The following is a 57671-nucleotide window of genomic DNA, read 5'->3' as shown; positions in this document are numbered from 1 at the left end:
GTGAAAGCGCAGTAACTCCGGTCCATATTTCTCATATCTGCCCGACTCCTTCCAGATATCGGCTGGCTGGACCATCGGCATCATCATCTCCAGGGCACCGGCCCGGTTCATCTCTTCACGGACAATAGCCTCAACCCTGCGTATTGCCGCCCAACCATAAGGGAGATAACTGTAGACCCCTGCGGTGAGCTTTCGCATAAAACCTGCACGCAGCATAAGACGATGGCTGATAACCTCAGCCTCTGCAGGCGTTTCCTTTAGTGTCGGCAGTAATGTTTGAGAATAGCGCATACGTTTTAATAGTTACTTTTGAAGTTTGAGTTGTATCCGGAAACCGGTCGGATTTGCTGTTTTGCAAAACTGTCAGTTTACCAGGTTTTCACCTTTTCCGCCCTTCCTCTTCCATCTTTTTCAATTCCTCCATGAAGACCTCGAGCAGTTCATCCTCAGGTACCTTTTTATAAATCTCGCCTTTCTTGAAGATGATGCCGACTCCATTGCCGCCGGTTACCCCGATATCCGCTTCGCGGGCTTCCCCGGGACCATTCACCACACACCCCATAACAGCTACTTTTATAGGGGTCTCCATGGTCTGAACATACTTTTCCACCTCTTCTGCAAGTGAGAACAGATCTATCCGGGTCCTGCCGCAGGTAGGGCAGGATATCAACTCCGGTCCTCTCTCCCTGATCTTAAGCGCCCGCAGCACCTCAAAACCAACCCGGATCTCTTCTACCGGGTCTCGTGTCAGGGATACCCGGAAGGTATCTCCGATCCCCTGACTGAGAAGAATGCCAAGTGCAACGCTTGACTTGACAGTTCCCGCAATCAACCCACCCGCTTCGGTGACACCAAGATGCAAGGGATAATCCGTAACCTGAGATAATTGCTGATATCCACTCACTGTAGTCATCACATCGGAGGATTTTATGGAAATCTTAATCTCATCATAGCCGTGCTTTTCCAGCAGCCGCACATTGCGGATTGCACTTTTGATAAGGGAGGTCGGCTTCTCGGGCGTCGGATAGCCATGCTCTTTGAGCAGGTCCTTTTCAATGGAACCGCTGTTTACCCCCACACGAATAGGTACCCTGTGCTGTTTAGCGGCAGCCACCACTCTGGAAAGCTTTCCCTCACCCCCAAGATTCCCCGGATTAATCCGGATCGCCTGGGCCCCGTTTTCCATGGATGCAATCGCCAGCCGGTGGTCGAAATGAATATCGGCAATAAGGGGAATACTAATTTTGTCCCGTATCGTCTGCAGGCACAGCGCCGCTTCCTGATCAAGTACGGCAACACGAATAATCTCGCAACCCGCTTTTTCAAGACGATGAATCTGGCTGATGGTGGCCTCAGTGTCCTTGGTATCGGTATTCGTCATGGACTGCACCGAAATAGGACTCATCCCGCCGATAGGTACACTACCGACATTAATCTGTTTGGTCTGTCGACGAATAATCACGATTTCTTTTTCAGGTTGAGTTCAGCATCCGAGGCCCGGACATAAAATGGTGTAGCTGCAGAAATATCAAGGGTTTCATTGCGCCGGGCCAGATCACCGGCCAGAAGACCAAGGGTTGCGGCAGACGGACTCCAGAGATGGGCTGGGGCGACACTCATTTTCTCCCCGATCTGTTCTTTAAGAATCTCTCCATACGCCTTTAAGCCGTCACCAATCATCAGGACAGGTTCAGTTATGCGCGCAACAAGACTCTCTGGAGGCAAGGCTTCAATATTCGAGATGCGGCGAGGATAACCTGTCGCGACATCCATTCTGTAAAAAGCAGCATACAGTTCTTTTTTTCGGGCATCCAATACGCTACAGATAAGACGATTCGAGTTTGTACAGCAGGAAGCGAGCATATCGAGGGTTGAGACACCATAGAGAGGAGCATCCGATGCGCCAGCCAGACCTTTTGCCGTTGCCATGCCGATGCGCAGACCGGTAAAGCTTCCGGGCCCAAGGCCTGTGGCGTAGCCTGTTACCTGATTTTTTTCAACCCCCGCTTCCGTCAATAGCCAGTCGATGGCACTGAGCAGCCTTCGTGAGTGGGTGACAGACGAGCTGAGCGATACCGTGCCTGTCACCTCACCGTCACCAATACCACCCCGGGTTATGGCTACGGTCGAACAGGGTGTTGCCGTATCAATCGCTAAAATATAACGGGGCTGCTCATTCATCAGATCCTTCAAACCGATAATCAAAAAATATCGTTATAGAACACCAGGATCATCAATGTCCCCAAAAGTGCTATGCCAATCTGCTGAGCAATGATCTGAGCCCTCTCTTCCATTGGCTTCCTGCGGATTGATTCAATAGTCAGGAACATAAGGTGGCCGCCATCAAGCACCGGAATAGGTAACAGGTTCAGGATCCCAAGATTCACGCTGAGCAGGCCCATAAAGTACATGAGATTTATCAGGCCTGCCTCCATCTGCTGACCGGCAATCTTGGCTATAAGAATCGGCCCCCCCAACTCCGACATCGGGATGACCCCCTGGATTAGTTTAACTAATCCCATCACCGTCATATCCACGTAAGCCCAGGTTTGCATAGCCGCATTTTTCATAGCCCCGACGGGGCCTGTTGAAACATAATTGAAGCCTTCTGCCGGGGCAATACCTACCCTGTATCTCTGTCCCTCAACCTCACCGAAAATATTCTTCACATCCTCGAGCTGAGGAGTGACAGAGAAAGACATCTCCTCATTATCCCTCAGTACCACCATGGCAACCACTTCACCGTTGCTGTCCCTTACCCCTTCAAGGACATCCAGCCATTTCTCGGTCAAAGCACCATTAATTTCAAGAATAACGTCGTTATCCTGCAACCCGGCACTGGCGGCAGGCGATCCTTCTATAACCTGGCCTATCCGTGTCGTGTCCTTAATTTCAGGAACCCCTGCAATCAGAAACATGAAAAAGAAAACCAGCAAGGTAAAAAGAAAGTTAAAAAGAGGTCCGGCAAAGACGATTCCAAACCGTTGCCCGACACTTTTATGGGCAAAGGAGACAGCACGTTCAGCCGGATCAACATCTTGCTCGTCTGGATTTTCCCCAAACATTTTCACATACCCACCGAGCGGGATGGCAGACAGCACGTACTCTGTCTCGCCGAATCTTTTACCAAAAACTTTCGGACCGAAGCCAAGTGAAAACTTCAGGACGCGTACTCCAAAGAGTTTTGCGAAAATAAAATGGCCGAGTTCATGAACAAAAATTAAGGGCCCAAGGGCGACAATAAAACCAAGAAACGTATGCATAATACAACAAACCTATTGAACTGGTGGAGGGTTTACTTCATACTAAAATAAGCATTATTTCAGGCTATGCCTCAAACAAGACTATCTGCAATTCTACGAGCCTTACCATCGGCAGCAAGAATATCATCAAGAGAATCATCACGACCGTCCTGCACCTGGTCCATTGTCTCCTCGACAATCTCTGAGATTCGATGGAACGGTATCTTCTCGCCTAGAAAGGCCGCAACAGCGACCTCATTAGCCCCATTGAGTACCGCGGGAGCTACACCACCGCTCCTGATCGCCTCAAAAGCCAAACCCAGAGCCGGGAAACAATCGTAATCAGGCTCATAGAATTCAAGATTGGAGCATTGTGACAATTTAAGTGGTTTTAGTGCCAGGGGCAACCTTCTAGGGTAGGACAGGGCATAAGCAATGGGAATCCGCATATCGGGAATACCTAGCTGGGCCATAACAGAGCCGTCCTGGTATTCGACGAGTGAGTGCACCACAGATTGTGGATGAACAACCACGTCAATATTTTCAACCGACATGCCAAAAAGCCACCGAGCTTCGATCACCTCCAGTCCCTTATTCATCAGGGTGGCAGAATCGATAGTGATCTTCTGCCCCATATCCCAGTTGGGATGATTAAGCGCCTGCTCCCGCGTAACCTCTCGCAGTTGCTCCTTGGTTTTACCGCGAAACGGGCCTCCTGATGCGGTCAGGATAATCTTAACGACATCTTCCTTCCTGCCCGCTTCAAGCGCCTGGAAAATAGCACTGTGTTCTGAATCGATAGGCAGAACATTCACCCCGTGTTCCTGGGCTTCTTTCATGACTATTTTACCTGCCATGACGAGAGTCTCTTTATTGGCGAGCCCAATAGTCTTGCCGCTACGGATGGCCTCAAGTGTCGGCAAAAGACCCGCCCCCCCGACAATCGACGAAACTGTAACATCAGCACTAGCCAGTGACGCGACCGAGCAATTTCCATTGGTACCGGTTACGACCCGGTCCCGATACGATGCGGGAAGCATTTCACGCAATTCAGCTGCCCCCGCCTCATCGGCAACAGAGACCAACTCGGGGGCAAACTCTTCTACCTGGGCCCGCAGCACCTCAATATTTTTACCTGCTGCAAGGCCTGCTATGTCATAGAGATCCGGGAACTGTCGAACAACTTCCAAGACATTACGGCCAATAGAGCCAGTGGAACCAAGAAGAGAAATCCTATTCATACCGACCCCATGACCAGTAACATATAATAAAAGAAGGGAGCTGCCAAAAGCATTGAGTCAATCCGATCCAGGGCACCGCCGTGTCCCGCCAGGATGATACCGGAATCTTTTGTTCCTGTTCCACGTTTAATGATCGACTCGGTAAGATCACCCATTATGCCGACAACAGTTAAAACAATCGCGGCAACAGCAACAAAAAGCCAGTTTACATGGTCAAACAGTAACCAGGCAAAAAGAAAAGCTGCCGCTACCCCTGAAGCAAGACCACCAATCGCACCTTCAATACTCTTGTTCGGACTGATACCAGGACACAGCTTATTACGTCCAAAAGCCGTCCCAAACATATAGGCACCGGTATCCGATCCGGCCGTCACTGAAGAAAGAACAACCAGCCATGCCCCCCCGTCCGGCAGATAACGCAGTTGAACCAGATAAGAGGCCAGAACCCCTATGTAAACAACGCCAAACCCAAGCCGGCACAGTTTGTCATAACTGTCTTCAAATTGTGTATAGCGACAAAGAAAATAGGATGAGATAAGAAAAAAAGAAATGAACAGGCCGTCTATTACTCCGGGACCCGTTATCAGGACACCACTGAATAAAATTGGGAAAACAAGAGTGCCGGCTAGGTACAACCGGGACATAGCCGTGATCTCTTCCCCAAGTGCCATACGGGTATATTCATAACCGCAAACGGCTGCCACCCCTATCATAACAAAATGAAAGAGGAGTGGCGTTCCAACAAGCAGCAGTACAACCCATGCCAAAGCCAGGCCAATTCCCGGTAACGTTCGTTTCATAGTTTACCCGGCTGTAACTTGAGCACTGGTTTTGCCGAAGCGACGTTCTCGTTGCTGGAATTCACTGATGGCTTTCAAAAATTGGGTACGACGAAAATCCGGCCACATTGTTTCCGTGAAATAGATTTCGGCATAGGAGGCCTGCCACAGTAAAAAATTGGAGAGACGGGCCTCGCCACCGGTCCGGATCAATAGATCCGGATCAGGTAATCCTGCAGTATCAAGCCGGGTAGTGATATCCTCCTCGGTGATATCCTGAGGATCGAGTTTCCCACTTTTACAGTCCTCGCCAATCTGCCGGATCGCACGGGTCATCTCGTCCCGACCACCATAACTGAGGGCGAGATTGAGCGTCATGTCTGTGTTGCCTGCGGTGCTTTCCATTGAGTCAAGAAGCGTTAACCGTGGCTCATCAGGAAGTCGCGCGATGTCACCTATACAGCGAAGGCGAATACCATTATCAAGCATTCGATTCAACTCGGAGATCAGGTAATTCTTCAGGATGGACATCAACCCGCTTACTTCCTGTTCAGGCCTGTTCCAGTTTTCCGAAGAAAAAGCATAAAGAGTCAGTACCTCAATGCCTATCTCACGGCAAACTTCAACTATCTCGCGGACCGATCCCGCTCCGGCCTTATGACCGAAAAGTCGTGGCTGGTTGCGCCCCTGGGCCCAGCGTCCGTTTCCGTCCATAATAATTGCGATATGGCGCGGCAAGCGGCCGGCATCTATCACCGGATCGTTAACCATAATGTTCCTTTCCTTCTCAAAAGTAGCGGAACATTCCGCCCTAGACTTCCATTACCTCTTTTTCCTTGGAAGCGGTAACCTCATCTATCTGCTTGATGTAATTATCGGTTTCAGTCTGGGCTTCATCCTGCATTTTGAACAGATCGTCCTCGGATATTTCCTTGTCCTTTTTCTGTTTTTTAAGTGTATCGATAGCGTCTCGGCGAGAGTTGCGCACGGCTACACGGAACTCCTCAGCCACTTTTTTTACCTGCTTCACCAACTGCTTGCGGCGTTCTTCAGTAAGTTGTGGAATGTTGAGGCGAATAATTTTCCCATCGTTTACAGGAGTCAGGCCAATATCGGATTTTAAAATTGCCTTCTCGATAGCGGCCAACATTTGTGGATCCCACGGTTGGATAGCAATCATTCGACTTTCAGGGATTGTCAGTGTTCCAACCTGGTTCATTGGCATGGTACTCCCGTACGCGTCGACCAATATTCCGTCAAGCAAAGAGAGGGAAGCCCGACCTGTCCGGACCTTGGACAACTCGTTTTTGAACGCCTCGACACTCTTTTCCATCTTTTCAGCCATTTCAAAAATTACGTCACTCATGCTCATACCTCTGCTGTCTGATAGGATAATTAAAAAGATCAGGAAGTGATCAAACTCCCCACACTCTCTCCGCAGACCGCCTTCTTGATATTGTCTGCAACAGCCATATTCAACACCATTATAGGCTTATCATCTTCTTTGGCCAGTGCTATACCTGCGGCGTCCATTACTCTTAGCCCCTGCCGAAGGACATCGTCAAAGGTCAGTTTTTCATATTTGACGGCATCATCGTAAATAACAGGGTCTTTATCGTACACGCCATCGACTTTAGTTGCCTTTATAATGACATTTGCATCAATCTCCAAGGCTCGCAACACACCTGCTGAATCAGTTGTAAAATATGGATTCCCGGTACCCGCAGCAAATATCACGACACGCCCTTTTTCAAGATGACGGGTTGCACGTCTACGTATATACGGCTCACAAACCGACTGCATCGGGATCGCTGACATGACCCTGGTAATGACACCTTCACGCTCCAGCGCATCCTGCATAGCCAGACTGTTCATAACGGTTGCAAGCATCCCCATATTATCAGCGGTCGTTCTGTCCATACCTTTAGAGGCACCTGCTACCCCCCTGAAGATATTTCCCGCACCAATAACGATACCCGGTTGAACTCCCATTTGAACGATTCCTTTAATTTCGCCTGCGACAAAGTCGAGGACATCAGTATTAATGCCGTAAGCATCATCCCCCATAAGGGCTTCACCGCTCAGCTTCAGAAGAATCCTTTGGTATTGTACTTGCATTATCTCTCCTGCTATCTGGTTGTGGTTTCGGTAATATGGCGGGTGTTCCGCACATCTGTTGAACAATAGCTGATTCCAACGTATCTGTTCAAGGGAAATACGGATTGTCCCTAAATTCAGGTTCATGGAAATGAATTTAGGGCAATACAAGTCCGGCCGACTGTCGTCTGACATATCGGCCGGCAAAGTAGGACGGGATTACTCTTCGGTACCAACCTGGAAGCGGGCAAATCTCTTGATTGAGATGTTTTCGCCCATTGATGCGACAACCTCGTTGAGTTTGTCCTGAATAGACAATTCCGGGTCTTTCACGTATTTTTGTTCAAGCAGACAGATCTCGCTGATGAATTTATCCAGTTTACCGGTAACCATCTTCTCGACAATGGCTTCCGGCTTGCCGGAATCAAGCGCCTGCTGGACATAAATTTCTTTCTCCCGGGCAACTATCTCCTCGGGAACGTCTTCTCGTGCCACACCAACCGGGTTGGCTGCAGCGATGTGCATAGCTATGTCACGGGCAAATTCGACAAAAGACTCATTCTTGGCAACAAAGTCAGTTTCACAACCAACCTCGACCATAACACCGAGTTTTCCACCCGCATGAATATATGTCGCGACTACCCCTTCACTAGTAGCACGGCCTGCTCGTTTGGCAGCAACAGCAAGACCTTTCTGGCGCAACAGATCTACTGCCTTTTCCATATCGCCTTCGGTTTCGCTCAAAGCTTTTTTGCAATCCATCATGCCGGCCTGGGTCTTATCACGCAGGTCCTTTACCATCTGGCTCGTTATTTTCATGGCATTTCTCCTTTACATAACGTTTAACAAACGTAAATATTCTCTATATAATGTCGGGCCCATCAGGTGAGAGCTATTGCTGCATCTCATCTGTACCCGACACAACAAAAGGGGCAGTCAACAGACCAGCCCCTTTTAAATTTCCGGACCCGGTTATCAGCCGGCTCGAAGACTACTGCTGCTCTGGAGCAGCCTCATCTTTCAGCATCTCACTTCCGGCATCGGCCATGGCTGCTGCGACAGCTTCATCCGAGGCATCTTCACCGTCACGCTGTGCTTTTCCGGACAGTATAGCCTCAGCCACATGATGGCTGAGCAGACGAATGGAACGAATTGCATCATCATTACCCGGAATAACGTAATCAAGTCCATCAGGATCACAGTTAGTATCAGTAACTGCGACTACGGTGATACCAAGTTTTTGGGCTTCATTAACGGCGATGGCCTCTTTCTTCGGATCAACAACGAACATCACGGTTGGCAGGTTACGCATATCCTTGATACCACCGACGTTACGCTCGAGTTTAATCCGCTCTTTTTCCATCAACAAAATTTCCTTTTTAGGAAACCGGTTGATAGATCCATCAGCCTGCATAGACTCGATAGACTTCAGACGTTCAATAGATTTTTTGATGGTCTGAAAGTTTGTCAGCATGCCACCAAGCCAGCGATGATCAACATAGTACATACCTGATCTTTGAGCTTCTTCACGTATGATCATCTGAGCCTGACGCTTGGTTCCAACGAAAAGAACTGATCCTCCTGCAGCAACTTCGTTACTGATAAAATCACAGGATTTATCAAAAAGTTTTTTTGTCAGATCGAGATTGATAATATAGATACCGTTACGAGGGCCAAAAATATATGGTTTCATTTTAGGATTCCAACGTCTGGTCTGGTGACCAAAGTGAAGCCCTGCCTGTAACATGTCTTTTACTGTTGCACTTGCCATTGTAACTCCTTTTCTGGTTTTTCCTCCATCTTCTTTAATCATCCATGATTGTTCAATCGGAATGACACCAGGATCTTCGAAGATGTGTGTGTTGTTATGGAAAGGCCACCTTGGCCCATCCTTTCATTGATCAACCTTATCTTTTACCATGAGTGATCTCAAATATCAAGTTTTCGACGAGCAGATCTGTCGCTTCCTGAAAGTTGGTGAAACATCAACAAAATCTACCTGCTCATCTATATTTACATACAGGTTGTCAATAAATATGGACTCGAAATATTAATCTCACCCACCACAGACTTATTTCTGCACTAATCCGGACTGTACACCATTAATATGCTTGAGCCAGTCGAAACCGAATTTAAGCAACTCAAAATCATCTTTCTCAATACCTCTTCGCCTGTCACGGGTTATTTTAAAACGCTCTAATATTTTATGTTCACCACAAAAACCACGAAACATATCGATATTGTAACAGACCATAAATGCCACCTGCTGACCAGGACCTCCAACTCCTTCACCTTTCCAGGGATTGGATTGAAAAAAAGTATCCATATCTGTCCAGAGTTCATTATAGGTATTATATACATCCAGGCGCTGGTTGCGAATCCACTGTTTAACGGTAAACTCTTCACTCTCTTTATGCCCTTTGCAATAATCATGATGAACAATGAAATAGTAATCGTTCTTCTTCCGGTTATCAGGGTTTCTATCAACGGCTCGTTCTAATGGGTAGGTCCGGCAGTCAGTTGGCCTATCGTCATAAACCGAACACCCCTGCTCTGTCAAGAAAGGGCAAGAGCCCGTCCCCTCGTCGTTCAACCGAAGCATTAGAGTTGGGAAGTAAGGGTTTTGCCCCTGAACAGGTCGCGCATATCTGTTCAAAAAATCACCTGAACTCAAATTCAAATTGTTTTTTAGCCGGATAACATCATAGGGGTAAAGAATAAGATCCACTTTTCTGCAACAGACAGTAAAGCATGATACACCGGGATGACACTTAAATGAAAATGGCTCAGTGCCAAGGGGAACCATGCCTTCTGGAAAATTCTTTTCTTGAATTGTCATAACGTATCTACTCTTAAGCTTCAAACAGAAATTAAAACAGGTAAAACGAGAAAAGGCTGGCAGGGTAGTAAATCCCTGTCAGCCTCTATAACTTCAAAATGTCCGGTGCGATCTCAGTTTTCATCCTCTTCAATCACGAGAGGTGCTTCTTCGTACCCAACCAGCTCAATTATAGCCATGGATGCAGCATCGCCACGACGAATACCGGTCTGAATGATTCTGGTATATCCACCGTTACGCTCTGAAAACTGTTCCTGGATATCGGTAAAAAGCTTATGAACAACATCTTTTGACCTGATGTAGGAGAGAGCCTGACGACGAGCATGCATATCCCCGCGCTTTGCGAGAGTAATCATTTTTTCAGCGATCGGTCGCAGCTCTTTTGCCTTCTCCTTGGTAGTGACAATGCGCTCATGCTCGAAAAGAGAGGTCACCATGTTTCTGTACATCGCATCACGATGTGAACTCGTGCGGCCAAGTTTTCTGCCGGATTTTTTATGTCTCATCTGCCTATCCTCAACACTCCTGAAGAAAACCGCCTTCAGGTAGATCTATTTTAAAATTAGAATAGAGCGTCTCGCCCTACCCCTACTCTTCGTCTTTATCGCGGCTATTAGGGCGCACCCAGGTATCAAACTTCATTCCTAGGGTCAAATCCATTTCCGCGAGCAATGCTTTGATCTCGTTCAACGACTTCCGACCGAAATTCTTGGTTTTCAGCATCTCTTGATCGGTCTTCTGGGCGAGGTCACCGATGTAGTGAATCTCGGCATTCTTCAAGCAATTTGCTGAACGAACAGATAGTTCGAGATCTTCAACCGGTTTATCAAGATACGGATTGAGCGGCTCTGCATCTTTCTCAGTATCCTCTGTTTTGGCCGGTTCAGCCTGTTCTTCATCAAAGTTGATGAAGATGGTCATTTGATCTTTGAGTATCTTTGCAGCATAAGCAAGTGAATTTTCAGGTTTTACACTACCGTCTGTCTCAATCTCAATGGTCAGTTTATCATAGTCAGTTTGTTGACCAACACGTGCCTGGGCAACAAAGTACTGGATTTTCTTGATCGGGGTAAAAATAGCATCTATTGGTATTTGCCCGATAGAAAGATCTTCCTTATTCTGCATCTCGGCAGGTTGATATCCCTTTCCCCACTCTACAGTAAATTCAGCACGGAAGCTGATATCTCCAGTAAGGGTACAGATCACCTGTTCAGGATTCATCACCTCAACAAACCCTGATGGAGAGATGTCTTCAGCTGTCACAACACCCGGGCCATGCTTTTCGACAACAACGACTTGTGATTCTTCGGAGTTAAGTTTCAACCTGATCTGCTTAACATTCAGGATGATTTCACTCACATCCTCCATCACATCTTTCAAGGTGGTAAACTCGTGTAGGGCACCTTCAATTTTTACAGTCGTAATCGCCGCACCCTGGATCGAGGAGAGCAAAATCCTGCGAAGCGAGTTTCCGATCGTGGAAGCAAAGCCTCGCTCAAGAGGTTGACAGACAAATTTGCCGTAGGATTCGGTGTGTTTTGCCCTGTCTACCTCAATCCTCTCAGGCTTGATCAGCTCACGCCAATTACGATAGAACGGTATTTTTTCTTCGGCAGCTTGCGTCATAAATTTCCTTCTTGCGTTTCTTTGAGCTTTTTCGTTTCCCTTCGGGTTTGGACCTTCCGTAGTAAAGGCCTTACTTTTTCCCAAAGGCGCTTCCCCGAACGCTAACAAAAAATAACGCAGATAACTCCGTCAAAGCGGAGATATCTGCAATTAATTGTTTAATACAGATTACTTGGAGTAAAGCTCGACAATGAGCTGCTCCTGGATCGGCATGGTAATCTCTTCCCTGTTCGGAAGAGCTTTCACGCTCGCCTTGTAATTGTCTTTATCCATCTCGAGCCAACTCGGAACACCACGTCTCGCTACTGCTTCGAGGTTCTCATTGATGATGGCATTTGCACGGCTCTTTTCTTTCAGCGAGATCACATCGTTTTCAGATACCATGAAAGAAGGAATATTTACTTTACGGCCGTTCACGAGAATGTGTTTGTGCCGAACCAGTTGCCTTGCCTGTGTCCTGGAAGAAGCAAACCCTGCACGAAAGACAGCATTGTCCAGACGTCTTTCAAGGAGAATCAGCAGATTCTCACCGGTGACTCCTTTCTGTCTTTCTGCCTTGGCAAAGGTAAGTCGGAACTGACCCTCAAGCATACCGTACAAAGATTTAACTTTCTGCTTTTCACGCAGCTGCACTGCGTAATCGGAGAGCTTTCTGAACCGAGCCTGTCCATGTTGACCTGGCCCGAATGCACGACGCTCAAATGAGCACTTATCGGAGTAACATCTGTCACCCTTGAGGAACAGCTTCAGATTTTCACGTCTGCAGCGACGGCATGCAGCACCAATATTTCTAGCCAACTTCGGCCTCCATTTCTGTTATGGTAATTGTATAAAAGCAGTGGAATTATACCCGACGACGCTTCGGCGGCTTACAACCGTTGTGAGGAATAGGCGTAATGTCATATATCTTACTTACCTCAAATCCGGTATTGACGAGTGCACGAAGAGCAGCCTCACGTCCTGGCCCTGGTCCTTTTACTTTGACCTCGACTTTCCTCATACCGACATCCGCTGCTTTTTTTGCGGCATCGGCAAGGGTGTTCTGGGCAGCAAAAGGTGTTGATTTCCTGGAACCCTTAAAACCGAGAACACCGGCGGAGCACCAAGACACAACATTACCCTGCTTGTCTGAAATCGTTACGATTGTGTTATTGAAGGTGGAATATATGTATACAATACCCTCAGGCACATTCTTTTTTACGCGTTTTTTAGATCGTGCCTCTGCACGTTTTGGTCCGGCCATTTCTTATACCTGTATATAAAATAAAAATTTATTTCCGGCGTGCAGCACCACGACGGGGCCCTTTACGGGTACGGGCATTGGTCTTTGTCCGCTGTCCGCGACATGGCAGTCCGGTGCGATGACGGCGACCACGGTAACAGCCGAGATCCATGAGACGTTTGATATCCATGGAAACCTCACGCCGACGGTCACCCTCTACCATATATTCTTCTTCGATAACTTTACGGAGTCTGTTGATATCATCGCCGTTAAGATCATCGCTATTCATGGTGTAAGGTAAATCCACTGCGTCCAGAATTTTTCTGGCAGACGTAAGTCCTAATCCGTGAATATATGTTAGTGCCCTATCCAGATGTTTGTTTTTTGGAAGGTCAACTCCAGCTAATCGTGCCAAGGCCTATCTCCTTCAAAGAGGTGAATTTTATATCGAGAAAAGTTTGATTATCCCTGCCGCTGCTTGTGTTTTTTAACCTTACAGGATACTCGTACAACCCCGTTACGCTTATACACCTTACAGTCACTGCATATCTTTTTTACTGACGCGCGAACTTTCATAGCAATCAAACTCTCTATCTTTTCTTTTTGGCGTTCTTCGCCCGAAATGTCACCCTTCCCCTGGTCAGATCATATGGGGAAAGTTCTACTGTAACCCGGTCACCGGGTAATATTTTAATAAAATGCATTCGCATTTTTCCGGATATATGGGCAAGAACTTTATGCCCATTATCGAGTTCAACCCTAAACATCGCATTGGGAAGTGGCTCGATAATAGTACCCTCTACTTCAATAGCTTCTTCTTTAGCCATGGAGGCTCCTGAAAAAAGTGGTTTTCAATTCAAAGCCGATAAATATAACTCAACTCCATCAAAAAGAGAAGTACTTTTTGCATTTCTAGCTAAAATTCTCTCTGGAGCTCAGTATGTACGGTCCGTTCTCCGTTACAGCAACGGAATGCTCAAAATGTGCGGACGGTTTCTTGTCCGCCGTTATAACTGTCCAGCCATCGCGTAGCACCTTTACTTTATAGGTTCCCATATTGACCATAGGCTCTATCGCGAGCACCATACCAACAAGCAGTTTCGGTGATCTCTCCCCCTGGAAGAAGTTGGGAATTTCCGGTCCTTCATGCAACGCGGTCCCGATCCCATGACCGACAAACTGCCTGACAACAGAAAACTTTTCATCCTCAACAAACTGTTGTACAGCTTTGGATATATCAGAGACCCGGTTGCCGGCTACTACCTGGTCAATAGCCCTGTTCAATGACTCCCTGGTTACCTCGAGCAATCGTTTGTGTTCAGGATCTATCTTCCCGACAGGTATGGTTACGGCAGAATCACCATAATATCCCTTATACTTTGTGCCGAAATCGACAGAGAGGATATCTCCTTTACGCAACTTCCTTTTTCTGGAAGGTATGCCGTGGACTACTTCCTCATTTATCGATACACAAAGACTTCCCGGAAACCCTCGGTATCCCTTGAAGGCGGGTACAGCATTTCTTTTCCGGCACAGTTCCTCGGCCATTTGGTCGAGTTCAAGGGTTGTAATTCCAGGCTCAACCACATCCTGCAGCATACAAAGTGTCTCAGCAACTATCTGATTTGCTTCATACAGCCGCATTATCTCATCATGGCTCTTCACCACAATAGATTTACCGCAACTTGGATCCGCACAAAACACAGTCTACCTACGCCCCTTGATCCGGCCTTGTTTCATGAAACCTTCATAATTGCGCATATGCAGGTGTGATTCGACCTGCGATATCGTATCGATCCCTACACCTACAACGATCAGCAGCGCTGTACCGCCAAAATAGAACGGAATGTTAAATTTCGAGATCATTATGGTTGGCAACACACAAACTGTACTGAGATAAATTGCTCCGACCACGGTGAGCCTGGTCAACACCTTGTCAATAAACTCAGCCGTTCTTTTGCCAGGCCGAATGCCTGGTATAAAACCACCATTCTTTTTCAAGTTCTCAGCCACATCATCCGGCTTGAATGTTACAGCCGTATAGAAAAAGCAGAAGAACACGATCATCACAATATAAATAAGGTAATAGTATACCGTTCCGGGTTGTAAAGCAGCTGATGCCCGCTGTACCCAATCAACCTGTATAAAGCCGCCGATTGTCGCCGGAAACATCATTATAGAAGATGCAAAGATCGGCGGTATAACACCTGAAACGTTAATCTTAAGCGGCAAATGTGAACTCTGTCCGCCATAGACGCGCTTCCCTACAACACGCTTGGCGTACTGTATAGGAATCCTCCGCTGTGACGTTTCACAAAACACTATTACATAAATGACACCGAACATGAAGACAAGCAACAGGGGTATAAAAAACATCGCTATCTCACCGGCTTTAACGAGCTGGATTGAGTTCACGATGGCAGCAGGAACGCGTGCCACAATACCTGCAAAGATGATGAGTGAGATACCATTTCCAATCCCACGCTCAGTCATCTGCTCGCCCAGCCACATGATAAATGCGGTTCCGGAGGTTAACGTCAGCATGGTCATGAGTTTAAACTGTACACCGGGATGAAGGACAATAGCCTCACCACCGGGCCCGCTCATTCCTTCAAGACCTACTGCAATAAATGTACCCTGAATAATACTCAGAAATACTGTACCGTACCGAGTATACTGTGTGATTTTCCTTTGTCCCGCCTGTCCTTCTTTTTTCAGACTTTCAAGCTGCGGAATGACAACGGTCAATAACTGAATGATAATTGACGCACTGATGTACGGCATAATGCCAAGTGCGAAAATAGAAAAATTCTCAAGAGCACCACCCGAGAACATGTTGAACATGCCGAACAGCGTGCCGGCATTCTGGGCAAAAAAACTGGCCAGAGCCTCGCTGTTAATTCCGGGGGTCGGGATCTGAACTCCCATCCTGTAAACAGCCAGCATAATGATCGTAAAAAGAATTCTTCTACGTAGCTCAGGTATGTTGGCAGCACTCTGCAATCCACTCATTATTAATTTCCTATAACGAAACGGGATTCTAGGTAAAGCAACTCGAGCCGTGTCATCCTTTCAGCATGACACGGCCCGGAAAATTACAGAACTTCTCCGCCTGCGGCTTCGATCAGCTCTTTCGCCTTACCACTGGTTTTCTCTACCTGGACCTTAATGGCCTTGGTGATTGCACCGTTGGCAAGAACCTTTACTGCAGCACCCGCTTTAACAACACCGGCTTCAACCAACGCCTGGGTAGTGATAATATCGGAGCCTTCGAAAGCCTCAAGTTGATCCAAAGAGACAATGGTAAACTCTTTACGGAAAATATTATTGAATCCACGTTTCGGCAGGCGGCGCTGTAACGGCATCTGACCACCCTCAAACCCCGGCTTTACTCCGGAACCGGATCGTGATTTGTACCCTTTATGTCCGCGCCCGGCAGTTTTGCCGTGACCGGTACCGGGACCTCTTCCAAGTCTCTTGCGCTGCTTTTTCGCACCCTTCTGAGGAGAAAGATTTGATAAATTCAACATGTTATGCCTCCTCAATACGGACAAGATGCCCTACTTTGTTGAGCATGCCCCGAATTTCCGGGGTATCCTTCCGTGTGATTGTCTTATTGAGTTTGGTGAGTCCAAGCCCGGTCAATGTGGCACGAATTTTCTCAGTACTGCCAATACCACTCTTGACCAGAGTAAATGTAATTGTCTCGGCCATTTGACTACCTTTATATAATAATTTTACAAAACGTGACCCTGCTGTATTCAAACAGGGTCCGTCACGTTATGCGGTTATTTCTTCTACGGATTTTCCGCGCAGTTCAGCAATGGTCTGGGCAGAACGAAGACTACGAAGTCCTTCCAGTGTTGCTTTGACCATATTGTGCGGATTATGAGAACCAAGGCACTTGGTAAGTATATTGGTTACTCCTGCAGCCTCAAGGACAGCCCTCACAGGACCACCTGCGATAACTCCGGTACCGGCTGAGGCCGGCTTCAACAGAACCTTTCCAGCACCATATCGGCCAATAATTTCATGAGGAATGGAAATATCGGTAAGCGATACGGAACTCATGTCCTTACGCGCCTTCTCCACACCTTTACGGATTGCTTCAGGAACCTGATTGGCCTTGCCAAGTCCGTACCCTACCTTTCCGTTACCATCGCCAACAACAACTATGGCACTAAAGCTGAAACGTCTACCACCTTTGACAACTTTAGCTACCCTGTTGATAAAGACGATCTTCTCGATCAGTTCCTCAGTATTTTCTGCTTTGGAACGTTTGAAATCAGACAAGGGACACCCCCAATTTTTCAGTAATCGTTAAAATTTAAGACCGCCTTCCCGGGCGCCTTCCGAGAGGGATTTCACTCTGCCGTGGTAGATGTATCCACCACGGTCAAATACAACCTCTTCAATACCGGCAGCCTTTGCCCGTTCGGCAATTTTCACACCGACCGCTTTGGCCGCTGCCTTCTTTCCTTTCTCTTCTCCTGCGGTAAACTCTTTGTCTACCGTGGACATGGTTGCCAGGGTACGTCCCGCAGAATCGTCGATGAGTTGAGCATAAATGTGCTTATTGCTCTTGAATACTCTAAGACGGGGCCGTTCGCTGGTTCCAGATATCTTTTTCCGAATTCGACGGACACGCTTTGCTCTCGCAACAGTCCTGGGATTCGTCTTAGCCATAATATTATTCCGTTATAAAATTAACCGCACAAAGCGGATGATGTATTATGCGCCAGCCTTACCGACTTTACGTACGATATGCTCGTCTTCATACCGAATGCCTTTTCCTTTATATGGCTCAGGCTTACGGATCTGTCGAATTTTTGCGGCGGTAAGACCGAGAAGCTCTTTATCAATGGATTCAAGGGTAATTTTTGACCCATCCACGGATGCTGACACAGCCTTGGGCAGTGTAAAATCAACCGGGTTGGAATATCCAACATTCAGGGTCAGTTTGGAGCCAGCAACAGCGGCCTTATAACCGACACCCTCAATAACCAGGATCTTCTTGAATCCCTCGACGACCCCGGTAATCATATTATTAATAAGACTGCGGAACAAACCGCGGAAAGCGTTGACCTTCCGGCTCTCTTCCCTGGTATTGACTAAAATTTCATTGTCCTGCATAACAACTTCGAGCTCAGGACGAACATCGAGTTCCAAAGTGCCTTTTGATCCGGTAACCGCTACGTGCTGACCTTTAACGTCAATCTTTACTCCAGCGGGCACAGGAATCGGCTGTTTACCTATACGAGACATAACTTTCTCCGTTCTCTGTGTTGATTACCAGACTTCACAGATAATTTCGCCGCCGGTGTTAAGTGCGCGTGCAGACTTATCCGTGATAATACCTTTTGATGTTGAAACAATTGCAATTCCAAGCCCGTTAAGTACCTTGGGAATAGCATTTGCTTTTACGTACTGGCGAAGTCCGGGCTTACTGACCCTCTTGATTCCCGTAATAACAGCCTCTTTGTTGGGACCGTATTTGAGGGTAAGCGTCAGCGTTCCCTGAACACCTTCGTCAGAAACTTGATAATCGTTGATGTAACCTTCGTCTTTAAGGACCTTGGCAACAGCTACCTTTACCTTCGAGGTAGGCATCTCAACGGTATCAAATTTTACCATTACTCCATTTCGTATCCTGGTCAGCATGTCTGCCAGGGGATCGCTCATTGACATAGCGAACACTCCTTCTTCAATATAAATAATCGACGAAATCTAACAAGGTCGTCGGTGTTACCAGCTTGACTTCGTCACACCAGTGATCTGACCGTTTGATGCCAGCTTACGGAAACATATACGGCATATACCGAATTTCCTGATGAACGCCCTTGGGCGACCGCAAAGCGGACATCTGTTATATTTCCGCACCCCGAACTTTGGTTTACGTTGTGCTTTTGCAATTATGGATTTCTTAGCCAAACCGTCCTCCAGTTAATCTCTAGTTCTCTCACTTTTATTAAAGTGAAGATTTTTCAGCCCGTTATTTTTTGAAGGGCATTCCCATTTTCTTAAGTAGAAAACGTGCCTCGTCATCCGTTGGGGCAGAAGTAACAATTGTAATGTTCAGACCCTTGATCTTGTCAATCTTGTCGTAGTCAATTTCCGGGAAAATGATCTGTTCCTTAATACCCATGGAATAGTTACCCCGTCCATCAAACATCTTTGGTGAAAGACCGCGAAAGTCACGAACACGTGGCAAGGCAATGTTCACTAGTTTGGAAAGAAAATCGTACATCCTTTCCCCACGCAGGGTCACCCTACAACCGATGGGCATTCCCTCACGCAGTTTAAATGTTGCAATTGACTTTTTGGCTTTGGTTACGACGGCCTTCTGACCAGCAATGCGAGTGAGCTCATCTGCAGCACCTTCTACAATCTTCGGGTTCTGAACAGCTTCACCGAGGCCCATATTCAGGACAATTTTCTTTACCTGAGGGACCTGCATTGCATTCTTATAACCGAATTCCTCTTTGAGTGCGGGTACACACTCATCTATATAATATTCTTTAAGAGCACCCATGTATCACTCCTGGTGTATGCCTTGTTTGCTATGATTTTGACTCGATGGATTCACCGCAGCTCTTACAGAAGCGAACCTTGGTACCATCATCGAGAATCTTCTTTCCTATGCGGCCAGTCTTCGTACACTCAGGACAGATAAGCTGAAGATTGGATACATGAATAGGCGCCTCTCTCTCGACAATCTGACCCTGCTGATTCATCTCGGTCGGCTTGGTGTGGCGTTTAATCATGTTGATACGCTCAACCACCGCCTGGTCAGTCTCAGGCAGCACCTTGAGGATCTTACCGACACGACCCTTATCTTTACCAGCGATTACTTCAACCTGATCTTCTTTTTTCAGGTATGTTCTACCCTGTTTCATTTTATCTACCTTTATTCAATCAATGAATCTCACTCTGTAAGAAACATTTTCAGAGATTAGAGTACTTCCGGTGCCAGGGAAATGATCTTCATGAATCCCTGATTACGGAGCTCACGCGCTACCGGACCGAAGATACGAGTGCCCACAGGCTCTCCATTGGTTCCGAGAATAACCGCAGCGTTCTCATCAAATTTGACCCAGGTATCATCCATACGCTTAAGTTCCTTAGCGGTCCGGACAATAACGGCTTTCATAACATCGCCTTTCTTAACCTTGGCGTGAGGAATTGCTTCCTTGACTGTAACAACTATTACGTCCCCAATGCTCGCATAACGCCTTCTCGTGCCGCCAAGGACACGAATACACATCACTTTCTTGGCGCCTGAATTGTCAGCGACATTGAGAATAGATTCTGTCTGTATCATATTATCACCTGATATCTCGTCTGTTGCGGTATCTGCACCTTTATCCCTAAAGGAGGATCCTTAAACAGCCTGCTCCAGTATTGTTTTAACCCGCCATCTCTTCCTCTTGCTCAACGGACGGCACTCTTCGATTAGAACAGTGTCACCAATATTGCAGCTGTTTTCAGGATCATCGGCCAGATACTTAACGCTGGTCTTCACATATTTCCCATAGAGCTTGTGACGAACCTTGCGCTCGACGCGGACGACAACGCTTTTTTCCATTCTGTTGCTCACAACAGAACCAGTTCTTGTCTTTCTGGATTTTGTATTTTCACTCATAATGTAATCAATTCAAGATGTGGTAATGCGAGGTCGGAACCATGCTTTTTTTAATTTTCAAGAAGAGGGCCTATTTTGCAGCAACCTCGTTTCTGATGGTCTCAATCCTGGCAATATCTTTTCTAATTGTCTTCAAACGAGAAGTATCCTCAAGAGGGCGAATACGATGCTGGAACGTAAGATTACCGAGTTCCTCCCGCAGTTCCTTCTCTTTTTTGATTAATTCTTCGTCGGACATTTTACGAATGTCTTCGGCTTTCATAAAGTGTTCCTCCTTGCGATCACTTTGGTAGCAAACGGCAACTTGTTACCGGCCAGTGAAAGGGCCTTTTGGGCAAGCTTCTCATCTACGCCGGAAACCTCGTATAAAATTCTTCCGGGCCTGACTGGGGCTACCCAATACTCCGGACTACCTTTACCTTTACCCATCCTGGTCTCAGCTGGCTTCTTTGTGACCGGTTTATCCGGGAAGACCCTGATCCAGACCTTTCCGCCACGCTTCAAGGTCCTGTTGATGGTAATACGAGCAGCTTCAATCTGCTGGGCTGTCATTTTGCCTGCAGTAACCGCCTTGAGAGCATATTCTCCAAAGGAGATCGAGGAGCCACGCTGCGCGTTGCCTCGTAACCGGCCTTTGAAAACTTTTCTATGTTTAACCTTTCTTGGACTTAACATCTTCTATACTCCAGATAATGATTTGGATATATTTATGTGTCGTGATGACTACGCAGCCGGTGTCTCACCGTCGCTTAAGACCTCACCTTTGAATATCCAGACCTTCACACCAATAATTCCGTAGGTGGTGTTCGCCTCGGCAAGTGCGTAATCAACGTCTGCGCGAAGTGTATGCAGGGGGACACGCCCCTCACGGACCCATTCACAACGTGACATCTCTGCACCACCAAGTCGGCCTGAGCAGGAAATCTTGATTCCCTGTACACCAAAACGAAGTGCGGAGTTGACCGCTTTCTTCATAGCACGACGAAAAGCAACACGTCGAACAAGCTGTGAAGCGATGGATTCCGCTACCAACTGGGCGTCTGCTTCCGGACGTCGCACTTCCTGTATATCCAGGGTGATCTTGCGATTGACCATTTTTTCGAGATCTTTCTTCAGTATCTCGATTTCTGATCCTTTCTTGCCGATGACGATACCAGGCCGTGCAGTAAAAAGTTTAATACGAACCTTTTCACCGGTACGTTCGATGATGGTCTTGGAGAGACCTGCATGGTTGAGTCTTTTCTTCAAAAACTTACGGATTTCCTGATCTTCAAAAAGATAGGTGGAGTATTCCTTATCCGCGTACCAGATCGAGTCCCAAGTCCGGGTGATATTAAGTCTGAGTCCTAATGGATTAACCTTCTGGCCCAAAACAATCCTCCAAAGAGTGCTTATTTCAGCTTCTTGTAATTTTGTGTCTGCCGCACTCGGCCATCGACACGATTAGTTTTCATCAAGAACAACGGTAATGTGACTCGTTCTCTTGATAATCCCGGTTGCCCGTCCCATAGCGCGGGGACGAATTCTTTTCAGCGATGGCCCGCCGTCGATCATGATAGTCTTAACATAAAGATTATCGACATCGGCCTGGTCGTCCTGCGTTGCATTTGCAACTGCAGATTCGATTACTTTGCGCAGGATACCGGCGCCTTTCTTCGGCATGAAGCGAAGGGTGGTAATCGCCTGATCTACACTCATCCCTCTCACTACATCGGCAACCAAACGCGCCTTCTGCGGGGATATTCTAATGTATTTCCCTACGGCTCGTGCTTCCATATTGTGTACTCCCAATGAGTCGTACGTTAAACGTCAACGTAGAAGGTATATTATTTCTTTCCTTTCTTGTCGCTGGCATGACCATAGTAGGTACGAGTCGGTGAAAATTCACCGAGTTTGTGACCAACCATGTTCTCCGAGACGAAGACAGGGATAAATTTCTTTCCATTGTGAACGGCAAAGGTGAGGCCTACCATATCAGGACTGATATCTGAACGCCGTGACCATGTCTTGATGACCTTGCGGGAGCCACTCTCATTGGCCTGCTCGATTTTTTTCAGCAGGTGATCGTCAATAAATGGACCCTTTTTAATTGAACGGGACATTATTCACTCCTTGATATTATGATCTCTTCTTGACAATGTACTTGTCTGAAGTTTTCTTCTTACGGGTCTTGTATCCTTTGGTAGGATAGCCCCATGGAGTACATGGATGACGACCACCCGAACTCTTACCTTCACCACCACCCATCGGATGATCCACCGGGTTCATGGCAACACCACGAACGCTCGGACGACGCCCCTGCCATCTGGTACGACCGGCTTTTCCGAGTTTCTGGCTTTCATGCTCACGATTTCCAACAGAACCGATGCAGGCACGGCACTTCTTGTGAAACTTACGAACTTCACCGGAAGGCAGCCGAACCAAAACATAATCTCCTTCTTTGGCCATCAGCTGTGCAGATGAGCCCGCACTGCGAACCAGCTGTGCACCTTTGCCGATTTTCATCTCAATATTGTGGATTACAGTACCAAGAGGAATATTAATCATCGGCAGACAATTGCCTGGCTGAATATCCACACTCTCTCCGGCTACAACAGTATCTCCTACTGCGATTCCGTCCGGGCTTAATATGTAGCGTTTCTCGCCGTCAAGATAGCTGAGCAGGGCGATATTTGCCGATCTGTTCGGATCGTATTCAATAGCGATGACTTTGGCATCGATATCGATTTTTTCACGCTTAAAATCAATAATTCTATATTTACGCTTGTGCCCACCACCGATGTGACGGGAAGTAATGCGTCCGTAGTTGTTTCTGCCGCCGGATTTGGACAGACTTGTCACCAGACTCTTTTCCGGTCTCTTTGTCGACAGATCAGGGTTTGAAATGGATACCTGGTGTCGTTTACCGGCTGATGTTGGTTTATATGTCTTAATAGCCATGGTTTCCCAATCGCTCCATCATTAAATAATTAGATAGAATCTTTTACAAATCAGAATTTAGTGCACGAGGGATTAGAGCTCATCAGCAAAGTTGATCTCACCTTCAGAAAGAGTGACATAGGCCTTTTTCCAGTCGTTGGTAAATCCCACTTTCTGACCGACTCTTTTCTGTTTTCCGTGCATGTTGGCGGTACGAACGTCTTTGACTTTTACGTTGAACATCTGTTCAACCGCCTTCTTGATCTCTATCTTGTTCGCCTTGGGATGTACTTTAAAGACGATTTTCCCGTCTTCTTCCTGTAACAAGGCGGCCTTCTCAGTGAGGCAGGGCCCCTTCAATACGGTGTAGATATTTTTCATGCCATCAACCTCTTCTCAAGGGTCTCGATTACAGGTTTGACCAGGACCAGCTTCTTGTGAAGAAGAATGTCATAGACATTCAGACCCTCTGAAGGCAGCACCTTGAAACCAACGACGTTTCTGGAGGATAACTTCAGATTTTCGACGTCTCCGTCGATAACGATCAAACCATTTTCGATATCGAGCGCCTTCATGACACCGACAAAATCCTTGGTCTTAACAGCATCCATACCAAAATCGTCAAGAACAATGAGATTTTCTTCCTGCAGGCGTGCACTCATGGCCATTGCCACAGCCTGCTTCTTGACTTTTTTATTCAGCTTAAAGCTATAATCACGTGGCTTCGGGCCAAAAGTAACTCCACCACCACGCCAAATTGGCGAGTTGCGGGTACCGGCACGAGCACGACCTGTTCCTTTTTGCCTCCAGGGCTTTGCTCCACCGCCACGTACCTCGACACGAGTCTTGGTACAGGCATTACCTGAACGGCGAGCGGCACGCTGCATCTTTACAACATCATGCAAGATGTACTCTTTCACCTCAAGACCGAAAACGTCGTCGTTCAGTTCAACCTGACCAACGTTCTCATTCTTGGTGTTCATTACATTAACTGTTGACATTATTATCTCCTCGAACCTGGTTCTTATCCGATATCAATTATTTGGAAAAAATCTTCAGGAGACCATTCTTGGCTCCTGGTACAGGTCCTTTCAGCAGAACGATATTCTCATCAGCGCGTACATCGATAACCAGCACATTCTTCTTCAGAACAGTATCGTTACCCATACGGCCTGGCATTTTCTTTCCTTTAACGACGCGGCCCGGCCAGGCACTACAACCAATTGAACCCGGAGCTCTGTGGAACATTGAACCGTGAGTATCACCGCCACCTGCGAAACCGTAGCGCCGAACGACACCCTGGAAACCTTTTCCTTTACTGGTTCCCTGTACGTCCACGACATCTCCAGCGTTGAAGAGAGAACCGAGGCCAATTTCCTGACCAACCTCATATTCGGCTTCGTCAGTTACGCGGAATTCACGAATGTGATAGAACCCTTCAGATTCGGACTTTTTCATATGGCCCGCAGTTGGTTTATTGACCCGTTGCGATTTTTTGGCACCGAAACCGACCTGAATGGCACTGTATCCGTCTTTTTCTACTGTCTTGACCTGGAGCACCTTGCAGGGTCCGGCTTCAACGACGGTAACGGGGGTCGCCTGTCCCAGCTCACTGTAGACGCGGGTCATCCCGATTTTCTTTCCTAATATACCCATTGTCTTTGGCATAATATTACCCGATGCTTCGATTTACTTGGCTATACCGCCAATTACGGCAGTTTAATTTCGACATCGACGCCTGCGGAGAGCTCAAGCTTCATCAGCAGATCAATGGTCTGCTGGGTCGGCTCAAGAATGTCCAATAAACGACGATGGGTTCTCATCTCAAACTGTTCCCGAGATTTCTTATCCACATGTGGTGAACGAAGAACACAGAACTTATTTATCGAGGTGGGCAGAGGTATCGGGCCGGCAACGGCTGAACCGGTGCGCCTCGCGGTCTCCACAATCTCGGTGGTTGACTGATCAAGCAGCTTGTGATCGTAGGCTTTTAAACGAATACGAATTTTTTCTGTAGGTATCATCGTTCACCTTTATTTATTAATTTTGCTTACAACGCCAGCGCCGACAGTACGACCGCCTTCGCGAATAGCGAAACGAAGCCCTTCATCCATGGCAATGGGTGTAATCAACTCAGCGGTAACGCTGACATTATCGCCAGGCATAACCATTTCGGTCCCCTCGGGCAATGTAACGATACCTGTAACATCTGTTGTTCTGAAATAGAACTGCGGACGATATCCATTAAAAAATGGTGTATGACGTCCACCCTCGTCTTTACCGAGAATGTAGCACTCGGCCTCGAAATTAGTGTGCGGGGTAATAGACCCCGGCTTTGACAGAACCTGTCCACGCTCAATTTCTTCACGCTTCACACCACGAAGCAAAGCACCGATATTATCACCGGCCTGACCTTCGTCGAGAAGCTTGCGAAACATCTCCACACCTGTACAAGTAGTCTTCTGGGTATCCTTGATACCGACTATCTCAACCTCGTCACCAACTCTGACTATGCCGCGTTCAACACGACCGGTGGCAACGGTACCCCGTCCAGAGATAGAGAAAACATCCTCAATCGGCATCAGGAATGCCTGATCGATATCGCGCTCCGGCTCAGGAATGTAAGAGTCAACTGCTGCCATCAAATCCCAGATACACTTGGCCTTCTCCTCATCCTCAGGATTTTCAAGAGCAAGCAATGCAGATCCCTGAACGAACGGGATGTCATCTCCCGGGAATTCATACTTGTCTAAAAGCTCACGTAACTCCATCTCCACCAGCTCAATCAGCTCTTCATCGTCAACCATATCGCATTTGTTTAGAAATACGACGATTGCGGGTACACCGACCTGGCGGGCGAGCAGAATGTGCTCACGGGTTTGCGGCATAGCACCATCTGTCGCGGCTACGACGAGTATTGCGCCATCCATCTGGGCAGCACCAGTTATCATGTTCTTGATATAATCGGCATGACCAGGACAATCAACGTGAGCATAATGACGAGTGTCTGTTTCATACTCTACATGGGCAGTGGCAATGGTGATTCCACGTTCTTTTTCTTCTGGTGCTTTGTCAATTTCACTGAAATCTGTGAAGTCAGCCTGGCCTTTGGTGGACAGAACCCTTGTAATTGCAGCGGTCAGGGTGGTTTTACCATGATCGATATGACCTACTGTTCCGACGTTGACATGCGGCTTAGTCCTTTCAAATTTTTCCTTAGCCATAGTGATTCCTCAATAATCCGGACGTTAAATCCCTCTGATTTTCTTAATAATTGCCTCTGCCTTTGCAGCAGGTACCACATCATACTCTAAAAATTGCATTGTGAAATTTGCCCTTCCCTGGGTCGCAGACCTCAATGAAGTCGAATACCCAAAGAGCTCAGCAAGCGGCACATTAGCGCTGATATTCTGCAGAACACCTTCTGCTTCGACACCAACGATCTTGCCTCGTTTGCTGTTGAGATCCGCAATTGCATCCCCCATATATTCCTCAGGGGTAACAACAACCAGATCCATAACCGGTTCAAGCAACGCCGGTCCTGCCTCCGAAGAGGCTCGACGAATGGCCATACCGGCCGAAACGCCAAAAGCCATGTCAGTTGAGTCCTCCTCATGGTAGGAACCTCCAACCAACCTGACCTTTATGTCAGTGAGAGGGTAACCAATAAGGGGACCGGCATCAAGACTGTCCCTTATACCCTTCTCTATAGCACCGAGAAACTGAGCCGGAATCGTGTTTTCGTCAACTTCATTGACAAACTCGAAACCCGCTCCACGTTCCAGCGGTTCAATCTCTATGATAACGTGACCGTACTGCCCTTTCGCCCCGGTCAACTGATCAAACTTACCCTCTGAGCGTTGCCCTACAGTAATTGTCTCTTTGTAGGCAACCTGAGGGGTACCGACCTTGGCACCGACCTTAAACTCATGAAGCAGCCTGTGCACAATTATCTCAAGATGAAGTTCTCCCATCCCTGAAATGATCGTCTGCCCCGTATCAGCGTCCGTCGTTATGGTAAAAGACGGGTCCTCAAGGGCGATCTTACCAAGCGACTCTTCAAGCTTTGCCTCTTCTGCCTTGCTCGACGGCTCGATAGCAACGCCGATAACCGGCTCTGGAAACTCCATGCTCTCAAGAACAATGAAGTCACCCTTTTCACAAAGCGTGTCGCCGGTGGTGGTAAACCTAAGACCTACCAGAGCCCCGATATCACCGGCCGAGAGTTCCTTCACCTGCTCTCTCTTATTGGCGTGCATTTTCAGGATCTTGCTGATCTTCTCCTGCTTTTTTTTGCCCGGGTTAAAAACCTTGTCGCCAAGAGCGATCTTACCCGAATAAACACGGATAAAAGCGAGGTTCTCAACAAACGAATCGGACATAAGCTTGAACACAAGACCTGCAAACTTCTCATCAGGGTCTCGCTTGCGATTGACGATCTCACCATCTCTATCTTCACCCTCTATCAACTCGACATCGAGAGGAGAAGGGAGATAAGCGATCACCGCATCAAGCAGGGGTTGCACACCCTTATTCTTAAAAGCACTCCCACACAGCACAGGCACAAGATCGAGTGCCAGCGTTGCTTTTCTGAGAGCGCTGTAGATCTCAGTCGCAGATACCTTGGTATCATTTAAGTATTTTTCCATGACATCCTCATCGAAGTCGGCCAACTTCTCGAGGAGTGCCATACGTGCGGCCGTGAAATCGTTGTTGTATTCGGCAGGTACATCTACAGCTTTCACATCCTGCCCGAGAGAGTGCTCGTCGAAGGTGAGCATCTTCTCTTCCACCAGGTCTATAACCCCGGCAAAGTCGGCTTCATTACCGACTGGAATCTGGATCGGAACAGGGTTCGCCCCGAGCCTATCCTTTATCATCTCCACGCATCTGTCGAAATTCGCTCCGACCCTGTCCATCTTATTGATGAACGCTATTCGCGGGATGTTATATTTATCTGCCTGCCGCCAGACTGTCTCTGACTGCGGCTCCACACCACCGACAGCACAAAAAACGGCTACTGAACCGTCAAGCACCCGAAGCGACCGTTCCACCTCAACAGTGAAATCGACATGCCCGGGAGTATCGATAATGTTTATTTTATGATCACGCCAGTAACAGGTTGTCGCTGCAGAGGTAATAGTAATTCCTCTTTCCTGCTCCTGCTCCATCCAGTCCATGACAGCGTTACCGTCATGAACCTCCCCAATTTTATGGGATCGACCAGTATAGTATAAAATTCTTTCTGTGGTCGTGGTCTTACCGGCATCAATGTGCGCCATGATACCGATATTACGTACTTCACTCAATACAGCTCGGGTTGCCATCGCGCTCCCTCAAAGTAAAGTTCAAGTTAGTGCTGATGCCAACCCCTGGCATCGCCAGTTATTTCCTGTTCCTACCAGCGATAATGCGCAAAAGCCTTGTTTGCTTCTGCCATACGATGGGTATCGTCACGCTTTTTCACGGACGCCCCACGATTATTATACGCATCCATAAGCTCGGCCGCCAGCTTTTCTGACATTGAACGACCAGAGCGGGATTTTGCAAACCCGATTATCCACCTGATAGCAAGCGCGTTACGTCGAGTCTGTCGCACTTCCATCGGCACCTGGTACGTCGCACCACCAACACGGCGAGACTTAACCTCAACTCTTGGACGCACGTGCTCCATCGCCTCTTCAAAGACGGTCAACGGATCTTCCTCGGTGATTTTCTGCTCAACAATCTCCATCGCATCATAAAATATACGATGCGCAAGGCTCTTCTTACCACGCTCCATCAGGCCATTGGTAAATTTACTCACCAGCAGGCTATTGAACTTCGGATCCGGATCGACAGGACGCCGATTAGCTACTTTTCTACGAGACATATCACATTTTCTCCATCAGAGTACACCCTCTAGGAAGGACGTTTTGCTCCATATTTAGAACGGCCCTGACGCCTGTCAGACACACCGAGACTATCAAGAGTACCACGAACAACATGATACCGAACACCCGGAAGATCCTTCACCCTGCCGCCGCGAATCAGGACAACTGAGTGCTCCTGAAGGTTATGACCGATACCTGGGATATAGGATGTAACCTCAATCCCGTTAGTAAGCCGAACCCTGGCCACCTTTCTCAATGCAGAGTTTGGTTTTTTGGGAGTTGTCGTGTAAACCCTTACACAAACGCCCCTTTTCTGGGGAGACCCCTTAAGGGCGGGAGTATTGGTCTTCGTAACACTCTTCTTCCTGCCGCGCCTGACAAGTTGGTTAATAGTTGGCATTGCGTCTACTGCTCCTGTTTGACTAACCGTTTATATAATTTTCTGACAATGCAGTTGCAGACCTTTTTGCTCTGAAAATTTGCACGAAAAAGGTATCATTTACCTCAATCAGCAAATAGTGTCAAGAATAAAAAGGTCTACAACGTTATTTTAATGTGATAGGACTATTGCCCGTCAAGTCCGGTTCCTGCAGAAATCAGGCGTCCCATAATCACATTTTCCTTTAAACCTGTAAGTTCATCAACCTTGCCAGCCATAGCTGCATTGGTGAGAACCTTGGTGGTTTCCTGGAAGGAGGCTGCGGAAATAAAGCTCTCTGTTGAAAGAGATGCTTTCGTCACACCAAGCAACAGTGGCTCTGCAACAGCAGGTTGTTTACCTTCGACCATCAGTCGCTCCCTCTCTTCCTCAAACTTCCACCACTCGACCTGCTCCCCGATCATAAATCGGGATTCACCAGCGTTTGTTATCATTACACGCTTGAGCATCTGACGAACGATAACCTCAATATGTTTATCGTTGATCTTTACACCTTGCAGGCGGTACACCTCCTGAATCTCGTTGACAAGGAATTTAGCAAGTTCCTTGACGCCGAGTACAGAGAGGATGTCGTTGGGAACAACAGTTCCTTCCATCAACGGTTCACCAGCCTGTACATAGTCACCCTCATGGACAATGATATGCTTGACCTTCGGTACCAGGTACTCTTCAGGATCACCATATTCCGGAGTGACTACAACACGACGCTTCCCTTTCAGTTCTTTACCGAAGCTGACACGACCGTCGATTTTTGAGATAACGGCAGGATCCTTAGGTTTACGAACCTCAAAGAGTTCTGCAACTCGGGGCAAACCACCTGTAATATCCTTTGTCTTTGAAGATTCACGTGGAATCTTACCGACCACAGAACCCGGTTCTATCACATCTCCCTCATCGACAGAGATGATGGAACCAACCGGCAGGCTATAGCGCGCAAATACATCTGAATTGGGAAGTTTCAAGGTCTTACCGCGTTCTCCTTTAACAGATACCCGCGGGTTCAACTGGGCACTCCCGGTGGAGTGGACAATGACCTTTGAGGACTTACCGGTGACAGGATCGACCTTTTCCTGCATGGTCATACCTTCTATGATATCACCATACTTAATAATACCACCGACCTCAGAAACAATCGGTATAGTGTATGCATCCCAATCGGCCATAACGGTACCTGCCTCAACTTCTGCACCTTCTGCAACCAGTATTTGGGCACCGTAGTTAACCTTGTATCGTTCGCGCTCGCGATCAAGGTCATCCATGATAACGACTTCTGCGTTGCGGTTCATGACGATCTTGATACCTTCGACATTAGTAACCGAATGCAGGTTCCTGAAACCGACCTTACCACCCCGCTGTGTCTTGATTTCAGCCTGTTCAACAGCCCTTGATGCGGTACCACCGATATGGAAGGTACGCATAGTCAGCTGGGTTCCGGGCTCACCGATGGATTGAGCGGCTATAACGCCAATCGCCTCACCCTTATTAACCATATGTCCCCGACCAAGATCACGGCCATAGCAGAGTGCACAGACGCCACGACGCGAGCGGCATGAAAGAACCGACCGTATCATGACCCGGTCGACACCAGCCTTCTCGATATCTGCGATGAGGTCCTCTGTAATCTCTTCGCCAGCTTTAACAATGACTTCGTCGCTGTATGGATCTACAACATCCTCAAGAGCAACACGACCGAGAATCCTGTCTCCAAGCGGAACAATAATCTCACCACCATCTAACAGAGGCTCGGCAACGATGCCATCAAGTGTAAAGCAATCTCGCTCAACAATTGTTACCTCCTGAGCCACATCGACAAGCCTTCTTGTCAGGTAACCGGAGTTCGCCGTCTTGAGTGCGGTATCAGCCAGACCCTTACGGGCACCATGAGTGGAAATGAAGTATTCAAGAACGCCCAGACCTTCACGGAAGTTTGCCTTGATAGGAGTCTCGATAATGGCACCGGACGGTTTGGCCATCAGCCCACGCATACCGGCTAACTGACGAATCTGATCTCGTGAGCCCCTTGCACCGGAGTCAGCCATAATGAAGATCGAGTTGAAACTCGGGGATTCTATCAGTTCATTGTCACGGGTTCTGACATAATCAACCTTGATCTCATCCATCATCTCGTTGGCAACATCCTCGGAAACCTTGGACCAGATATCAACAACCTTATTGTACTTCTCACCGGAGGTGATCAGACCATCAGTATATTGTTGTTCGACATCAAGTACGGATGCTTCAGCCTCTTCAACAAGATCTTCCTTGCTCAGCGGAATCTTCATATCATTGATGCAGATGGAGATTCCGGCGCGGGTTGCATACTCATACCCTGTATCTTTTAGCCTGTCTGCAAGGATTACTGTATCCTTGGTGCCAGCCTGACGGTAGGTATAATCGATGAGCTTGGCCAGGGCCTTCTTGGACATGACTTTGTTGATCTCACGGAACGGTACGGACTGCGGAAGCAACTGGCTGAGAATAATACGTCCCATAGTTGATTCGACAATCTCACCATCTTTCCTGATTTTCACCTTGGCCTGAAGGTCAACCGCACCGTGGTTGTAGGCGATACGGGCTTCATCATCATTAGAGAAGACCTTGCCCTCACCTTTAGCATTAATTCGTTCACGGGTCATATAATAAAGGCCGAGCACGATATCCTGTGACGGGATGATGACCGGCTCACCATTGGCGGGAGAGAGGATGTTGTTCGTAGACATCATCAACACCCTGGCTTCCACCTGGGCCTCTACAGAAAGCGGTACATGCACTGCCATCTGGTCACCGTCGAAGTCGGCGTTGAATGCCGCACAGACAAGCGGATGCAGCTGAATAGCCTTACCTTCGATCAAGACGGCTTCAAAAGCCTGCATGCCGAGCCTATGCAGGGTCGGTGCACGGTTGAGGATAACCGGATACTCGGTTACAACCTCTTCAAGCACATCCCATACCTCCTTGGCACCTTTCTCCACCATCTTTCTGGCACTCTTGATGGTAGTGACAAATCCTTTGTTCTCAAGCTTGTTATAAATAAACGGCTTGAACAATTCGAGGGCCATTTTCTTTGGGATACCGCACTGATGCAGACGCAGATGCGGGCCAACAACAATAACAGAACGCCCGGAATAGTCGACACGCTTACCAAGCAGGTTCTGACGAAAACGTCCCTGCTTACCTTTGAGCATATCGGCGAGTGATTTGAGCGGACGTTTATTTGCGCCGGTGATGACCCGGCCACGACGTCCATTGTCAAACAGTACATCGACCGCTTCCTGGAGCATCCGCTTCTCGTTGCGGATAATGATATCCGGTGCATCAAGTTCGAGCAGGCGCTTGAGGCGGTTATTCCTGTTAATTACCCGACGGTACAGATCGTTTAGATCGGATGTAGCAAAACGACCACCTTCAAGAGGTACCAAAGGACGGAGGTCCGGCGGCAAGACCGGAATGACCTCGAGAATCATCCATTCAGGGCGGTTGCCTGAATCACGAAAGGCCTCTACAACAAACAGGCGCTTGCCAAGCTTTTGCCTTTTGGTCTGCGAGTTGGTATTAGCCATCTCCTCGCGAAGCAAGGCAGACAGCCCTACAAGATCTGTCCCGGTGAGCAGTTCACGAATGGCTTCGGCTCCGATACCTACACGAAACTGAGCCGGATACTCTTCCTTGTACTGACGATACTTATCCTCAGTAAGCAGGGTTCCGACGGGAACAGCCTCAACCTCGGATTCTACCACCGCGTATTGCTCGAAATAGAGAATTTTTTCAAGCTGCTTCAGCGTCATATCAAGAACGGCACCGATCTTGGACGGCAGACTCTTTAAAAACCAGATATGCGCCACCGGAGCAGCAAGCTTGATATGGCCAAGTCGCTCCCGACGTACTTTTGACTGGATAACTTCTACACCGCATTTCTCGCAAACGACGCCACGGTGCTTCATGCGCTTGTATTTTCCGCAGTTACATTCGAAATCCTTAACCGGTCCAAATATTTTGGCGCAAAAGAGCCCGTCGCGTTCGGGCTTGAACGTTCTATAATTGATCGTCTCCGGCTTCTTCACTTCGCCGTGAGACCAATCCATTATCTTCTCCGGCGATGCTAGTGAAATCCTGACGCTTTTGAATTTCGTAGGGGCTTTCGGTTTTTGAAAAAAATTGAATAATTCTTCCACGAAATCACCTCTCCCTTAAATTTCGGGTATGCCCGGCAAAACTGATCTCACCGGGCGTTGAAGAGCTTTGGGTTTTCAGGTCCAGTCGATTACTCTTCGATTAATTCCATATTCAGACACAGCCCCTGCAGTTCCTTCACCAGTACGTGGAAGGACTCCGGCAAGCCGGTGGTAAGGAAGTTGTCACCTTTAACGATCCGTTCGTACATGGTAGTACGTCCTTCGACATCATCGGATTTAGCTGTTAAAAACTCTTTCAATGTATATGCGGCACCATATGCTTCCATGGCCCAAACCTCCATCTCACCCAGGCGCTGGCCACCAAACTGCGCTTTTCCGCCAAGCGGTTGCTGGGTTACGAGAGAGTAGGGTCCGGTTGAACGCGCATGGATCTTGTTATCAACCAGATGATGAAGCTTGAGCACGTACATGATACCAACGGTTACCTTGTTGGAAAACGGTTCACCAGTCAACCCGTCGTAGAGGGTCTCCTGACCGACTTCATCAGCACCCGCCTCCACCAGGAGTTGACGAATCTGACCTTCCTGCGCTCCATCAAATACAGGAGTCGCCATATGCAGACCTTCCTGATGCTGTCGTGCCCACTCGATCAGTTCATCATCGCTTTTACCGGCGTAGATCAGATCGGCTTCTTTTGGGGAGTAGATCGCATCGACCTTCTCTTTGATCATTTCTACAGCCTTATCACGAACCATGTTCTCAAGTTGCTGCCCAAATTTCCTGGCAGCATAGCCAAGATGGACCTCTAGTACCTGACCCACGTTCATACGCGAAGGAACACCGAGCGGGTTCAAGACAACATCGACTGTGGAGCCGTCTGCAAAGTACGGCATATCCTCTTCGGGAAGCAGTCTGGAAACAACACCCTTGTTGCCGTGCCGACCAGCCATTTTGTCCCCAACTGAGAGCTTACGCTTCGTGGCGACATAGACTTTGACCATTTTGACAACGCCAGGAGGGAGGTCATCTCCCTTTTTCATCCGATCGATGATACCATCATATCTCTCGGCTATAAGTTTAGACTGTTTCTCATAACGCTCGTAGGCCGCATCGATTTTATCTTCATATTTGGCCTTTTCAGAAAAGTCGATCAGACGCAACTGGTGAAAACCAATTTGCACCGCCATACTCTCTTCAATTTTCTTACCCAGCTTGACCAGTACCTGACCATCACGATCGTGAATGTCTGCCTTAGCGGTCCGGCCATCAATAATCTGACCAACCTCCCGACAAATACCACGCTTGAGGCTGTTCAATTCATCAATCTTGTCCTGGTTAAGACGCTCAATCTCGAGATCCTCGATCATGAGTGAGCGCTCGTCTTTATCAACACCCTTGCGTGAGAAGACCTTGGCATCGATGACAACACCGGTAACCCCTGGTGGGACACGGAGTGAAGAATCTTTCACGTCCTGGGCTTTTTCGCCGAAGATGGCACGAAGCAGTTTTTCTTCCGGCGACAGAACGGTCTCACCTTTTGGAGTAACCTTGCCGACCAGGGTATCACCAGCTTTTACCTCGGCACCAATACGGACAATACCGGAATCATCCAGGTTTCGAAGGGTCTCTTCGCTGACGTTAGGGATATCTCGGGTGATCTCTTCTTTGCCGAGTTTGGTGTCCCGGGCCATGGTCTCGAAAACCTCGATATGAACCGAGGTGAAAGTATCTTCTTTAAGCAGTCTCTCATTGATTAGGATGGAATCCTCAAAGTTGAATCCACGCCATGGCATAAAGGCAATTGTTACGTTCTTGCCTAGAGCAAGCTCTCCTTTTTCACAAGAGGGGCCATCAGCCAGAACGGTGCCATCTGTCACGCGGGTTCCCGGAAGGACCAAGGGGCGCTGATTAAAACAGGTGTTCTGGTTGGATTTCTTATATTTTTCCAACCGATAGACAGCAACACCAGTGTCATAGCCATCCACACCTGGTTTATCATATCGTACCACGATACGGTTCGCGTCAGCTTCTTCAACAACCCCCTCACCGGCAGCGAGAAGACAGGCACCGGAGTCCCGGGCAACATACCTCTCCATGCCTGTACCAACCAGAGGAGATCTGGGTACCATTAACGGTACCGCCTGACGTTGCATGTTGGATCCCATCAGCGCACGGTTGGCATCATCGTTTTCCAAAAAGGGGATGAGCGATGCAGCCACACTTACTAACTGGTTCGGGGCGATATCCATATACGTGACATTGTCAGCAAGGGTGGTAACAACCTCACCATCCTCACGAACAATCAAGTTACCGGCAGCCACCGTATTCGGGCTTTCCATTTCAGTCAATGCCGGAGCAATAATCTGATTCTGCTCTTGTAGAGCACTGAGGTACTTGATTTCTTCAAGAACAATTCGATCTTCGACTTTACGATAGGGTGTCTCAATAAACCCATACGGGTTGACACGAGCGTACGTTGCCAGTGAAACAATGAGACCAATATTGGGTCCCTCTGGTGTTTCAACCGGACAAATCCTACCATAGTGGGTTGGGTGAACGTCTCGAACTTCAAAGCCTGCACGCTCACGTGACAGACCACCGGGTCCGAGTGCTGACAACCTGCGTTTGTGGGTTACTTCGGAAAGGGGATTGGTCTGATCCATGAACTGGGACAGCTGGCTCGTACCAAAAAATTCTTTAATTGCAGCTGAAATTGGTTTGGGGTTAACCAGATCATGCGGCATAAGAGTCTCGACATCCTGCAGAGTCATTCTCTCCTTAATGGCACGTTCCATTCGTACGAGTCCCATTCGGTACTGGTTCTCTACCAGTTCACCCACAGTCCGGACACGTCTGTTGCCAAGGTGATCAATATCATCAACTGCCCCCTGGCTGTCTTTAAGCCTTACCAGGTATTTTATGGACTCAACGATATCAGCCTTGGTCAACGCCCGGTGTTCTATATCAACATCTAAACCTAACCTGGCATTAATCTTATAGCGTCCAACTTCAGATAAGTCGTAGAGATCGCCATTGAAAAAGAGGTTATCGAAGAACGTCTGGGCAACCTCAATGGTTGGCGGACTGGAGGGCCTCAGGCGACGATATATCTCGAGAAGAGCATCGTCCGTTGAAGCAACTTTATCAAGAGCAAGTGTCTTGCTGAAAGACTCCGAGTACTTTACACCGTCAATAAATAGAACCCTGAACTCGTTGATACCAGCATTATCGAGAGACTCCAAGATGGTTTCAGTCAGCTCTGTATTACATAGTGCCAGAGGTTCTTCACTATCCGGATTGGCGATAGTGTTGCTTAAGATACGCCCGGTTAATGTTTCCTTGGAAATCTGCAGTCTGGTGATTTCTGCCTCACCAATTCTCCTGCACAGTGCTTTGGTAACTTTCCTTCCCTGCTTGGATAGAATATCTCCGTCCTTAGGGGAAACAATATCATACTCGAGGCGTTGTCCAAGAAAAGTCTCGGTATCAAAATTGATGAAATAATTTTCACCTTCCTTGGTAACTGTGGATACCGGATAAAACTCAGCAAGCAGCTGCTCTGCGGTATAACCTATCGCTTTCAGCAGGGTCGTAACCGGAAATTTTCGACGCCTGTCAATCCGAACATGAAGTACATCTTTAATGTCAAATTCGAGATCTATCCAGGAACCACGAACCGGTATAATTCGGGCAGAATAAAGCAGTTTTCCGCTTGAATGGGTTTTACCATTGTCGTGGGTATAAAAAAGACCCGGAGAACGCTGAAGCTGTGATACTATCACGCGCTCTGTACCATTAACAACAAATACGCCGTCTGCAGTCATTAGCGGTAATGAGCCGAGGAAAACCTCCTGCTCTTTGATATCGCGGATAGTTTGAACCCCGGTTTCCTCGTCGACATCAAATGATATCAATCGAACAACTATCTTCAGTGGTATCTCATATGTCATGCCACGCTGCTGGCATTCTGCGATAGTATACTTCGGCTCTCCAAACTTATATCGTACATATTCAAGAGAGCAAAGGCCGTTGAAATCATTGATGGGAAAGACGCTTTTAAAGATCGCCTCAAGCCCGAATTCCTCACGTTCCTCAGGGTCGCAACCCATCTGCAGAAAGCTCTCGTACGAAATTCTCTGCATGGAAATGAGGTGGGGTGGCTCAATGATTGTCTCAGCCGTGGCGAAGTTCTTTCTGACTCGTTCCATATATTGTCCTCGAGGTTTCCTGGAATTCATTACACACTGGTACACGACCCTGTCCTACGTTCCAGAGGTGACCGATTGGTAATTGGAGTGTACTTTGATTATGGATTAGAATAAGAATTAATTGCTAATTAAAAAGTGAACTGCTGTTTTTTTTAAGTTACATTCTTCTTGCAAACACGATATAGTATTTTTCGTCAGGATGGGGACTCCTCTCCATCCTCAATGCCGCATCCGGCCATCCGACCAAAACAGCATATAACTACCTGTATTACTGTTGTTTTCCAATCACCCTACAACAAAGACTACAAAGCAAGACACGCTACGTGGCCTTGGCCTGTAGCGTGTCTTATACTACCGGTGCATCCGTGATACGGATGCCTGCACTGGTGGAACTATTTGATCTCTACGGAACCACCTACTGCTTCGATCTTACCTTTTATTTCTTCACACTCTTCCTTGGTAATGCCCTCTTTCATCGGCTGCGGGGCATCTTCAACCAGAGCTTTTGCTTCTTTCAGGCCAAGACCGGTAATTGCACGAACCTCTTTGATGACCTTGATCTTCTGATCTCCGGCACCAGCAAGTATTACGTCAAACTCAGTCTTTTCTTCTGCAGCAGCACCACCATCGGCGGCGGGAGCACCAGCAGCAGCAATAGCAACTGGAGCAGCAGCAGAAACACCGAACTTCTCCTCGAACTCTTTAATAAGTTCAGAAAGCTCGAGTACGGTCATATTGGAAATGAATTCAATTACATCTTCTTTAGTGACAGCCATTATGGATAACCTCTTTTTCTCAGTTTTTTTCAGTACGTTGGCATGCTGCTATTTAACTAGCGGCCTGTTCTTTCTGATCTTTAACCGCCTGTAGTGCATAAACAAATGTTCTCGGCACACCGGAAAGTACCTGAACAAGACCAGTGGGTACGCTGTTCATAACTGACAGCAACTGGCCAAGCAGAACTTCCTTGGAAGGCAGTTTAGACAGTGCAACTACACCATCTACATCAAGTTTTTCCCCTTCGAGAGCGGCAGATCTGATAATGAACTTATCTTTGTCATCGGCAAACTTGGCAACAACCTTTGCGGGTGCAACCGGGTCAGCATAAGACATAATGACAGCCGTGGTTCCGGTAAAATCGTCAACGAGACCGGCGTTGTCAGTATCAGCTACTGCTCTTCTGAGGAGTGTGTTCTTTGCAATTCGGATCTCAGAGTCACAATCACGCAGTTCCTTTCGGATAGCCTGTAACTCAGAGACTTTTAAACCACAATAGTCAGCGACTACAACAAACTTAGCACGGCTAAACGAGTTGTTTAATTCCGACACTATTGTCGCTTTATCATCACGATTCAAAGTGCTCCTCCTTCTCAGAAATGGTTAATCTTTTCGAAACAGCAGTTACGACGCTGATACGGGCAACATACGAAAATCCATATGGCCAGACAGATACTATCTGGTTTTACCCTCGTCTCGGCAGGTCATGAAACATCATGATTAAACGTAATGTACCTGCTGTCTTCGACCAAACGGTATCAATTATTTAAAAAAATATAAGGATACCGTTACTTCTTAAAACCTACTACTTTACAAGTGTCCTAAGAGCCAGTGTATCAAGCTTCACACCTGGTCCCATCGTCGTTGAAATAGTAACTGACCTCAGGTATATTCCTTTGGCAGCTGACGGTTTCAACTGAACAATTTTCTCAATAAAGGCGACAAGGTTTTCCTGCAACTTCTGCTCACCAAACGAAGCCTTACCAATCCCGGCATGAATAATACCGGTCTTATCAACCTTGAAATCAACCTTACCAGCTTTAATTTCCTTTACGACATCAGCCACATCAAAAGTAACAGTACCAAGTTTGGCATTTGGCATCAGGTTACGAGGTCCAAGTATTCGTCCGATCTTACCAACAGTTCCCATCATATCGGGAGTTGCAACAGTTTTATCGAAATCGAGCCAGCCACCCTGAATCTTTTCCACTATGTCCTCAGCACCAACAAAATCAGCCCCGGCTTCTTTAGCCTCAGCTTCTTTAGGTCCTTTGGCAAAGACGAGTACCCTGGTTTCTTTACCTGTACCATGCGGCAAAACAACAGAAGATCGGATCATCTGGTCGGCATGTCTCGGATCAACACCGAGTTTCATTGCAATATCAAATGTCTCATCGAACTTAGCAAACGAGAGTTCGAGAACCTTCTTTACGCCCTCTTCCGGGCTATATTGAACACTTTTATCAAATGTCTGGATTTTATTTTTATAATTTTTTCCGCGCTTCGGCATGATGCCTCCTACTTTGACAGAGCCCATAGTCCCTGCCAGCAGTGAAATGATTTTTCTAAATTAATCTACTACGGTAATTCCGCAGCTTCTGGCTGTGCCTTCTACGATTTTCATGGCTGCTTCGATATCATAAGCGTTCAGATCAGGCATTTTGATTTCAGCGATTTCCTTGATCTTATCACGACCGATTTCAGCAACACGCTCTGCTTTCGGATTACCTGAGCCTTTCTGCAGGTTTGCTGCTTTTAGCAGCAGTACTGACGCGGGAGGTGTTTTGGTAATATAACTGAAAGAACGATCCTGATAGACGGTGATGACTACCGGTACAATGGTATCACCCATACCTTGGGTCTTTGCATTGAATGCCTTGCAGAATTCCATAATATTTACACCGTGCTGACCTAGTGCAGGTCCAACAGGCGGTGATGGATTCGCCTTTCCTGCAGCAATCTGCAGCTTGATGTATGCCATTACTTTTTTGGCCATTTCTCTACTCCAACTGACAAACTGATTTAATTTCTTATGTAAGTATTTCGTAAACGGCCTATTAAGACCGACCCCAATATCAGGTATTCGTCACCTGTACGAATTCTAACTCGACAGGTGTTTCACGACCGAAAATCGAAACCATAACGCGAACACGGCCTTTTTCAGGAAATACCTCATCAACCACACCCTGAAAATTAGCAAAAGGTCCGTCTATAACCCGCACTGTCTCCCCAACGTCAAAGATAACCTTAGGCCTTGGTCGTTCAGAGCCATCCTGAATCCTGCCGATAATCTTACCAGCATCTTCATCGGACAGCGGAATCGGATTTCTGTCATCACCGACGAATCCAACTACACGGGGCATATTCTGGTGGATTGTATGCCAGGTTTCATCGTTAAGTTCCATGCTCACCAGCATGTAGCCGGGGAAAAAGCGACGAGAGGAAGTCTTGCGTGAGCCTTTGATCATTTCGACTACCTGTTCGGTCGGAACTAGGATCTCTCCAAAAGACTCTTCGAGTCCTTCTTTACGAATACGCTCTTCGAGGGTCGCCTTAACCTTCTCCTCGAATCCCGAATGAACCTGAAGTATATACCATTGTCTTGCCATGTGATCGCTTAAGTCCCTAGAAAGTTGCGCACATCCGGCGCCTGGATTTCATCTATCATCCAAGCATCCCCGTGCGGTATCGGTTCAATCTCTACCGCAGAAAAGAGGATACAAGCTTACCTAGCAGCAGATCTACTGCTCCGAGGTAGGCTGAAATAATCACCGTGAGTACCACGACAATCCCGGTAAGGCCAAGACTCATCTTTTTATCAGGCCAGACGATCTTGGTAAATTCGACCTTTACCTCTTCGATAAACTTCTTTATCTGAGCAGGTGCGAAAGGAGACGGTTCTTTCTCATTCGCTGAATTGCCCTTTTTTGATTTTGCCTTTCCTGCCATATGCGATGTCCGAGTTCGTAACTCTTCTAATATTTCCAGCGAATACGAGTCCAAATGTTCGCCCTGCCAAAATAGAAAACACCTGCCACTAAAAATAGTGGCAGGCCAGGAGGGATTCGAACCCCCAGCCCTCGGATTTGGAGTCCGATGCTCTACCAATTCGAGCTACTGGCCTGTGTTTCCCTACTTCGTTTCCTTATGCGGAGTGTGACTCCGACAAAACGGACAATACTTTTTGAACTCCAGCTTATTCGGAGTGTTTTTCTTATTTTTCGTAGTCGTATAATTACGACGTTTGCATGTACCACATGCAAGGGTAACTATATCTCTCATTCGAGGTCCTCTACAAAGGTCACCCCACCGCTTATGCAGCAGGGTGCAATCTTTTTGCGCAGATCGGTGTTACTACTTATTGATCTTGCTTACAACACCAGCGCCTACGGTCCTGCCACCCTCGCGAATAGCGAAACGCAGTCCCTCATCCATAGCGATCGGGGTGATCAGCTCAGCGGTGACGGATACGTTATCACCAGGCATTACCATTTCTGTACCTTCAGGTAAGGTAACAATACCGGTAACGTCAGTGGTCCTGAAATAAAACTGAGGACGATATCCGTTGAAAAATGGAGTATGACGTCCACCCTCATCTTTCCCAAGGATGTAGCACTCAGCTTCAAAGTTGGTGTGGGGGGTGATAGAACCGGGCTTGGACAGTACCTGACCGCGCTCAATCTCCTCACGTTTCACACCACGAAGCAGAGCTCCGATATTATCTCCAGCCTGACCTTCATCAAGCAGCTTACGGAACATCTCAACACCGGTACAAGTGGTCTTGGTGGTTTCTTTAATACCTACAATCTCCACCTCGTCACCAACCCTGACAATACCACGCTCTACACGGCCAGTGGCAACAGTACCACGACCAGAGATTGAGAATACGTCCTCAATCGGCATCAAAAAGGCCTGATCAATATCACGCTCAGGCTCTGGAATATAGGAATCAACAGCATCCATAAGATCCCATATGCACTTCGCTTTCTCTTCGTCTTCCGGATTCTCCAGTGCAAGAAGAGCAGATCCCTGCACGAAAGGAATATCGTCTCCAGGGAACTCATATTTATCAAGAAGCTCACGAAGCTCCATCTCTACCAGCTCGATCAGCTCCTCATCGTCGACCATGTCGCACTTGTTGAGGAATACAACGATTGCAGGAACACCAACCTGACGCGCAAGCAGGATATGCTCACGGGTCTGCGGCATAGCACCGTCAGTCGCAGCGACCACCAGAATGGCGCCGTCCATCTGGGCTGCACCGGTAATCATATTTTTGATATAGTCGGCATGGCCCGGGCAGTCAACATGTGCATAATGACGCTTCTCGGTCTCATACTCAACATGAGCGGTAGCAATGGTAATTCCTCGCTCTTTTTCTTCCGGCGCTTTATCAATTTCGCTGAAGTCAGTAAAAGACGCCTGACCTTTCGTAGACAAAACGCGGGTAATGGCTGCAGTCAATGTAGTTTTACCGTGATCGATATGACCTACTGTTCCAACATTGACATGCGGTTTAGTCCTTTCAAATTTTTCTTTTGACATTTCTCTTGTCTCCTCAGGCCGTTGAAAGTTGTTTCGATTTGAATTTTACTCAAGCCTGGAGCCCACGACCGGATTTGAACCGGTGACCTCATCCTTACCAAGGATGCGCTCTACCAACTGAGCTACGTGGGCACCAAATTAACTACTTTGAAGACAGCATGGAGCGGGAAACGAGACTCGAACTCGCAACCCTCAGCTTGGAAGGCTGATGCTCTACCAATTGAGCTATTCCCGCCCAGTAAAGTCTCTTTCATGCTGATGAGAGTTGGTGGAGGGGGGAGGATTCGAACCTCCGAAGGCGTCGCCGACAGATTTACAGTCTGTTCCCTTTGGCCACTCGGGAACCCCTCCATGGGGAATGTCTTTATAAAAAGACAGACACTCTTTATACTCTTACCAACACTTTGTAAAGTACTTTTTTACCTTTTTCTGGAGCTGGCGATGGGACTCGAACCCGCAACCTGCTGATTACAAATCAGCTGCTCTGCCAATTGAGCTACGCCAGCTTACAAAGCACGTGAATATACTAATTCAGAAAACTTTAAGCAACCTTTATTTTTAAAAGTACGTTTTTTCTTACTCACGTGTCTCGTCAATACACAAATACCGTCCCCTAAGATAATAAGGCCGGTTGTACCCTTTCGGGTAAACCGGCCTTAATTCCAACAAGAACGTTATTCAATAAGAGTTATTTTGCAAACGCACTCTCACGGTACTTCTCAAAGCACATAGCGGTAGTCCTGAAGACGATATGAGCAAACTTGGTATACGGCATATACAGAAACAACATCATAACAGAAACAAGATGCAGGTAATATACTATATAACCCAGAGCGGGGAGACCGGCCCAGCGAAGAAGTTCCGCACCGAGACCGGTAACACCAACCGCAAGAATTTCCCAGATCAGGAACCAATCGTAAAATGTCTTGCTGGCTTTACCACGCTTTTCCATATCGGTTCTGCTCTTCCATAGAACCCAAATACCGTACAACAGGGCTATAGCAGATATGTTGGCCACGATCTTGAAAGGATCGATCAGGCTCATTGGCGCATGCAATGAGGTCCAGAACAGGCCCAGGACATCATTCTTTAACAGGGACCAACAGGTAACGATAAACAACCCTATGAAAGCAAACATCAACGGCAGATGTCCTTTCACCCTGTCAGTATTCACCGTACACTCTTTAAAACGACCATGCTGCACAGTCTCAACAATTGAAGGCCATAGGAAATCGGTGGCAAACTGTTTAATTGACGGCTTGAACTCCGTATTTAAGGAAGCATTATCGCTCATCGACTTCCACATCTTCCGTACACCCATGAAAGCGGAGAAAGCAGCAATTCCAGCTGCCGGTACCATAAATGCTACAATAAAGAATATATTCTTTGCATACCATTTAAAATCCCAGTGACCGAAGAATTGCTGGTAACCGTGACTTGCGAACTCCTCTGAAGACGGAATGTGCATGGCTCCGGAAAGAAACCACATGATAAGTATAATCACCGCAGGGATACCAATAAGGATCGGCAGGTTCTTGGCACTGGTACACAACTTGGCGAGACCGGAAGGCCAGCCATAGAAAGTGTAAGCGTAAGACCTGATCGCGCCTAGAACCTCACCAGGTTTGGCACCACGAGGGCACATCTCTGTACAATCACCACATTGATGACAGAGGAATACGTCAGGGTCTGCAATAAGGTTTTCTTTCATGCCCCACTGAGACCAGATCATTTCCTTACGCGGAAACGGCTTGTCATCTGTCGAAAGAGGACAGGCAACGGAACAGGTCGCACACTGGTAACACTTTTTCATCGTGTCACCACCGGCCTGTTTGAGAGTTTTTATAAATTCTAAATCCGGTTGAACATTCATATTTTCCTCCTGAATATTATCAAAAACGTTGAGCCTACTTAGCAGACTCTGTAAATCTGGGTATTGAAGAATCGCAGGGAACATCCCCTGCGATAATAGTTATTGATAATCAACAGGTTAGAAACCTTTGAATGGGTTTGGCCCCATTTCTACGATTTCTTCCACAAAATCATTGATAATCTGCGGAATCTTATCGTAATCAGTGATGGCCACCTGATTGGTGGCACATCTCTCGGACTCAAGACCCAAAGTAGACAGAGTATCGCCGATGTTTTCCATACGCTTGTTGGCGATTTCAGAACCTTTAACAAAGTGGCACTGATAGTCATCACCGTATGTACATCCAAGCAACATCGCACCATCCATACCTGCTGAAAGGGCATCACGGATCCAGGCCATGTTAACGGAACCAAGACATCGAACCGGTATGAAACGTACCATATGGTTGATACCATGACGCTTCATTCCTGCCATATCAAGTGCAGGATACGCATCGTTCTCACAGACAAAAACAATGATGCGCAGTCTGTCATCATCGTCTTCCGGAACTTCAACAGCCTTGATCATGGAACCGATCAAATCAATATTGTAGTCTTTAAAACCGATGATTCTCTCAGGACAGGCACCCATACAGGTACCACACCTACGACAGCGAGTCGGGTTTGGCAGCGGTGTACCTTTCTCGTCGTCATCAAGGGCACCAAACGGACACTCCTCAGTACAGCGTTTACACTGAGTACAGCGCTGCATGAAGAATTCCGGATAGGTCGTATCACCAGATCGAGGATGAACGGAAACGCCACGATCAGTGGATTCAAGACACTGAATGGCTTTCAGCGCTGCACCAGTCGCGTCATCAATGGTTTCATCCATGGTCACAGCCTTGCGGACACCACCACAGGCATAAACACCTGTTCTTCGTGTTTCGTATGGAAAACAGATGAAATGAGAATCTGCATAACCGTCAAATAGTTCGAGATCGTTAAAAGCAGGACCCTGACGATAAGCGAGATTAATTGAGTTTTCATGTAAGGTTGTCGGCTCCATACCAGCAGCAAGTACAACCATGTCAACTTCGAGATCGAGAGCTTCACCAAGCAAGGTTTCTTCAACAGCAACTTTTACCATGCTACCTGACTGTTTAACCTGGGTAACGTTACCCTTGGTCATGAAAATACCATCGTTCTCCTGGGCAGATTTATAGAATAACTCCATATGTCCAGGGGTGCGCATATGCTGGTACAGGATGTATGCCTTCCCTTCTTCATTATCCTGGCATACATACTGAGCCTGTTTTAACGCTACCATGGAGGTTACAGAGTTACAGTAAGGAAAGTCCTTATCGTGCTCTGCACCGCCGGGACTCTGAATAAATGCCACATTTGCTGGTACTTTACCTTCCTTGGCCAGTTTCTCAAATTCAGCATTTGTTACAACATTCTTAACAGTGCCATGACCGAGATGCTCGTACTGTGAGACATCAGCAGGTTTCCAGCCAGTTGCCAGAACAACTGCGCCGACGGTGACAGCTGCACTGTCTTCGGCCATATAATTCTGGAGTCCGGCGTTCGGATCTTCAGCTTCACCTTTATCAATAGCATCCTGCTGATCAACAGTAACCTTGGCTGGAGCATCCCATTCACTGGTGGAACCAGCGGCCTTGAAAGAAACCTTAAAAGCACCTGGTGCACCTGCTATACGTGCAACTTCAGTACCGGTTTTGACGGTAATTTTAGCGTTGGCTGAAATCTCTGCAACCAATGCTTCTACCGGATTCTCTTCAAGATCTGTCCAGGGGGCTTTTGACGGAAATGATTGTCTCCACCCCTTGGCCTTCCCACCAAGATCTGTTTCTTTTTCAACAACCAGTACATCGTATCCTGCTGCAGCTGCTTCTTTTGCAGCAGTCAGACCGGCAAGACCACCACCCATAACCATAATGGTCCGGTCCAGGGTTTCTACTTCCCATGGTTCGGCAATTTCAGTCTTCGCAGCACGAGTACAGGCCATTCTCATATAGTCTGAGGCGGTTTCCTGTAAGAACTCTGCGGCTTCTGCAGGCGGCTCTTCACCTTCTCCAGGCTTGACTTCAGCCCATACTACCTGCTCACGCAGGTTGGCACGAACGGTGATCTTATCATCACCAAAATTAAATTCTTCGGTCATAACACGAGGAGAGCAGGCACCGATAACAACGGTGTTCACACCACCAGCGACATCAGCCTGCAAAAGTGCTTTACCTTCCGCACCGCAAAGGCACTCATGTGTTTTGCACTCGGTAGACATCTCGCCGCTAACAACTTCGGAAAGTGCCTCCATATCGAGCGCATCTCCGATTCCGCACCCAGAACATAAATATGCGCAAATATTTTTATCCATTGATCCTTACCTCCTGGAAACCTGAATTGCCTTCAAGGCAGCTGCAGTTGAATTTTGAGTAGTGGTCACAACGTCTGAGGCCTTTTTTGCACAGCCCGCTGCGATCATACCTTTTTCTGCATCGGTGATCACAAAACCGTTGCTGTCCATGGTCAGGTCAACGGGTGCTCCCTGAACATCGAGTGACGGCTGCATACCGGTTGCAAGAACTGCCAGGTCAACCTTCTGGGAAATTTTCTCCATGGTGAGGGTGTCTTCCGCTACCAGGGTCACACCATCCGCCTCGGGAATAATTTGGGCTACTTTACCTTTAATGAACGTTGCTTTTTCATCTGCCATACGGGCTTCACGGAATTTCTCGTATTTACCCGGGGTACGGAGATCAATATAGAAAACATAAATCTGGGCATCAGGATACTGCTCACGCACATAGGTCATCTGCTTGAATGTTGCCATACAGCAGATATGCGAACAATATTCGAGATGATTCTCATCCCTTGAACCAGCACACTGAACAAAACCGATAGACTCGATTTCCTTGTCACTGTTTGGAATAACAATTTTACCACCTGTTGGTCCGCTCGGGGCTGCCATCCTCTCAATCATCATATTGGTAACGATTGCATCAGAAGAACCAAAAGAGAGGGTTTCCATCTTGGTAGCATCATATGGAGTCCAGCCTGTGGCCCAGACAATCGATGCAACTTGTACTGTTACACTTTCGGTCTGCATATCGAGATCGACTGCATTATATTTACAAGCTGCCTTTACTGCGTCTGCACCTGCTGCAGAAAGGGCATCCTTGTTAATAACGAATCTGCGCGGGAAAGCCATCTCATGTGGTAAATAGGCAGCCTTACTTTTGTTGAGACCAAGATTGAACTCGTTGTCGATTTCATCTGGACAGGCATCAGCACAGTCGCCGCAAGCGGTACAGTTGCTGTTAACATATCTCGGTGCAACCTCAAGTGTAACCTCATAATTTCCAGGCCCACCGGTAACCCCTTTAACTGTTGTCATGGTATAGGTCCGGATTTTCCGGTTATCCTTCACACGACGGAAGTTAATCTCAAGACCACAACTTGGCGGACACATCTTTGGAAAATACTCATTTAACTGAGCAACCCTTCCACCAAAGGTAGGGCTTTTTTCAACCAGAAACACATCGTTTCCGACTTCGGCGGCTTCAAGGGCACTTGTCAGCCCGCTGATTCCTCCGCCTACGACCAATACTGCACCGCTGGTGCCTTGCTCGTCAGTCATACCTTTCCTCCATAATTACTGAATAATATATTGTGCTATTGGCATGCAAGAATACTCTGAACGAATCAATGATCTCACACCACCAACTGTTGGACCGGCTGTAATTAGTACCAGATTTTTTAGCACAGTGAAATTCTTTTAACTTGTGCATGGCACAGAAATATTGGGCCTCTTTGGCATGCACAAGGTAAAAGTCGATGAAACAAAAAAAATCTCCAGGAATCACAAGGATTCCTGGAGATTTTCACTACATCATATCAAGATTGGTAACCTTGTCTCATTAGATCCAGGGCTCGGTCTCGACGATGTTAACAACCTCAACCTTCTCACAGAGCCACTCTTTTGTCTCTGGGTTGAAGGTGGAGTTAACGAAACACTTCCAGTTCTCGTCATCACAAGTCGGGAAGTCAGACCTGTAGTAGAAGCCCGGGTAACGGGATTCTTTACGGAACTCGATATGACGGATGTGGGTCTCAACACACCAGATACGATGGTAGTTCTCCCAAGCTCTCATCAGCTCATGGAGGTCACCAGCGCCCATCTTCTCAGCATCTTCGCGGAGAAGCTGGAGAAGGTCGAGACAGATGTTCAGAAGCTTACCGGAAGTCATGTAATAGGTAGCAACACCACCACCATACTCATCGGTAGCTTTCATGAGACGCATCATCATACCAGCAGGCTTACAGTAGTTCGGGTTGACATCTTCAGCAGTAGAAGCGCCTACGAACTCGTTGTAACGCTTAACCGGAGCGTAGATCTCATCAGCCAGTTCCTGCGGAGTCTGAGAAAGCTCAGGTGTGAAGTCAGCATTGTCACGGCAGAATTTAACCATCTGTTTCGCCACAATACGTCCCTCAGCGTGAGAACCGGAGGAGAATTTATGTCCGGATGCACCAACACCATCACCAGCAGTAAACAGTCCGTCTACGGTGGTCATGCGGTTGTAGCCCCACTTGTACTTGTGTGAACGGGAATCGTTCTGTACATCGGGTACCCAGTCTTCTTCAGGACCGGAGGTCCAGATACCACAACAACCTGAGTGAGAACCGAGCATGTACGGTTCGGTAGGCATAATCTCAGAACCTACTTTCTCAGGCTCGATGTTCATACCAGCCCACAGACCGGCCTGACCAACGGACATATCCAGGAAGTCTTCCCAAGCCTCAGACTCGAGGTGTTTCCAGAATTTCTTCAGGGACTTGTCGTCCATACCAGCTTCTTTACGCTCGTCAAGGAAAGCGTTCAGGGCTACGTCGGTTGCCATGTAAATCGGGCCACGACCAGCTCTCAGCTCTTCAATCATCAGGTGGTTACGCAGACAGGTCGGGGTAACCGGAGACTGACCGTAAGGCATGAACTTTGAAAGCTCTTCTTTGGCTGCATCGCCCATTGCATAGAACTCGCCCAAGCCGTTAGCAACTTTGGCTTTGAACAGCAGGAACCAAGCACCAACCGGTCCGTAACCATCCTTGAAACGAGCAGGCGTGAAACGGTTTTCCATCATGGTCAGGGTAGCACCAACCTGAGCACACATGGTGTAGGTGGAACCAGCATTCCATACAGGATACCATGCACGACCTTTACCTTCACCAGTAGAACGCGGACGGAAAATGTTTACTGCGCCACCACATGCTACAACAGCGGTCTTGCATCTGAAGATGTGAACTTTGTTCTCACGGGTGGAGAAACCAGCAGCACCAGCGATCTGGTTCGGCTTGTTCTTGTCAAGTACGAGCTTTACAATGAAAACACGCTCGATGATATTGTCAGCGCCCAGTGCGGTAGCGGCAGGCTCAGCGACAATACACTTGTAGGACTCACCGTTGATCATGATCTGCCAACGACCGGTACGAACCGGGGTTCCACCTTCACGCAGGCTCGGTGCAGGCTTCGCACCGTCGAGGTTCTCACCGTCTGCATCTTTCTTCCATACGGGCAGACCCCACTCTTCGAACAGCTTTACAGACTCATCTACGTGACGACCACAGTCATAAATAAGATCTTCACGTACAACGCCCATCAGGTCATTACGAACCATCTTGACGTAGTCTTCAATCGGATTCTCACCGATGTAGGTGTTAATTGCGGAAAGGCCCTGAGCAACAGCACCAGAACGCTCGAGACATGCTTTGTCTACGAGAACGATTTTCATGTCAGCCGGTGCCCACTTCTTGATCTCGAAAGCGGTACCACAAGCTGCCATACCACCACCGATAATCAGAGCATCTACATCATGCTCTACAATCTCAGGATCAACTACGGCAACTAATTCACCTTTGGGTTTATTTGGTAATGCCATATTTAAATCTCCTTATATGCTAGAATACTAAAGATTTTGGTTACTGGTTTACGTATCTGGTCGTCCGATTACTTCGGTGTGGGAAGGTCAGCCTCAAGAAGCAGACATTCGTCGTCCAGATTAGCACCTGTCTCACCAGCATAAGCGTTTGCAGCACCCTCAGCTGTTGTACGTACAGGAAACTTAAAACGCTTCATGGCACCATTACGGAACTTAACAGTCCACATGATGGAATCGGCACTACGCATCGGATGAACCTGGCCGCCCATCGGCACAAAGTCATCATAACCACGTACGAAGATTGCGCCCTGCGGACAGATCTTAACACAGGAGTAACACTCCCAGCATGCATCCGGCTCTTGGTTATAAGCCTTCATCTCTGCCGTGTTCAGAACCATCAGGTCGTTCGGACAGATGTACATACATGCAGTCTTGTCACCGCCTTTGCAACCGTCACATTTTTCAGGATCTACATAACTTGGCATTAAACTACCTCCTCAGTTTGTTTTAACTGTTGTGGCCGCATCAAAAGTACGACCAGCTAGCCTATACACTATATACAGCAAAAATCTTCAAAACCCGACAATCCGACAACCTTCTGAATCATTTATTAAAGGGTACCGGAAAGCCAATTAATACCTATAGTTGTAACATTAAGTAACACAAGAGGAATTCAATGAATGACTACTCATTTATTCCAAGACTTTTCTTATAATTTGTTGCCTGGTAATTGTCAAGAGAATTCAAATTTCTCACTTTTGCACAACAAGTCCGACTTCCACATCAGTTCAGGCGGTACCGGAAGGTATATTTTGGGCAGCACACCATCCAGGCTATATATACTGCCAAAACACCGCAGAAGATGGCAGCCCATGGGCTAACCTTTGGTTAATACTGTGAATGATCAGGTACGGACATTACAAAACTAAATGTCAAGCAATTCGTGGATCAGAGCCAAATCGACAAACTATTCATTCGGACTTCGGCTAGTAATCTCCCCGGGCAAGAACTTCCCGTGGTTTCGCCCCATCAGCAGGTCCGACAATGCCGTCCTTCTCCATCACCTCGATCATCCGTGCAGCCCGATTATAACCTACCCTGAGTCGACGTTGCAGCATGGAGATGGATGCCTGGCCCGATTCTGTCACAACCTGAACTGCCTCGTCATACCTTTCATCGTAGTCTGATTCTTCACCGTTATCACCGCCATTGGCCTCTTTCTCTATCTCCTCAATAATGGAATCGTCATAACTCGACGCACCTTGTTTCTTTAAGAAATCAACTATAGAGGCAGTTTCTTTTTCAGAGATAAAGGCCCCGTGAATTCGTTCCAGATTCGAACTGCCCGGAGCCAGATAAAGCATATCCCCGGCACCGAGAAGGTGTTCTGCCCCGCTGTTATCCAGAATTGTCCTCGAATCGATTTTGGAAGAAACCTTAAAGGAAATACGGGTCGGGAAATTGGCCTTGATAAGTCCGGTGAGGACATCCACAGAGGGGCGCTGGGTGGCAAGAATCAGATGAATACCTGCAGCTCTTGCCATTTGGGCGAGTCTGGCGATGGCAGCCTCGACGTCTTTTGAAGCCACCATCATCAGGTCTGCAAGCTCATCGACGATGACAACGATATACGGCATCTTCTCCTCTGCCGTTTCGTTATAGGAATCAAAACTCTTGACCTTGGCTTCTTCCAGTGCACGATACCGTCGCTCCATCTCGCGCACTGCCCAGTTCAGGGCCCGCGAAGCAAGCTTGGGGTCGACGACCACCGGGTGTAACAGGTGGGGAATGCCCTCATAACCAGAAAGCTCAATGCGTTTCGGGTCAATCATCAAAAAACGGACTTCATCCGGCGTGGCATTATACAGGATTGAGGCAATAATCGTGTTGATACCGACACTTTTTCCTGCACCGGTGGCACCGGCAATAAGAAGATGCGGCATCTTGGCGAGATTCCCCATGGCCAGGTTGCCCACAACATCAAGCCCAAGACCAACAGTCAATTTTGACTTTGTATTCCGATACTCTTCCGTGGACAACAGATCCCTTATATAGACGATTTGTCTGTTGTCGTTTGGTATTTCAATTCCAAGCGCTGCTTTACCAGGAATCGACCCAACCACTCGTACGGATTTTGCCTTCAACCCAAGCGCCAGATCATCGGCCAAACCAACTATTTTATTAATCTTCACACCTGGTGCCGGTGAAAATTCATAAGTTGTAACCACGGGCCCCGGAGATATACCGACTACCTTGCCTGATACGCCGAAATTTTTCAGCTTCTGCTCGAGCTGCTTGGAAATCTTGTAGTAGACTTCCTTGTCTATTGCCTCATGCTCCTGATCATTCTTTTTCAGCAAAGAGAGGGGGGGCAGCTTCCAATCACCCCTTGCCAGCGGCTTGGCTGCAAACTCCTCATCATCATTACTGCCAACCGCTTTCTTAGGAAGTTCCTTGACCACCGGTACGCCTGCGCCAGGAAGCACATGGGCCTCGACAACCGGCTTGGGCTCCCGTTTTGCCTGCAGGGTAGTATTCTTACTAACAGCCATCCTTGCACTCTTCTCTTCCTTACGCTTTACACGGTTTTCCCGAGATCTCCTGAAACCTCCGAAGATGAGCCCGAAAAACCCACTTATGATCCTCCAGACAAGGGAAGCGAGCTGATAGGGGGAAAACTGAACCGACAACATTAATGAAACAAGGAACAGCAGGGACAAGAGGAGAAGGGTTCCGCCATCACCGACAACAGACTTCAAAACGGTAAAGGTCCATCGCCCCAGGAATCCACCCCACTCCAGCCATTCCGGCTGTTTGAGAGACCAGGCTGAAAGCAGGGCACAAAAGGAAATCACCGCTCCGGTGAGGCCAAGCGTGACCTGAGGCAGCCTTTCAAAGGACATGCGCGGACTGAAAAAAAGAAACGACATGATCATCAGCAATGTTGCCAGCAGGTAACTTCCCCAACCGACAAAGCCGAAGAGTACCTGCGAGACTAACTGACCGATGTCACCACACCAGTTCCCTTCTGTTTGAAGGCTGGTAGAAACTAAACTGAGGAAAAGAAAAAGGGAAAAAAATATGCCGACCACAGCCACGAATTCCTGCTTGAACCCGGGACGTGTCTGTTCATTTTTCTGGCTCATATGGGTGCCGAATGCTCCTGATGGAATCGGATTAATAAAAGAAGGGGCTAACCGTGCAATGTGTACCCGGAAATGGATCGAATTGCAAGGCCCGCTATCTTTTCTACCCGCCAATCAGGAGCGCAGCACCGTCTTTACGGCGTCGAGAACACCGTTAATGAAAGAGGGGGATTCCTTACTACCAAATCGTTTAGCTATTTCAACAGCTTCGTTTATAGCCACCTGATCGGGAACATCGTTATCCTGCATCATTTCCCAACCGGCAAGGCGAAGGATGTTCCTGTCAGTGGCAGCAAGACGGGACAGTCGCCAGTTACTGGCTGCCTGGCCGATCAGGTCATCCACCTGCTGCCTTGATTCAACCACACCTGTGAGCAAGGTCAGGGCATACGGCCTCGCCTGGCGATTCACCTGATACATGGTACAAAACCCTGCGAATCGCTCTTGAAGATTCTCACGGCTATGGCCATTTTCTTCCAACTTGAAATCTTCCTGGAAGAGAAACTGCAGTGCCGCCTCACGCGCTTTACGACGAATTCCCATATTCTAGTCCAGGTTCGCCATCAGGTTCGCCATTTCAATAGCGGCCACAGCGACTTCGGCTCCTTTGTTTCCGGCCTTTGTGCCGCTGCGTTCAATAGCCTGCTCGATGGTTTCAGTGGTCAGGACACCGAACAGTACAGGCACACCTGACTCAAGACTCACCTGCGCCGTGCCTTTAGATGCCTCATTGACAACCACGTCGAAGTGCGGGGTGGCACCACGGATAACCGCTCCAAGAGTAATGACAGCATCGTATTTCTGGGTACCGGCAAGCTTCTTGGTAACCAGAGGCAATTCAAATGCGCCCGGAACCCTTACGACATCTATATCAGAATCAGCAGCACCGGATCGCACCAGCGCATCGATCGCTCCTTCAAGCAGTTTGTCGGAGACAAACGAGTTAAAACGCGCCACGATGATACCGAATTTCTTGCCATCGGCATTCAGGTTCCCTTCAATATAATTTGCCATTGTCTTTGCACCTCAATAGTTCCACAACCGCACCACAAGCTGGCGCACCGGTTATGCAGAATATATTATAATTTTTTTGATATACCTTTAATCGTCGACTTCTATCAGGTGTCCCATCCTGTCACGTTTGCACATGAGGTACCCCTTGTTCTCATCACCTGCAGGGATCTCGATAGGATAACGGGCCACTACTTCGATGCCATAGCCTTCAAGACCAACTATCTTTTTCGGGTTGTTGGTCAATAGCGCCATTTTCTTAACCCCCAGGTCACGTAGTATCTGAGCACCGATACCATAATCGCGAAGATCTGCGCCAAAACCGAGTTTCAGATTGGCCTCAACGGTGTCAAGCCCTTCATCCTGAAGATTATACGCCTTGAGCTTATTGACCAGACCAATCCCGCGTCCTTCCTGACGCATATATAAAATGACACCGGCACCTTCCTGCTCGACCATTTTCATTGCAGCACTCAGTTGCAAACCACAATCACAGCGAGCCGAGCCAAATACATCACCCGTGAGACATTCAGAGTGAACACGTACCAGGACCTGATCCTGTTTACTGATATCACCCTTGACGAGGGCCATATGTTCGAAACCGTCCATATCGTTTTTATAGACGATGGCCTTAAACTCCCCGGCATGTTCAGTCGGAATTCTTGCTTCCACCTGCCTGCGGACGAGTACATCTTCACGTAGCCTGTAAGCAACAAGGTCAGCAATGGTGGCTATCTTGAGGCCGTGCTCCTGGGCAAACTTCTTAAGATCCGGCATCCGGGCCATGGTACCGTCATCTTTCATGATCTCACAAATAACCCCGGCAGTCCTCATACCTGCAAGTCGCGCCAGATCAACCGAACCCTCTGTCTGCCCGGTGCGGACCAACACTCCGCCTTCACGCGCCCTGAGCGGAAAGATATGACCCGGGCTGATAATATCCCGCGGCTTGGCATCCGGGGCAACAGCCGCTTCAATGGTCCGGGCCCTGTCTGCTGCCGAAATACCTGTGGAAACACCCGTTCGCGCTTCAATACTTATGGTGAAGCCGGTTCCATAAGGCGACTTGTTGTTGGAGACCATCATCGGCAGCTCAAGCTGGTCGACAAGGTCCGGTGTGAGAGTGAGACAAATCAAACCCCTGCCGTGGGTAGCCATAAAGTTGATATGCTCGGCCGTACAACACTCGGCCGCCATACAGAGATCACCCTCATTTTCCCGATCCTCGTCATCGACCAGGATAACCATCTTTCCGGCCTTGATATCTTCAACAACTTCTTCAATCGGACTAATAGTCATATCGTACCACTTGTAGTATTTATTCATTCCCGGATAGGCAAAAAGCAGTTTACAAAAAACCGTTTTCAGCAAGAAAACCCGGGGTAATCTCCTGCCTGGAGGTCCCGCCGGATACGGCAGGCCCTTTACCCGCAAGCAAAAGATTCTCTATATATTTACCGACAACATCAACTTCGATATTGACAGGATGCCCGCCTTTCAAGTCACCGAGTGTGGTCACCTTCAGGGTGTGCGGGATAATGGAAACCTCAAATCTGCCCGGGGAGCAGCTGTTGACAGTAAGACTGATCCCATCGATAGTGATCGAGCCTTTCTCAATGATATACCGACTTACCTGCTCAGGCACCATAAAGGAAAAGAGAGTATAGTCCCCCAGTTCCTTTCGCTGTCTCACTTCTGCCAGACAATCGACATGGCCTGAAACCATATGCCCGCCCAGCCTGTCGGAAAGACGCAAAGCACGCTCCATGTTCACACTGTCTCCTACCGCAAGCTTTCCGAGTTTGGTCCTCGACAGTGTTTCAGGAGAGACATCGGCACTAAACCTGCGACCGGAAATATTATAGGCGGTAAGACAGACGCCACTGCAGGCAATAGATTCCCCCTCACTCGGATCGGCAAGGTCAAATCCGGCCTCGAGATCAAAGGCGAGCCCTCCTCCCGCTGTACGTTTGGCGAGCAGTCTCCCTTTTCCTTCAATAATCCCCGTAAACATTGCCGCTTATTCTCCAGTCAATCAACAAGCTTCTTTCAACTCAGCAGCTTTCTTCTCAAACGAATCCGCAATGCCCGCGTGTTTAAAATTGCGATGGATAGAAG

The 57671-nt window shown here is 47.8% G+C and carries 67 protein-coding genes and 5 tRNA genes (2 of these 72 running past the window's edge); all 72 read right to left on the bottom strand.

What is annotated here, in order from left to right:
• Positions 1-291, bottom strand: the beginning of a protein-coding gene (locus tag GA520_RS02650) for a proline--tRNA ligase (protein ID WP_163340029.1). The gene continues 1416 nt to the left of window position 1, outside the view; only the first 291 of its 1707 coding nucleotides appear in the window; its start codon is at positions 289-291; its stop codon lies beyond the left edge, outside the window.
• An 88-nt stretch (positions 292-379) separates the two neighbouring features.
• Positions 380-1462 (bottom strand): flavodoxin-dependent (E)-4-hydroxy-3-methylbut-2-enyl-diphosphate synthase, encoded by a 1083-nt coding sequence (gene ispG / locus GA520_RS02645; RefSeq protein ID WP_163340028.1) that lies wholly within the window; start codon positions 1460-1462, stop codon positions 380-382.
• Complete coding sequence (gene tsaB, locus GA520_RS02640) at positions 1459-2181, bottom strand: tRNA (adenosine(37)-N6)-threonylcarbamoyltransferase complex dimerization subunit type 1 TsaB (protein WP_163340027.1); 723 nt, start codon at positions 2179-2181, stop codon at positions 1459-1461. The genes ispG and tsaB overlap by 4 nt, the downstream gene beginning before the upstream one ends.
• 20 nt (positions 2182-2201) lie before the next feature.
• Entirely contained in the window at positions 2202-3263 is a 1062-nt protein-coding gene (rseP, locus tag GA520_RS02635) for an RIP metalloprotease RseP (protein ID WP_163340026.1), read from the bottom strand.
• A 71-nt stretch (positions 3264-3334) separates the two neighbouring features.
• Entirely contained in the window at positions 3335-4483 is a 1149-nt protein-coding gene (locus GA520_RS02630; RefSeq protein ID WP_163340025.1) for a 1-deoxy-D-xylulose-5-phosphate reductoisomerase, read from the bottom strand.
• Positions 4480-5283: a phosphatidate cytidylyltransferase gene (locus GA520_RS02625; RefSeq protein WP_163340024.1), complete on the bottom strand. Its 804-nt coding sequence runs from the start codon at positions 5281-5283 to the stop codon at positions 4480-4482. The genes GA520_RS02630 and GA520_RS02625 overlap by 4 nt, the downstream gene beginning before the upstream one ends.
• A gap of 3 nt (positions 5284-5286) precedes the next feature.
• Positions 5287-6033, bottom strand: a complete 747-nt coding sequence (locus GA520_RS02620; RefSeq protein ID WP_163340023.1) for an isoprenyl transferase — start codon at positions 6031-6033, stop codon at positions 5287-5289.
• A gap of 40 nt (positions 6034-6073) precedes the next feature.
• Entirely contained in the window at positions 6074-6628 is a 555-nt protein-coding gene (frr, locus tag GA520_RS02615; RefSeq protein WP_205749379.1) for a ribosome recycling factor, read from the bottom strand.
• A 38-nt stretch (positions 6629-6666) separates the two neighbouring features.
• Positions 6667-7380 carry a UMP kinase gene (gene pyrH / locus GA520_RS02610; RefSeq protein WP_163340021.1) on the bottom strand — a complete coding sequence of 238 codons (714 nt, stop codon included), beginning with the start codon at positions 7378-7380 and terminating at the stop codon, positions 6667-6669.
• 198 nt (positions 7381-7578) lie between these two features.
• The gene (tsf, locus tag GA520_RS02605; RefSeq protein WP_163340020.1) at positions 7579-8178 is read right to left on the bottom strand and encodes a translation elongation factor Ts; all 600 of its coding nucleotides are present in this window, start codon (positions 8176-8178) and stop codon (positions 7579-7581) included.
• Between the two features lie 172 nt (positions 8179-8350).
• On the bottom strand, positions 8351-9130 hold the full coding sequence (gene rpsB / locus GA520_RS02600; RefSeq protein ID WP_163340019.1) for a 30S ribosomal protein S2: 780 nt from the start codon (positions 9128-9130) through the stop codon (positions 8351-8353).
• A 300-nt stretch (positions 9131-9430) separates the two neighbouring features.
• Positions 9431-10198 (bottom strand): YkgJ family cysteine cluster protein, encoded by a 768-nt coding sequence (locus tag GA520_RS02595; RefSeq protein WP_163340018.1) that lies wholly within the window; start codon positions 10196-10198, stop codon positions 9431-9433.
• A 113-nt stretch (positions 10199-10311) separates the two neighbouring features.
• Positions 10312-10704, bottom strand: coding sequence for a 50S ribosomal protein L17 (gene rplQ, locus GA520_RS02590; RefSeq protein WP_163340017.1), 393 nt, complete (start codon positions 10702-10704; stop codon positions 10312-10314).
• Positions 10705-10786: 82 nt separating this feature from the next.
• Positions 10787-11824, bottom strand: a complete 1038-nt coding sequence (locus tag GA520_RS02585) for a DNA-directed RNA polymerase subunit alpha (RefSeq protein ID WP_163340016.1) — start codon at positions 11822-11824, stop codon at positions 10787-10789.
• A 168-nt stretch (positions 11825-11992) separates the two neighbouring features.
• Positions 11993-12622: a 30S ribosomal protein S4 gene (gene rpsD / locus GA520_RS02580; protein WP_163340015.1), complete on the bottom strand. Its 630-nt coding sequence runs from the start codon at positions 12620-12622 to the stop codon at positions 11993-11995.
• A gap of 46 nt (positions 12623-12668) precedes the next feature.
• Positions 12669-13067 (bottom strand): 30S ribosomal protein S11, encoded by a 399-nt coding sequence (rpsK, locus tag GA520_RS02575; protein WP_163340014.1) that lies wholly within the window; start codon positions 13065-13067, stop codon positions 12669-12671.
• Between the two features lie 28 nt (positions 13068-13095).
• Positions 13096-13461 carry a 30S ribosomal protein S13 gene (gene rpsM, locus GA520_RS02570; protein WP_163340013.1) on the bottom strand — a complete coding sequence of 122 codons (366 nt, stop codon included), beginning with the start codon at positions 13459-13461 and terminating at the stop codon, positions 13096-13098.
• A gap of 47 nt (positions 13462-13508) precedes the next feature.
• A complete protein-coding gene (gene rpmJ / locus GA520_RS02565; RefSeq protein ID WP_083818937.1) occupies positions 13509-13622 on the bottom strand; it encodes a 50S ribosomal protein L36 in 114 nt (37 codons plus the stop codon).
• A gap of 14 nt (positions 13623-13636) precedes the next feature.
• The gene (gene infA, locus GA520_RS02560; RefSeq protein ID WP_163340012.1) at positions 13637-13873 is read right to left on the bottom strand and encodes a translation initiation factor IF-1; all 237 of its coding nucleotides are present in this window, start codon (positions 13871-13873) and stop codon (positions 13637-13639) included.
• A gap of 85 nt (positions 13874-13958) precedes the next feature.
• On the bottom strand, positions 13959-14690 hold the full coding sequence (gene map / locus GA520_RS02555; RefSeq protein ID WP_163340011.1) for a type I methionyl aminopeptidase: 732 nt from the start codon (positions 14688-14690) through the stop codon (positions 13959-13961).
• 63 nt (positions 14691-14753) lie between these two features.
• Positions 14754-16058, bottom strand: a complete 1305-nt coding sequence (secY, locus tag GA520_RS02550) for a preprotein translocase subunit SecY (RefSeq protein ID WP_163340010.1) — start codon at positions 16056-16058, stop codon at positions 14754-14756.
• Between the two features lie 83 nt (positions 16059-16141).
• Positions 16142-16573: a 50S ribosomal protein L15 gene (gene rplO / locus GA520_RS02545; RefSeq protein WP_163340054.1), complete on the bottom strand. Its 432-nt coding sequence runs from the start codon at positions 16571-16573 to the stop codon at positions 16142-16144.
• A 4-nt stretch (positions 16574-16577) separates the two neighbouring features.
• Positions 16578-16760 carry a 50S ribosomal protein L30 gene (gene rpmD / locus GA520_RS02540; protein WP_163340009.1) on the bottom strand — a complete coding sequence of 61 codons (183 nt, stop codon included), beginning with the start codon at positions 16758-16760 and terminating at the stop codon, positions 16578-16580.
• Between the two features lie 66 nt (positions 16761-16826).
• Entirely contained in the window at positions 16827-17339 is a 513-nt protein-coding gene (gene rpsE / locus GA520_RS02535; protein WP_163340008.1) for a 30S ribosomal protein S5, read from the bottom strand.
• 27 nt (positions 17340-17366) lie between these two features.
• Complete coding sequence (gene rplR / locus GA520_RS02530; protein ID WP_163340007.1) at positions 17367-17732, bottom strand: 50S ribosomal protein L18; 366 nt, start codon at positions 17730-17732, stop codon at positions 17367-17369.
• 45 nt (positions 17733-17777) lie between these two features.
• A complete protein-coding gene (gene rplF, locus GA520_RS02525; RefSeq protein ID WP_163340006.1) occupies positions 17778-18311 on the bottom strand; it encodes a 50S ribosomal protein L6 in 534 nt (177 codons plus the stop codon).
• Between the two features lie 24 nt (positions 18312-18335).
• Positions 18336-18734: a 30S ribosomal protein S8 gene (gene rpsH, locus GA520_RS02520; protein WP_163340005.1), complete on the bottom strand. Its 399-nt coding sequence runs from the start codon at positions 18732-18734 to the stop codon at positions 18336-18338.
• 57 nt (positions 18735-18791) lie between these two features.
• Complete coding sequence (locus tag GA520_RS02515) at positions 18792-18977, bottom strand: type Z 30S ribosomal protein S14 (RefSeq protein WP_163340004.1); 186 nt, start codon at positions 18975-18977, stop codon at positions 18792-18794.
• 61 nt (positions 18978-19038) lie between these two features.
• A complete protein-coding gene (gene rplE / locus GA520_RS02510; RefSeq protein ID WP_163340003.1) occupies positions 19039-19578 on the bottom strand; it encodes a 50S ribosomal protein L5 in 540 nt (179 codons plus the stop codon).
• A gap of 28 nt (positions 19579-19606) precedes the next feature.
• On the bottom strand, positions 19607-19942 hold the full coding sequence (rplX, locus tag GA520_RS02505; RefSeq protein WP_163340002.1) for a 50S ribosomal protein L24: 336 nt from the start codon (positions 19940-19942) through the stop codon (positions 19607-19609).
• A 56-nt stretch (positions 19943-19998) separates the two neighbouring features.
• A complete protein-coding gene (gene rplN, locus GA520_RS02500) occupies positions 19999-20367 on the bottom strand; it encodes a 50S ribosomal protein L14 (protein ID WP_163340001.1) in 369 nt (122 codons plus the stop codon).
• Positions 20368-20427: 60 nt separating this feature from the next.
• A complete protein-coding gene (gene rpsQ / locus GA520_RS02495) occupies positions 20428-20688 on the bottom strand; it encodes a 30S ribosomal protein S17 (protein WP_163340000.1) in 261 nt (86 codons plus the stop codon).
• 70 nt (positions 20689-20758) lie between these two features.
• On the bottom strand, positions 20759-20950 hold the full coding sequence (rpmC, locus tag GA520_RS02490; protein WP_163339999.1) for a 50S ribosomal protein L29: 192 nt from the start codon (positions 20948-20950) through the stop codon (positions 20759-20761).
• The gene (gene rplP / locus GA520_RS02485; RefSeq protein WP_163339998.1) at positions 20947-21363 is read right to left on the bottom strand and encodes a 50S ribosomal protein L16; all 417 of its coding nucleotides are present in this window, start codon (positions 21361-21363) and stop codon (positions 20947-20949) included. Before rplP ends, rpmC begins: the two co-directional genes overlap by 4 nt.
• A gap of 48 nt (positions 21364-21411) precedes the next feature.
• Positions 21412-22059, bottom strand: coding sequence for a 30S ribosomal protein S3 (rpsC, locus tag GA520_RS02480; RefSeq protein WP_163339997.1), 648 nt, complete (start codon positions 22057-22059; stop codon positions 21412-21414).
• A gap of 72 nt (positions 22060-22131) precedes the next feature.
• Positions 22132-22464 (bottom strand): 50S ribosomal protein L22, encoded by a 333-nt coding sequence (gene rplV / locus GA520_RS02475; RefSeq protein ID WP_163339996.1) that lies wholly within the window; start codon positions 22462-22464, stop codon positions 22132-22134.
• 50 nt (positions 22465-22514) lie between these two features.
• On the bottom strand, positions 22515-22790 hold the full coding sequence (rpsS, locus tag GA520_RS02470; RefSeq protein WP_163339995.1) for a 30S ribosomal protein S19: 276 nt from the start codon (positions 22788-22790) through the stop codon (positions 22515-22517).
• A gap of 16 nt (positions 22791-22806) precedes the next feature.
• The gene (rplB, locus tag GA520_RS02465) at positions 22807-23628 is read right to left on the bottom strand and encodes a 50S ribosomal protein L2 (RefSeq protein ID WP_163339994.1); all 822 of its coding nucleotides are present in this window, start codon (positions 23626-23628) and stop codon (positions 22807-22809) included.
• A 72-nt stretch (positions 23629-23700) separates the two neighbouring features.
• Positions 23701-23988, bottom strand: coding sequence for a 50S ribosomal protein L23 (locus GA520_RS02460; RefSeq protein ID WP_163339993.1), 288 nt, complete (start codon positions 23986-23988; stop codon positions 23701-23703).
• The gene (gene rplD / locus GA520_RS02455; protein ID WP_163339992.1) at positions 23985-24608 is read right to left on the bottom strand and encodes a 50S ribosomal protein L4; all 624 of its coding nucleotides are present in this window, start codon (positions 24606-24608) and stop codon (positions 23985-23987) included. Before rplD ends, GA520_RS02460 begins: the two co-directional genes overlap by 4 nt.
• Positions 24609-24645: 37 nt before the next feature.
• Positions 24646-25275 (bottom strand): 50S ribosomal protein L3, encoded by a 630-nt coding sequence (rplC, locus tag GA520_RS02450; protein WP_163339991.1) that lies wholly within the window; start codon positions 25273-25275, stop codon positions 24646-24648.
• 41 nt (positions 25276-25316) lie between these two features.
• Positions 25317-25628, bottom strand: a complete 312-nt coding sequence (rpsJ, locus tag GA520_RS02445) for a 30S ribosomal protein S10 (protein WP_205749380.1) — start codon at positions 25626-25628, stop codon at positions 25317-25319.
• A gap of 12 nt (positions 25629-25640) precedes the next feature.
• Entirely contained in the window at positions 25641-26831 is a 1191-nt protein-coding gene (gene tuf, locus GA520_RS02440; protein ID WP_163339989.1) for an elongation factor Tu, read from the bottom strand.
• Positions 26832-26855: 24 nt separating this feature from the next.
• Entirely contained in the window at positions 26856-28934 is a 2079-nt protein-coding gene (gene fusA / locus GA520_RS02435) for an elongation factor G (RefSeq protein ID WP_163339988.1), read from the bottom strand.
• Between the two features lie 71 nt (positions 28935-29005).
• Positions 29006-29479 carry a 30S ribosomal protein S7 gene (gene rpsG / locus GA520_RS02430; RefSeq protein WP_163339987.1) on the bottom strand — a complete coding sequence of 158 codons (474 nt, stop codon included), beginning with the start codon at positions 29477-29479 and terminating at the stop codon, positions 29006-29008.
• Between the two features lie 29 nt (positions 29480-29508).
• Positions 29509-29880 (bottom strand): 30S ribosomal protein S12, encoded by a 372-nt coding sequence (gene rpsL / locus GA520_RS02425; protein WP_163339986.1) that lies wholly within the window; start codon positions 29878-29880, stop codon positions 29509-29511.
• A 164-nt stretch (positions 29881-30044) separates the two neighbouring features.
• Entirely contained in the window at positions 30045-34091 is a 4047-nt protein-coding gene (gene rpoC, locus GA520_RS02420; RefSeq protein WP_163339985.1) for a DNA-directed RNA polymerase subunit beta', read from the bottom strand.
• 89 nt (positions 34092-34180) lie between these two features.
• Positions 34181-38260 (bottom strand): DNA-directed RNA polymerase subunit beta, encoded by a 4080-nt coding sequence (gene rpoB, locus GA520_RS02415; protein WP_163339984.1) that lies wholly within the window; start codon positions 38258-38260, stop codon positions 34181-34183.
• A gap of 392 nt (positions 38261-38652) precedes the next feature.
• The gene (rplL, locus tag GA520_RS02410; protein ID WP_205749378.1) at positions 38653-39036 is read right to left on the bottom strand and encodes a 50S ribosomal protein L7/L12; all 384 of its coding nucleotides are present in this window, start codon (positions 39034-39036) and stop codon (positions 38653-38655) included.
• Between the two features lie 52 nt (positions 39037-39088).
• Positions 39089-39616 carry a 50S ribosomal protein L10 gene (rplJ, locus tag GA520_RS02405; RefSeq protein WP_163339983.1) on the bottom strand — a complete coding sequence of 176 codons (528 nt, stop codon included), beginning with the start codon at positions 39614-39616 and terminating at the stop codon, positions 39089-39091.
• A gap of 226 nt (positions 39617-39842) precedes the next feature.
• Positions 39843-40547: a 50S ribosomal protein L1 gene (gene rplA, locus GA520_RS02400; protein ID WP_163339982.1), complete on the bottom strand. Its 705-nt coding sequence runs from the start codon at positions 40545-40547 to the stop codon at positions 39843-39845.
• A gap of 60 nt (positions 40548-40607) precedes the next feature.
• Entirely contained in the window at positions 40608-41033 is a 426-nt protein-coding gene (rplK, locus tag GA520_RS02395; protein WP_163339981.1) for a 50S ribosomal protein L11, read from the bottom strand.
• Positions 41034-41112: 79 nt separating this feature from the next.
• On the bottom strand, positions 41113-41646 hold the full coding sequence (nusG, locus tag GA520_RS02390) for a transcription termination/antitermination protein NusG (RefSeq protein ID WP_163339980.1): 534 nt from the start codon (positions 41644-41646) through the stop codon (positions 41113-41115).
• 91 nt (positions 41647-41737) lie between these two features.
• Positions 41738-41986, bottom strand: a complete 249-nt coding sequence (secE, locus tag GA520_RS02385) for a preprotein translocase subunit SecE (RefSeq protein ID WP_163339979.1) — start codon at positions 41984-41986, stop codon at positions 41738-41740.
• A gap of 98 nt (positions 41987-42084) precedes the next feature.
• A tRNA-Trp gene (locus tag GA520_RS02380) sits at positions 42085-42161 on the bottom strand.
• An 8-nt stretch (positions 42162-42169) separates the two neighbouring features.
• The gene (gene rpmG / locus GA520_RS02375; protein ID WP_136798095.1) at positions 42170-42319 is read right to left on the bottom strand and encodes a 50S ribosomal protein L33; all 150 of its coding nucleotides are present in this window, start codon (positions 42317-42319) and stop codon (positions 42170-42172) included.
• A gap of 72 nt (positions 42320-42391) precedes the next feature.
• Positions 42392-43582, bottom strand: a complete 1191-nt coding sequence (tuf, locus tag GA520_RS02370; RefSeq protein WP_163339978.1) for an elongation factor Tu — start codon at positions 43580-43582, stop codon at positions 42392-42394.
• Positions 43583-43638: 56 nt separating this feature from the next.
• A tRNA-Thr gene (locus GA520_RS02365) sits at positions 43639-43714 on the bottom strand.
• A gap of 27 nt (positions 43715-43741) precedes the next feature.
• A tRNA-Gly gene (locus GA520_RS02360) sits at positions 43742-43817 on the bottom strand.
• 31 nt (positions 43818-43848) lie between these two features.
• Positions 43849-43933: transfer RNA gene (locus GA520_RS02355), tRNA-Tyr, on the bottom strand.
• A gap of 79 nt (positions 43934-44012) precedes the next feature.
• Positions 44013-44088, bottom strand: a tRNA-Thr gene (locus GA520_RS02350).
• A gap of 182 nt (positions 44089-44270) precedes the next feature.
• Complete coding sequence (gene qmoC, locus GA520_RS02345) at positions 44271-45455, bottom strand: quinone-interacting membrane-bound oxidoreductase complex subunit QmoC (RefSeq protein ID WP_163339977.1); 1185 nt, start codon at positions 45453-45455, stop codon at positions 44271-44273.
• Positions 45456-45572: 117 nt separating this feature from the next.
• On the bottom strand, positions 45573-47834 hold the full coding sequence (locus tag GA520_RS02340; protein ID WP_163339976.1) for a hydrogenase iron-sulfur subunit: 2262 nt from the start codon (positions 47832-47834) through the stop codon (positions 45573-45575).
• 6 nt (positions 47835-47840) lie between these two features.
• Positions 47841-49097 carry an FAD-dependent oxidoreductase gene (locus GA520_RS02335; RefSeq protein WP_163339975.1) on the bottom strand — a complete coding sequence of 419 codons (1257 nt, stop codon included), beginning with the start codon at positions 49095-49097 and terminating at the stop codon, positions 47841-47843.
• A 280-nt stretch (positions 49098-49377) separates the two neighbouring features.
• On the bottom strand, positions 49378-51396 hold the full coding sequence (gene aprA / locus GA520_RS02330) for an adenylyl-sulfate reductase subunit alpha (RefSeq protein ID WP_163339974.1): 2019 nt from the start codon (positions 51394-51396) through the stop codon (positions 49378-49380).
• Positions 51397-51464: 68 nt separating this feature from the next.
• Positions 51465-51881: an adenylyl-sulfate reductase subunit beta gene (gene aprB / locus GA520_RS02325; protein WP_163339973.1), complete on the bottom strand. Its 417-nt coding sequence runs from the start codon at positions 51879-51881 to the stop codon at positions 51465-51467.
• 501 nt (positions 51882-52382) lie between these two features.
• A complete protein-coding gene (locus tag GA520_RS02320) occupies positions 52383-54542 on the bottom strand; it encodes a DNA translocase FtsK 4TM domain-containing protein (RefSeq protein WP_163339972.1) in 2160 nt (719 codons plus the stop codon).
• A gap of 114 nt (positions 54543-54656) precedes the next feature.
• Positions 54657-55085: a transcription antitermination factor NusB gene (nusB, locus tag GA520_RS02315; RefSeq protein ID WP_163339971.1), complete on the bottom strand. Its 429-nt coding sequence runs from the start codon at positions 55083-55085 to the stop codon at positions 54657-54659.
• 3 nt (positions 55086-55088) lie between these two features.
• A complete protein-coding gene (ribE, locus tag GA520_RS02310) occupies positions 55089-55556 on the bottom strand; it encodes a 6,7-dimethyl-8-ribityllumazine synthase (protein WP_163339970.1) in 468 nt (155 codons plus the stop codon).
• An 87-nt stretch (positions 55557-55643) separates the two neighbouring features.
• Positions 55644-56852 carry a bifunctional 3,4-dihydroxy-2-butanone-4-phosphate synthase/GTP cyclohydrolase II gene (locus GA520_RS02305; protein WP_163339969.1) on the bottom strand — a complete coding sequence of 403 codons (1209 nt, stop codon included), beginning with the start codon at positions 56850-56852 and terminating at the stop codon, positions 55644-55646.
• 49 nt (positions 56853-56901) lie between these two features.
• Positions 56902-57567 carry a riboflavin synthase gene (locus GA520_RS02300; RefSeq protein WP_163339968.1) on the bottom strand — a complete coding sequence of 222 codons (666 nt, stop codon included), beginning with the start codon at positions 57565-57567 and terminating at the stop codon, positions 56902-56904.
• A 21-nt stretch (positions 57568-57588) separates the two neighbouring features.
• Positions 57589-57671, bottom strand: partial view of a lipopolysaccharide assembly protein LapB gene (locus GA520_RS02295; protein ID WP_163339967.1) — the final stretch only. Its footprint extends 511 nt past the window's final position; only the last 83 of its 594 coding nucleotides appear in the window; its start codon lies beyond the right edge, outside the window; it ends in the stop codon at positions 57589-57591.

It is taken from the genome of Desulfopila sp. IMCC35008, from assembly GCF_010646885.2.
Taxonomy (GTDB): Bacteria; Desulfobacterota; Desulfobulbia; order Desulfobulbales; family Desulfocapsaceae; genus Desulfopila.
This window is presented reverse-complemented; position numbering and strand designations above follow the sequence as displayed.

Excerpts from the sequence above, each read along its gene's own strand:
- map (WP_163340011.1), bottom strand. The coding sequence starts at position 14,690 with ATGCGGCTGTATGAAGCAAATCAGATAGTTGCTGAGACACTTTGTATG.
- rseP (WP_163340026.1), bottom strand. The coding sequence starts at position 3,263 with ATGCATACGTTTCTTGGTTTTATTGTCGCCCTTGGGCCCTTAATTTTT.
- rplX (WP_163340002.1), bottom strand. The coding sequence starts at position 19,942 with ATGAAACAGGGTAGAACATACCTGAAAAAAGAAGATCAGGTTGAAGTA.
- GA520_RS02630 (WP_163340025.1), bottom strand. The coding sequence starts at position 4,483 with ATGAATAGGATTTCTCTTCTTGGTTCCACTGGCTCTATTGGCCGTAAT.
- rpsQ (WP_163340000.1), bottom strand. The coding sequence starts at position 20,688 with ATGAGTGAAAATACAAAATCCAGAAAGACAAGAACTGGTTCTGTTGTG.
- GA520_RS02300 (WP_163339968.1), bottom strand. The coding sequence starts at position 57,567 with ATGTTTACGGGGATTATTGAAGGAAAAGGGAGACTGCTCGCCAAACGT.
- rplV (WP_163339996.1), bottom strand. The coding sequence starts at position 22,464 with ATGGAAGCACGAGCCGTAGGGAAATACATTAGAATATCCCCGCAGAAG.
- GA520_RS02305 (WP_163339969.1), bottom strand. The coding sequence starts at position 56,852 with ATGACTATTAGTCCGATTGAAGAAGTTGTTGAAGATATCAAGGCCGGA.
- rpsS (WP_163339995.1), bottom strand. The coding sequence starts at position 22,790 with ATGTCCCGTTCAATTAAAAAGGGTCCATTTATTGACGATCACCTGCTG.
- tsf (WP_163340020.1), bottom strand. The coding sequence starts at position 8,178 with ATGAAAATAACGAGCCAGATGGTAAAGGACCTGCGTGATAAGACCCAG.
- tuf (WP_163339978.1), bottom strand. The coding sequence starts at position 43,582 with ATGTCAAAAGAAAAATTTGAAAGGACTAAACCGCATGTCAATGTTGGA.
- rplD (WP_163339992.1), bottom strand. The coding sequence starts at position 24,608 with ATGTCAACAGTTAATGTAATGAACACCAAGAATGAGAACGTTGGTCAG.
- rpmJ (WP_083818937.1), bottom strand. The coding sequence starts at position 13,622 with ATGAAAGTTCGCGCGTCAGTAAAAAAGATATGCAGTGACTGTAAGGTG.
- rplE (WP_163340003.1), bottom strand. The coding sequence starts at position 19,578 with ATGGGTGCTCTTAAAGAATATTATATAGATGAGTGTGTACCCGCACTC.
- rplC (WP_163339991.1), bottom strand. The coding sequence starts at position 25,275 with ATGCCAAAGACAATGGGTATATTAGGAAAGAAAATCGGGATGACCCGC.
- GA520_RS02585 (WP_163340016.1), bottom strand. The coding sequence starts at position 11,824 with ATGACGCAAGCTGCCGAAGAAAAAATACCGTTCTATCGTAATTGGCGT.
- rpsL (WP_163339986.1), bottom strand. The coding sequence starts at position 29,880 with ATGCCAACTATTAACCAACTTGTCAGGCGCGGCAGGAAGAAGAGTGTT.
- rplB (WP_163339994.1), bottom strand. The coding sequence starts at position 23,628 with ATGGCTATTAAGACATATAAACCAACATCAGCCGGTAAACGACACCAG.
- tsaB (WP_163340027.1), bottom strand. The coding sequence starts at position 2,181 with ATGAATGAGCAGCCCCGTTATATTTTAGCGATTGATACGGCAACACCC.
- ribE (WP_163339970.1), bottom strand. The coding sequence starts at position 55,556 with ATGGCAAATTATATTGAAGGGAACCTGAATGCCGATGGCAAGAAATTC.
- rpoB (WP_163339984.1), bottom strand. The coding sequence starts at position 38,260 with ATGGAACGAGTCAGAAAGAACTTCGCCACGGCTGAGACAATCATTGAG.
- pyrH (WP_163340021.1), bottom strand. The coding sequence starts at position 7,380 with ATGCAAGTACAATACCAAAGGATTCTTCTGAAGCTGAGCGGTGAAGCC.
- rplN (WP_163340001.1), bottom strand. The coding sequence starts at position 20,367 with ATGATACAGACAGAATCTATTCTCAATGTCGCTGACAATTCAGGCGCC.
- GA520_RS02340 (WP_163339976.1), bottom strand. The coding sequence starts at position 47,834 with ATGGATAAAAATATTTGCGCATATTTATGTTCTGGGTGCGGAATCGGA.
- GA520_RS02460 (WP_163339993.1), bottom strand. The coding sequence starts at position 23,988 with ATGAAAAATATCTACACCGTATTGAAGGGGCCCTGCCTCACTGAGAAG.
- aprA (WP_163339974.1), bottom strand. The coding sequence starts at position 51,396 with ATGGCATTACCAAATAAACCCAAAGGTGAATTAGTTGCCGTAGTTGAT.
- nusG (WP_163339980.1), bottom strand. The coding sequence starts at position 41,646 with ATGGCAAGACAATGGTATATACTTCAGGTTCATTCGGGATTCGAGGAG.
- GA520_RS02595 (WP_163340018.1), bottom strand. The coding sequence starts at position 10,198 with ATGACAATTCAAGAAAAGAATTTTCCAGAAGGCATGGTTCCCCTTGGC.
- rplR (WP_163340007.1), bottom strand. The coding sequence starts at position 17,732 with ATGGCTAAGACGAATCCCAGGACTGTTGCGAGAGCAAAGCGTGTCCGT.
- infA (WP_163340012.1), bottom strand. The coding sequence starts at position 13,873 with ATGGCTAAAGAAGAAGCTATTGAAGTAGAGGGTACTATTATCGAGCCA.
- rpmC (WP_163339999.1), bottom strand. The coding sequence starts at position 20,950 with ATGAAAGCCGAAGACATTCGTAAAATGTCCGACGAAGAATTAATCAAA.
- rplQ (WP_163340017.1), bottom strand. The coding sequence starts at position 10,704 with ATGAGACATAAAAAATCCGGCAGAAAACTTGGCCGCACGAGTTCACAT.
- rpmD (WP_163340009.1), bottom strand. The coding sequence starts at position 16,760 with ATGGCCGAGACAATTACATTTACTCTGGTCAAGAGTGGTATTGGCAGT.
- rplF (WP_163340006.1), bottom strand. The coding sequence starts at position 18,311 with ATGTCTCGTATAGGTAAACAGCCGATTCCTGTGCCCGCTGGAGTAAAG.
- nusB (WP_163339971.1), bottom strand. The coding sequence starts at position 55,085 with ATGGGAATTCGTCGTAAAGCGCGTGAGGCGGCACTGCAGTTTCTCTTC.
- aprB (WP_163339973.1), bottom strand. The coding sequence starts at position 51,881 with ATGCCAAGTTATGTAGATCCTGAAAAATGTGACGGTTGCAAAGGCGGT.
- frr (WP_205749379.1), bottom strand. The coding sequence starts at position 6,628 with ATGAGTGACGTAATTTTTGAAATGGCTGAAAAGATGGAAAAGAGTGTC.
- rplL (WP_205749378.1), bottom strand. The coding sequence starts at position 39,036 with ATGGCTGTCACTAAAGAAGATGTAATTGAATTCATTTCCAATATGACC.
- GA520_RS02620 (WP_163340023.1), bottom strand. The coding sequence starts at position 6,033 with ATGGTTAACGATCCGGTGATAGATGCCGGCCGCTTGCCGCGCCATATC.
- GA520_RS02335 (WP_163339975.1), bottom strand. The coding sequence starts at position 49,097 with ATGACTGACGAGCAAGGCACCAGCGGTGCAGTATTGGTCGTAGGCGGA.
- rpmG (WP_136798095.1), bottom strand. The coding sequence starts at position 42,319 with ATGAGAGATATAGTTACCCTTGCATGTGGTACATGCAAACGTCGTAAT.
- rplA (WP_163339982.1), bottom strand. The coding sequence starts at position 40,547 with ATGCCGAAGCGCGGAAAAAATTATAAAAATAAAATCCAGACATTTGAT.
- secE (WP_163339979.1), bottom strand. The coding sequence starts at position 41,986 with ATGGCAGGAAAGGCAAAATCAAAAAAGGGCAATTCAGCGAATGAGAAA.
- tuf (WP_163339989.1), bottom strand. The coding sequence starts at position 26,831 with ATGGCTAAGGAAAAATTTGAAAGGACTAAGCCGCATGTCAACGTCGGA.
- GA520_RS02625 (WP_163340024.1), bottom strand. The coding sequence starts at position 5,283 with ATGAAACGAACGTTACCGGGAATTGGCCTGGCTTTGGCATGGGTTGTA.
- fusA (WP_163339988.1), bottom strand. The coding sequence starts at position 28,934 with ATGGCAACCCGAGCTGTATTGAGTGAAGTACGTAATATCGGTATCATG.
- rpsH (WP_163340005.1), bottom strand. The coding sequence starts at position 18,734 with ATGTCAATGAGCGATCCCCTGGCAGACATGCTGACCAGGATACGAAAT.
- GA520_RS02320 (WP_163339972.1), bottom strand. The coding sequence starts at position 54,542 with ATGAGCCAGAAAAATGAACAGACACGTCCCGGGTTCAAGCAGGAATTC.
- qmoC (WP_163339977.1), bottom strand. The coding sequence starts at position 45,455 with ATGAATGTTCAACCGGATTTAGAATTTATAAAAACTCTCAAACAGGCC.
- rpsK (WP_163340014.1), bottom strand. The coding sequence starts at position 13,067 with ATGGCCGGACCAAAACGTGCAGAGGCACGATCTAAAAAACGCGTAAAA.
- rpsB (WP_163340019.1), bottom strand. The coding sequence starts at position 9,130 with ATGGCAAGTGCAACAGTAAAAGACATGTTACAGGCAGGGCTTCACTTT.
- rpsG (WP_163339987.1), bottom strand. The coding sequence starts at position 29,479 with ATGTCTCGTAGAAAAGTAGCTAATCGGCGTCCTGTCGATCCGGATCCG.
- rplP (WP_163339998.1), bottom strand. The coding sequence starts at position 21,363 with ATGTTAAGTCCAAGAAAGGTTAAACATAGAAAAGTTTTCAAAGGCCGG.
- secY (WP_163340010.1), bottom strand. The coding sequence starts at position 16,058 with ATGAGTGGATTGCAGAGTGCTGCCAACATACCTGAGCTACGTAGAAGA.
- rplK (WP_163339981.1), bottom strand. The coding sequence starts at position 41,033 with ATGGCCAAAAAAGTAATGGCATACATCAAGCTGCAGATTGCTGCAGGA.